A 57,671-nucleotide genomic window follows, 5' to 3' on the forward strand; every position below is an offset into this window, starting at 1 on the left:
CTCGCCACAGAAGACACCTGTGAACCCCGCCACGTGAGACGAGGGAGCATGGGCGGACGAAAGAGCAGGGGGCGCAGCCTCGGCTCTTTCAGGGGCGCGGGAACTGCGCGAGAAGCCCACCAGCCCGCACCCGCCCACTCACCCACCCCCCCACGGCGCTCCCCCACCCCACCCAGCGGAGCGAGATGGCAGGCTTGGGCCCATGCGCCGTCGCCCCCTCAACCGCCCTCACCCCCTCCGCCGGTTCCGCGCGCCCCGCGCCGGTCTCGCCGGTCTCGCCGCGGTCCTGCTCGCCGCCCTCCCGGCCGCGCCCGCGGCCGCCGACGAGGACGGCTTCACGATGAAGGACACCCGCATCACCGAGTCGAGCGGTCTCGCCGCGTCGCGTCAGCACCCGGGGGTCTACTGGACCCACAACGACAGCGACGACGGGGCGTTCCTCTACGCCGTGGACAGCAGGACGGGCGAGACGGTCGCCACGGTCACCCTGACGGGCGTCGGCACCCCGCGTGACGTCGAGGCGATCTCCATGGGCCCCGGCAACAAGCTCTACGTCGGTGACATCGGCGACAACCTGGGCGGCACCTGGGCGTACGTCTGGATCTACGAACTCCCGGAGCCGAAGGAGCTGAAGGACCAGACGATCAAGGCCACGCAGTACGTCGTCACGTACGAGGACGGGGCGCGGGACGCGGAGGCGCTGATGGTGCATCCGAAGACCGGGCGGGTCTACATCGCGGACAAGAACGAGGAGGGCGGATCGCTGTACGAGGGTCCGGCCGACCTCTCCTCCTCCGGCACGAACGTGTTCAGGAAGGTCGCCTCGGTCCCCGATCTGGAGGTCACCGACGGCGCGTTCTCGCCGGACGGCAAGCAGCTCGCCCTGCGCGCGTACTTCGGCGGCATCCTCTACGACTGGAACGGCGGCACAATCAAGAAGGTCGAGCGGCTGAACGTGCCCCTGCAGCGGCAGGGGGAGTCCGTCACCTTCGACACCGACGGCTCCAAGATCATGTACGGCAGCGAGGGATCGGGCAGCTCGGTCGTCGCGCGGGACGTGCCCGGCGACGGCTCCGGGAGCGGCGGCTCCGGGTCGTCGTCCTCCGGCGGGAAGGATTCCGGCGGCACGGCGGCGGACGGCGAAGGAACCAGCTCCACCTTCAAGGTCGGCGCGCTCGCCGTGGCCGGCGGGATCGTCGTCCTCTGGGGCTTCAGGCGGCTGCGGCGCCCGTCCTCCTGAGCCTCCTGAGTCACCCGCCTACTCGCCCCCGGCTGCCTCTCCGGCATCCCCGTCCTGCCCGGCCCCCGCCCCCGCGCGCCGTCGGTTCACGAGCATCTCCAGCCCGTCCAGGACGCGCTGCAACCCGAACTCGAAGTGGTCGAAGTCCGCGCCGAAGGCGTCCTCGGAGAGGCCGGCGAGGAGGGGGTAGCGGCCGGAGAGCATGAGCTGTTCGAGGACGGGCGCCTGGGCCTGCCAGAACTGCGCGTCGGTGAGGCCGGTGCGGTGTTCCGCCTCCTGGGCGTAGAGCTGGGTACGGGCGGCGCCGACGACGTAGCCGTCCACGGCGATGATCGCGGAGACCAGTTCGGGGTCGGTCAGCCCCATGGACTTGATGCGGGAGAGCACCTTCTCCATGCCCTCGAGGGCGCTCGGCCCGAGAACCGGGCGGGACTGGTTGACCTGCAGCAGCCAGGGGTGGCGCCGGTAGAGGGCGAGCGTGGCGCGGCCCATGGCCTCCAGGGCGGAGCGCCAGCCGTCGTCGCCGAGGTCGGCGGGGTTCTCGGAGGGCCGCTGGACACGGTCGAGCATCAGGTCCAGCAGTTCGCCCTTGCCGGGGAGATAGCGGTACAGGGACATGGTCCCGGTGCCGAGTTCGGTGGCGACCCGGCGCATGGAGAGGGCGTGCAGCCCCTCCGTGTCGGCGACCCGGACCGCCGCCTCCACGATCCGCTCCAGGGTGAGCCCCGGCTTCGGGCCGCGGCTGGGGCGCGGGCCGGTGTCCCAGAGCAGTTGCTGGGTGCGGACGATGTCGCCGCTGCCGCTGCTCTCCGTACCGCTCGCGGTGCCGGCCGCCGCACCGCTCTTGCCCCTAGTCATGGGCCCGAGTCTAAATCCTCGAGAAAAAACTGGGTACGTCGTACGCGAAATCGGGTACGGTGTACCCAGTTCTGATCCGGCGACGTCTGAAGGGGGACTCATGAGTGACGGGTACGCGGTCCGGGCCGAGGGTCTGGAGAAGCGGTACGGGGAGAAGCGCGCACTGGACGGCTTCGACCTCACCGTCCGCGAGGGCACGGTGCACGGCCTCCTCGGCCCGAACGGCGCGGGCAAGACCACCGCCGTACGCATCCTGTCCACGCTGCTGCGCCTGGACGGCGGCCGGGCGACGGTGGCCGGTCTGGACGTGGCGCGGCACCCACGTGAGGTGCGGGCCCGTATCGGGCTGACGGGCCAGTACGCCGCCGTGGACGAGGTGCTGACCGGCCGGCAGAACCTGGAGATGTTCGGCCGGCTGTTCCATCTCGGCGGGAAGCGGGCGAAGCTGCGCGCGGTCGAGCTGCTCGACCGGTTCGACCTCACCGACGCCGCGGACAAGGGTGTCGGCAAGTACAGCGGCGGCATGCGGCGCCGGCTCGACCTCGCCGCCTCGATGATCCTGGCGCCGTCGGTCCTCTTCCTCGACGAGCCGACGACCGGCCTCGACCCGCGCAGCCGGGGCGAAGTCTGGGAATCCGTAAGGGCGTTGGTCGCGAGCGGTACGACCGTGCTGCTCACCACGCAGTATCTGGAGGAGGCCGACCGGCTCGCCCAGCGCATCACCGTCATCGACCAGGGGCGGGCCATCGCGGACGACACCCCGGACGGGCTGAAGAGTACGGTCGGCGGCGACCGGATCGAGGTCGTCGTCGCCGAGCGCGCCGACATCCCGCGTGCGGTGAAGGTCGTCGCCCGGGTCTCGGACGGCGAACCGGAGTCGGACGAGACGGAGTTGCGTGTCCACGCGCACGTGACCGACCGCGTCTCGGCCCTCACCGAGGTGGCCCGCACCCTCCAGGACGAGGGCGTGCGGGTCGAGGACATCGGCCTGCGCAGGCCCAGCCTGGACGACGTGTTCCTGCGCCTGACGGGCCACCGCACGGAGAAGACCGCCGAGAACGACAAGGGGGCCGCCGCATGACCACCGTCGATCCGAACGCCGTCGCCGACAGGAGCGTCGCCGCGAGCGCCGTCGACCTGGACGTGTCGAGCGGGCACGGCCGTACGTACTGGGTGCTGGCCGACGTCTGGAACATCGTCCGCCGCGGCCTCACCCACTACCGGCGCCAACCGGTCAACATCGCCTGGCAGCTGGGCTTCCCGATCCTGTCCGTCCTGCTCTACGGCTATGTCTTCGGCAGCGCCATGCAGGTGCCCGGCGGCGGGGACTACCGGGACTTCCTGATGCCGGGCATGTTCGTGATGACCATGGCCTTCGGGTTCATCAACACGGCGACCCTCGTGGTCTACGACTCCACCAAGGGCGTCATCGACCGGTTCCGTTCCATGCCGATGGCGCCGACGGCGGTGGTCGCGGGGCGCGGGGTCACCGATCTCCTCGTCGCCTGCGCCGAGTTGGCCATCATGATGCTGACGGCCCTCGCGATGGGCTGGCGCCCGGAGGCGGGCCTCGGCTTCCTGGCCGCGTTCGGCCTGCTGCTCTGGCTGCGCTTCGCGCTCATCTGGGTCGGCGTCTGGCTGGGCCTGCTGGTCCCCAACCCGGAGGCGGCGGGCGGTCTCTTCGCGGTCGCGTTCCCGTTGACCATGATCTCCAGCATCTTCGTCGCCCCGCAGCTCATGCCCGACTGGCTGGGCTGGATCTCCGCCTGGAACCCGATCTCCTCCACGGCCGCCGCGACCCGCGACCTGTTCGGCACGCCGGTCGGCGGCGGTGACTCCTGGGTCGAGCAGCACGCGCTGCTGATGGCCGGGGTGTGGCCGGTGGTGCTCACGCTGGTCTTCCTGCCGCTGGCCGTGCGGAGGTTCCAGAAGCTGAGCCGGTGAGGCAGGGCCCCCGGGGAGCGGGACTCGGGGGCCTCGCGGGGAACACGGTCGGGGCGTCCGGTGCATCAGGTGATGCCGGACGCCTTGACGTGTTCATGCGATCTGTTTCCATGAGAGGTGCGGGGGTGGGAGCGCTCCCACCGGTTCCGGTCCCGCGCCTCCCGAGGAGGAAGCAGCGACATGTTCCGCAGCTTACGGAGAACCCTGGGCGCCCTGTGCGCGGCCGCCGCCCTGCTGCTGCCCCTGGCCGGCGGCACGCACCCGGCGGCGGCGGCCACCGCGCCGGACGCCGTCGCCGAGGCCGGGGCCGGCTACTGGCGCACCAGCGGCCGGCAGATCCTGGACGCGAGCGGCCAGTCCGTCCGGATCGCCGGCATCAACTGGTTCGGCTTCGAGACCGCCAACCACGTCCCCCACGGCCTCTGGTCCCGCGACTACAAGAGCATGATCGACCAGATGAAGTCGCTGGGCTACAACACCCTCCGCATGCCCTACAGCGACGACATCCTCAAGCCGGGCATGATGCCCGACAGCATCAACCACTCCGGCGGCAAGAACGCCGACCTCCAGGGCCTGACCTCGCTCCAGGTCCTGGACAAGATCGTCGCGTACGCCGGCCAGAGCGGACTGAAGGTCATCCTCGACCGCCACCGCCCGGACGCGGCGGGGCAGTCGGCGCTCTGGTACACCTCGGCCGTCCCCGAGACGACGTGGATCACCAACCTCAAGGCGCTGGCGACCCGCTACAAGGGGAACCCGACGGTCGTCGGCATCGACCTCCACAACGAGCCCCACGACCCGGCCTGCTGGGGCTGCGGCGACACGGCCAGGGACTGGCGCCTGGCCGCCCAGCGGGCCGGGAACGCGGTCCTGTCGGTCAACCCCGACCTGCTGATCCTCGTCGAGGGCGTCCAGACCTTCAACGGTGTCTCGGGCTGGTGGGGCGGCAACCTGATGGGCGTGGCGCAGTACCCGGTGCAACTCGACGTGGCGAACCGGGTGGTGTACTCGGCCCACGACTACGCCACCAGCGTCGCCCAGCAGGACTGGTTCAGCGATCCGTCCTTCCCGGCCAACATGCCGGGCATCTGGGACAAGTACTGGGGCTACATCTTCAAGCAGAACATCGCCCCGGTGTGGGTCGGCGAGTTCGGTACGACCCTCCAGTCCACGACCGACCAGAGGTGGCTGGCGGCCCTGGTGACCTACCTGCGCTCGACCTCCGCCCACGGCAACGACTCCTTCCACTGGACCTTCTGGTCCTGGAACCCCAACTCCGGTGACACCGGGGGCATCCTGAAGGACGACTGGCAGACCGTGGACACCGTCAAGGACGGCTACCTCGCGAGCATCAAGGCCCCGGGGTTCCCGCCGGGCGGGGGCACCGGCCCCGGTGACCCGGGAGGTCCCGGCGGCCCGGGCGGCGGCACGGCTGCCTGCACGGCCGCGTACACGGTCAGCAGCGACTGGGGCGGCGGCTTCAACGCCGAGGTGAAGGTCACCAACTCCGGCACGACCGCCCTCTCCTCCTGGAAGGTCACCTGGACCTGGCCGGGCTCCCAGCGGGTGACGAACATGTGGAACGCGTCCTACACCCAGAGCGGCGCGACGGTCACCGCGACCAACGCCGCGCACAACGGCACGGTCGCCGCGGGCGCCTCGGCGAGCTTCGGCTTCGGGGGCGCGCCCGGGGGCGGGGGTGCGCCGAGTGTGAGTTGTACGGCCACGTGACGAGCGGGGTGTGGGAGGGCGCCCGGTGCATCCACCGGGCGCCCTCGCCGACGGTCCGACGGGGTCCGGAGTGAACTGTCCGTATTGGTGCAACCGCCCCTTTCTGTGCGGCGTTTGAGAGTAAGCAATGACTCAATTCAGTCAAGTCTTGGTCGAATGAGTTATTGCGGGGCGTCCTCTTCGGGAACCATGCGGCACTGGGCCGCGAACCTCGCGGACCTGAACCCCCCATCGTTCAGAGAGAACTTCATGAGAAGAAGCGCAGCCGTGCTGTGCGGCGCCGGCGTCGTTCTGGCCGGGACGCTCAGCGCCGTACCCGCCAACGCCAGCGGGTCGCCCTCCGCGAACACCGTCCAGGCCGCCGTCGCGAAGGTCGCCTGGAAGAAGTGCGCCACCGACAACGCGCCGACGCTGCAGTGCGGCACGGTGAAGGTGCCACTCGACTACGCGAAGCCCAGCGGGAAGAAGATCACGCTGGCGCTGTCCCGCGTGCCGCACACCTCGAAGACGTTCCAGGGCCCGCTGCTGGTCAACCCCGGCGGCCCCGGTGGCAGCGGTACGGATCTGGCGGCGTTCGTCGCCTCCTCGCTGCCGAAGAAGGTGGCCGCGCAGTACGACGTCATCGGCTTCGACCCGCGTGGCGTGGGCCAGAGCAAGCCCGCCCTGGACTGCAAGCCGGGCTACTTCGACCCGGTGCGTCCGGACTCCGTGCCGAGCACGTCCGCGATCGAGAAGGCCAACGTCGAGCGCGCCCAGTCCTTCGCCAAGGCCTGCGGCACGAAGTACAAGGACGTCCTGCCGTACATCAACACGATCAGCGCCGTGAAGGACCTGGACTCGATCCGTAAGTCCCTCGGCGCGAAGAAGATCAACTACTTCGGCTACTCGTACGGCACCTACCTCGGCGCGGTCTACGCCAAGCTGTACCCGACGCGGGTGCGGCGCCTGGTGCTCGACTCGATCGTCGACCCGACGGGTGTCTGGTATCGGGACAACCTCGACCAGGACTACGCCTTCGACAAGCGCCACAAGGCGTTCATGAAGTGGATCGCCAAGAACAACGCCACCTACAAGCTCGGCACCGACGCCAAGAAGATCGAGGCGAAGTGGTACGCGATGCGTGCCGCCCTCGCCAAGAAGCCGGTGGGCGGCAAGGTGAAGGTGGGCGCCTCGGAGCTGGAGGACACCTTCATCCCCGGCGGCTACTACAACGGCTACTGGCCGTTCCTCGCCGAGGCGTTCGCCGCCTACGTGGGCGACAAGAACTCCGACCCGCTGGTCGAGGCGTACCAGAACTTCGCCGCGATCGACTCCTCCGGGGACAACGGCTACAGCGTCTACACCTCGGTGCAGTGCCGTGACGCCGCCTGGCCGCGTGACTGGGACAAGTGGACCAAGGACAACTGGGCGGTCCACAAGAAGGCCCCGTTCATGGCCTGGAACAACGCCTGGTACAACGCGCCGTGCGCGTTCTGGCCGACCAAGTCGCTGAAGCCGGTGAACATCGCCAACTCCAAGCTGCCTCCGGCGCTGCTGTTCCAGGCGACGGACGACGCGGCCACCCCGTACCAGGGTGGTGTGACCGTCCACAAGCTGCTGAAGAACTCCAGCCTGGTCGTCGAGCAGGGCGGCGGCAACCACGGCATCACGCTGAGCGGCAACAGCTGCCTCGACAAGTACCTGGCGACGTACCTGACCAACGGCAAGGTGCCGCACGGCAAGGGCACGGCCGACGCCACCTGCAAGAAGCTGGCCGACCCGAAGCCGGCGGCCGCCGAGCAGTCGGCGCAGTCGACGCTGAGCACGGCCCCGGGTGCCGCCGCGACGAGCGGTGAGACCCTGCACGGCATACTCGGCTTCCGCGGCTGAGCATCGCCGCTCAACGGCAACGAGAAGGGCGCCCGGCACATGCTGCCGGGCGCCCTTCGGTGTCGTACGGGACGGAGTGCTACAGCTTCTCGATCACGTAGTCGACGCACTTCGTCAGCGCCTCGACGTCCGCCGGGTCGATGGCCGGGAACATGGCGACGCGGAGCTGGTTGCGGCCGAGCTTGCGGTACGGCTCGGTGTCGACGATGCCGTTGGCGCGCAGGACCTTGGCGACGGTCGCCGCGTCGATCTCGTCCGAGAAGTCGATCGTGCCGATGACCTGGGACCGCTTGGCCGCGTCCGCGACGAACGGGCTCGCGTACTTGCTCTCCTCCGCCCAGGTGTACAGGCGGGTCGAGGAGTCCTTCGTCCGGGCCGTGGACCAGCTCAGACCGCCCTGGCCGTTGATCCACTTCAGCTGCTGGTCGAGGAGGAAGAGGGTGGCCAGCGCCGGGGTGTTGTACGTCTGGTTCTTGCGGGAGTTGTCGATCGCCGTGGGGAGGCTGAAGAACTCCGGGATGTGGCGGCCGGAGGCGTGGATCCGCTCGGCGCGCTCGATGGCGGCCGGGGAGAAGACGCCGATCCACAGGCCGCCGTCGGAGGCGAAGGACTTCTGCGGGGCGAAGTAGTAGACGTCCGTCTCGGCGATGTCGACGGGCAGGCCGCCGGCGCCGGAGGTGGCGTCGACCAGGACGAGGGCGCCCTCGTCGGCACCGGACACGCGCTTGATCGGGGCGGCGACACCGGTGGAGGTCTCGTTGTGCGTGTAGGCGTAGACGTCGACGCCCGCCTCGGCGGCCGGCTCCGGGTGCGTGCCCGGGTCGGACGAGACGACCGTCGGCTCGGCGAGCCAGGGGGCGAGCTTGGCGGCCTTGGCGAACTTCGAGCTGAACTCGCCGAAGGTCAGGTGCTGGCTCTTGTTCTCGATCAGGCCGTGGGTCGCGACGTCCCAGAAGGCCGTGGAGCCGCCGTTGCCGAGGACGACCTCGTAGCCCTCGGGCAGGGAGAACAGCTCGCTGATGCCCTCACGGACCTGGCCGACCAGGTTCTTCACCGGGGCCTGGCGGTGGGAGGTGCCGAGCAGGGAGGTGCCGGTCGCGGCCAGCGCGTCCAGCGCCTCCGTCCGCACCTTGGAGGGGCCCGCGCCGAAACGTCCGTCGGCGGGCTTGATGTCAGCGGGGATCTGGATATCAGCCACGGGCATGGAGCCTAGCGGCTCCGTGAAACGCGGGCGAAACGTCGTCCGTCGGGTGAGACGGGGTGCGGGTCCGTCGTCGGGTGCGGGTGAGCGGGGGCTGGTCGCGCAGTTCCCCGCGCCCCTGAATGCCCAGTCCCCGCGGCCCTGAGAGGGCGGGCCGGTGTCGGGCCTGAAAAGCGGTGGGCGCAGCCCCTGCTTTTCAGGAGCGCGGGGAACTGCGCGACCAGCCCCCACCGGGCGGACGTCTGAGGGTCGAAGGGGCGCAGCCCCTGATGGGGGCACCTCCCGCTCGAGCGCAGCCGAGAGTGGGGGAGGGACGGGTAGGGGCGGCGGGGCGGGAAACCCGGCGTCAAACCCCCCGCACGGGCCCGGGCGAGAACCGCACCGGCAGCCCCACCAGCCCCCTCAGCCACGGAGACGCCCGCCGCCCCAGGGACGAGGACGGCACCGCGAGATCCATGTCCGGAAGCCGGTCCAGGACCACTTCGATACCCGTACGGGCGATGACCTCGGCCGTCTCCTGGGCCGGGAACGGACAGCGGTGCTCCCCGTGCCCGAACGAGAAGTGCGCGTTGTTGCCCCCGGTGAGCCCGTCCCCCCACGTCCGCACACGCGGGTCCGAGTTGGCCCCCTGCAGCCCCAGCAGAACCAGATCACCCGCACGGAGGACCCGCCCGCCGAGCCGGGTGTCACGGGTGGTCCAGCGCCCGGCCGCGTTCTGGATGGGCGCGTCCTCCCACAGCACCTCGTTCATCGCCTCGGCCACACTGCTGCGCCCGCCGAACAGCGACGCCGCGAAACGGTCGTCCGTCAGCATCAGGTGCAGGGAGTTCCCGATCCAGTCGGCGGTCGGCTGGTGCCCGACCGCCAGCATCACCATCACGTCGTGAGTGACCTCCTCGACCGTCACCTCGTACGCACCCGCCCGCGCCAGGAGCCGGGAGACCACGTCGTCGCCGGGCTGCCGCAGGCGCTCCGACACCAGTCGGTCCATCGCCGTACGCAGATACCCCTCCGCCGCCATCGCCCGGTCCTGCCCGTCGAGGATGTCGTTCAGCGCGGCCACGAGACCGGGACCGTGCTCCTCCCGGAACCCGAAGAGGTACGCCAGCACCCGCACCGGCAGGAGCGCCGCGAACTGCCCCACCAGATCGGCCGCGCCCACCCCGCACACCGCGTCGATCAACTCGTCCGCGAACCGCTCGGCATGGCCGCGCAGTTCGAGCGGCTCGACCGCCTCCAGCGCCTCCTCGATCAGCGCGGCACGCTGCCGGTGTCGATCGCCGGTCGTGCCGAGCACCGAGGGCTGCCGCGGACTGATCACGGGGAGCAGCGGCCAGTCGGCCGGGATGTTCCGCCACTGGTTCCACAGCCCGGAGTCCCGGCTGAACAGCTCCGGATCGCTGGTCACCTGGTGCAGCTCGCTGTAGCCGAGCACCAGCCACGCCGGTACGTCCCCGTCGAGCAGCACGGGCACCACCTCGCCGTGTTCCCGCCGCAGATCCCGGTACAGCGGGGCGGGCGCGCCCCGGAAGCGCCCACCGGAGAGCAGGACGGGGACGGACGCGGACGGCGGCGGGAGCGGGGGCGTGGGGAACGGCTGGTCGTCGCCGTTCTCAGAGGTTGCGAAGTCCAACTAACACCTGCTCCAGGATGTCCGGATCGATCAGCGTGGCCTGGTTCGGATGCCGGGCGCTGACCCGGCCGGCCGAGAGGAGGTCGGAGAGCAGCACCTTCGTGATGCTCACCGGCAGCCGCAGCTCGGCGGCGATCTCCACGACCGCCGTCGGCCGCTCCGTCAGCCGCAGGATCGCCACGTGCTCCGACTGCATGCCCGGCAGCGGCTGGCTCTCGGCCACCACCAGGGTCATCAGGTCGAACGGCGTTCCAGCCGAACGGCTGCGTCCCCCGGTGAGCGTGTAGAGCCGGTCGGGCAGGTCGTCCCTGCCGGGCCGGCTCATGACGTACGGGGCGCCAGAGCCGTAGCCGCGGTCGTCGTCGTGGCGGTGGTCGCGGCGCCGCCGCTCGTGACCGTCGTGCTCGTGGTGCCCGTCGTGCCCGAGCCGGTCGGCCGGCGCGGCTTCGCGCTCAGGTGCTCGCCCAGCTGTTCGATCAGCTCGCTCATGTTGTGGCCGACGAGGCCCGCGTCGGCCTCCTCGTCCGTCACCACGGCCAGATGCGCGCCCTCGCCCGCCTCCACGACGAACAGGACCCCGCCGTGGAACTCCGCCATCGCCGACCGTACGCGTCCGCTGCCGTCGCCGAACTCCACGGACGCCCCGTGGGAGAGCGACTGGATACCGGCGGCGATCGCGGAGAGCTGGTCGGCCCGGTCGACGGACAGCTCGGGCGTACGGCACAGCCTCAGGCCGTCCCGGGAGAGGACGAGCGCGTGCCGGGCGCCCGGGGTGCGTTCCAGCAGCCCCTCCATGAGCCAGGTGAGCCTGTCGTCGGCGGTGGTGCCGATACCGGTACCGGTCATGGGGTGGGGTCGCCTTCCAGGTGGGGGTGCGAGCGCGGGTCCGGGGCGGGGAGCCGCTCTCCGGCCGGGTCGGGGTCCGGGCCGGGGTCGTGGTCGGGGTGGGACGGGGCGGGCAGGGACGCGGAGGCGGTGGCGCCGTCCGGGGCGGGACGGGTGTCCCGTACGGGTTCCCAGACCGGTTCCGGAACGGGCTCCCGTGCGGGCTCCTGCGCGGGCTCCCAGGCCGGTTCCCGTACGGGGTCCAGCTCCCATCCGGCCTCCCGTGCGGGGTCCGGTGCCCAGGGAAGCTCGGCGGCCGCCTCCGCCTGCCAGGCCGCCTCCTTCACCGCCTCCGGCTCCCACGCGAGTCCCCGCGACGGCTCGGGCTCCCAGCCGGTCTCCCGCACGGGCGGCCCGGACTCCCAGGCGGGCTCCGCCACGGGTTCGGGTCCGGGCTCCCACGCCGCACCACCGGCCACCGCGCCCCACTCGGACTCCCGCACGGGCTCCAACTCCGGCTGCCGCACGGTCTCGGCGGGCGGGGCGGTGTCCCGTACGGGTTCCAGGGCGGCGGCCGGATCGGGTGCGGCCGGGGTGTCCGGCACGTCCGGGGAGGCATCGTTCCCCGCGGCCGTCCCCTGGACGAACGCCTGGTCCAGCCCGCCGCCCGTGCCCCGCACCGCGCGGCGGAAGCTGCTGAAACGGACCGCCCCGCTGCCGGCGTCCTCGGCGGGCCGGGAGGTCCGTGCCGGCCGGGCGGCGTCGGCGGCGGCCTGGGTGCGCGCCTCCGCGTCGGCGAGTGACTGGCCGCGCCGGCGCCGGGGGAGGCCGTCGGAGGGGGCGGGGGCCTCGTCCGGGACGCCCGGCGCGGGCGTGCCGCCGGAGTCGGACGCGTATTCCCCGGTGCCGAATTCGGAGCTGAGCGACGAGCTGAACGGCGAACCGGACCACGAACCGGACGAGGAGCCGAACGGCGAGCCCGAGGGGGAGCCCGGCGAGGAACCGGCCGCCGGTGCGCCGGCCGGGGTGTCGGAGGCGACGGCCGGGCCAGGTGGCGGTGTCCCGTACCGGTAGCCGGACAGGGAGTCGATCAGGGCGTCGGCCACCGGGTCGGCGACCGGGGCGGCAGGGGCGTCCGTCGGGAACTCGTGGGTGGGCGTCGGCTCGGCGTCCAGGTCGTGCGGGGCGCGCACGCCCGCGTAGGGCGAGCAGGCGGGCGCGGACCCCGTGGAGGGCGCAGTCGTGGGGGCCGTGGGGATCGTGCTCGCCAGGACGTCCTGCGGGATGAGCATCAGCACGCCCGTGCCGCCGCGTGCGGACGGGCGGAAGGAGATCCGCAGGCCGTGCTTGCGGGCGAGGCGGCCGACGACGGCGAGGCCGAGACGGGTGCCGGACAGGCTCGCCAGATCGGTCGCCTCGCCCGACACGGCACGTTCGGCGCGCCGGAGCTGGACGTCGCCCATGACGAGCCCGGAGTCCTCGACGGAGATGATCGCGCCGGCCGGGACCTCCTCGACGTACACATGGACCTCGGCGGTCGGCGGCGAGAAGTTGGCCGCGTTGTCGAGGAGTTCGGCGAGCGCGTGCATGACGCCCTCGGCGGCGTGACCGGCGACGGCGGCCTCGCTGGAGGAGTGCAGCCGGACCCGGCGGTAGGCGCCGATCCGGCCCATCGCACCGCGCAGGATCGACTCCATCGGGATCGGGCGAGCCCAGCGGCGGCCCGAGCGGGCGCCCGCGAGGACGGCGACGGAGTCGGCGAGGCGGCCCGCCTGGGCGGTGCGGTGGTCGAGGTGGAGGAGGTCGGCGAGGACGTCCTCGTCGGCGTGACGTTCCTCCATGGCGCGGAGGTCGGCGAGCGTGCCGGTGGCGAGGGCCTGCATCCGGCCGGCCACGTTGGCGGTGACGGCGAGGAGGGCGGACCGCTCGGTCTCGGCCTGTCTGGCGCGTTCCGAGAGCAGGCACCGCTCCTGGGTGATCTCCTCCGCCGTACGGTCCCGTTCGTCGGACAGCCGTTCGCGCTCGCGCTCGGACTCCGTCGTCAGCCGCGCCCGTTCCCGGGCGAACTCGGCCGCGATCCGCGCCCGCTCCTGGACGAACTCCTCGGTCAGCCGCCCGCGTTCCTGCGCGAACTCCTCGGCCGTCCGCGCCCGTTCCCGCAGCAGCAGGCCGGTCTCCTGGGAGACGGCGTTCAGCCGTTGGCGCAGCAGGCGCACCGTCGCGCGCGCGTGCACGGCGACCGCGACGGCGGCCGTGAGCAGCAGCGCGGCCGCGCCGGCGCCCCCGGCGAGGGGCAGGCGCACGGACTGCGGCGCCACCGCGACCGCGGCCCCGGCGGCGGTCGCGGAGAGCAGGGCGGTCACCAGGACGACGGGAAGGACTGAGCGCGGGGCGGGGCGTTCGCCTGGTGAGCGAGGGGAGCTGGGCGCGGTCATCGGCTGGTGTCCTCGGTCGGTTCTGAACTCGGTAACTCAGTCGGTTCCTGAATTCGGTAACTCGGTCGGTCCCTGAACGAGAAGCGACGTCTGGTGCTCAATTGGGCGTCACTATATGGGAGTTCGTGACGGGGGTTGGCCGGTTTCCGGTTAGCTCTCCGGAATCAAGCCAACGTGCCCGGTGAGCGGCGCGCCGCCTTTCGGCCCGTCGCGCCGTCGCCTCGTCGTCACTGTCAGTGGTCGGGTGCATCCTGGGACGCATGACGGAACTCGGGGGCAGGACGGGCGGCGCGCGTGCGGGCGCGCGGATCCCGGCAGGTGACGCGGACGCGGCGGCACTGCGGACCGCGCTGCCGGCCGCGCTGCGGGCGGCCGGCGTGCGCGGCGAGGCCGACTTCGGCGTGACGGCCCGCGCGCTGACGACCATGGACGCGTCCAACTACCGGCGGGTGCCGCTCGGCGTGGTCGCGCCCCGGGACGCGGACGACGTGGCGGCCGTCCTGTCCGTGTGCCGGGAGCACGGCGTCCCCGTCGTCGCGCGTGGCGGCGGCACGTCGATCGCCGGACAGGCCACGGGCACCGGCGTGGTGCTGGACCTCACCCGCCACATGAACCGGCTGGTCTCCCTCGACCCCGGGGCGCGCACGGCGGTCGTCCAGCCGGGCCTGGTCCTGGACCGGCTCCAGGAGGCCGCCGCCCCGCACGGCCTCCGCTTCGGCCCCGACCCCTCCACCCACAGCCGCTGCACCCTCGGCGGCATGATCGGCAACAACTCCTGCGGCGCGCACTCGGTCGCCTGGGGCACGACGGCCGACAACGTGCGCACACTGTCGGTGACCGGTGCCAGGGGTGACGCGCGGCGGCTCGGGCAGGGCTGGGAAGGCGCGCCGGACGGCCTCCGCCCGCTGGTGGAGCGAGATCTGGCCCGCCTGCGCACCGGCTTCCCCGACCTCCCCCGCCGTATCTCCGGCTACGCCCTCGACGCCCTCCTCCCGGAGAACGGCGCGGACGTGGCCCGCTCCTTCTGCGGCTCCGAGGGCACGCTCGGGGTGCTCACGGAAGCGGTCGTCCGCCTCGTCGAGGCACCCCGCGCGCGTGCCCTCGCCGTCCTGGCGTACGCCGACGAGAGCGCGGCGGCGCAGGCGGCCCCCGGCCTGCTCCCGCACCGCCCACTCACGGTGGAGGGCATGGCCGCTGACCTCGTCCCGGCGGGAACGGCCGGCCTCCCGGCGGGCGGGGCCTGGCTGTTCGTGGAGACGGGCGGCGCCACGCCCGCCGAGGCGCGGGCGCGCGCCGGCACGGTCGTCCGCGCGGCGGACGCGGACGGCACGCTCGTGGATTCCCTGGTGGTGACGGACGCCGCCGCCCAGCGCGCGCTGTGGCGCGTCCGCGAGGACGCGAGCGGTACGGCGACCCGGATGCCCGACGGCACGGAGGCGTGGCCGGGCTGGGAGGACTGCGCGGTGCCACCGGCCCGGCTCGGCGCCTACCTGAAGGACTTCCGGGGCCTGCTGCGCGCCCACGGCCTGCGGGGTGCGCCGTACGGCCACTTCGGTGACGGCTGCATCCACGTCCGCATCGACTTCGACCTGCTGACCCCGGCGGGCATCGCCCGCTTCCGCCGCTTCTCCGAGGAAATGGCCGAACTGGTCACCTCGCACGGCGGCTCCCTCTCCGGGGAACACGGCGACGGACAGGCCCGCGCCGAACTCCTGCCGACGATGTACGGGCCCGAGATGGTCCGGCTGTTCGAGCGGGTGAAGGGGGTCTGGGACCCCGACGACCTCCTCAACCCCGGCATGCTCGTCCGCCCGGCCCCGCTCGACGCGAACCTGCGCTTCGCGGTCCTGCCGCGCACCCCCGTGCCGGTGGAGTTCGCCTACCCGGACGACGGCGGGGACTTCTCGGCGGCGGTCCGGCGCTGCGTGGGCGTCGCCAAGTGCCGTACGGCCGAGGTGAGTCCGGCGTCCGGGGCCGTCATGTGCCCCTCCTTCCGCGCGACGGGGCAGGAGGAGCACTCCACCCGGGGCCGGGCCCGCCTGCTGCACGAGATGCTGGCCGGCGAGGTGGTCACCGACGGCTGGCGCTCACCGGAGGTACGGGACGCCCTCGACCTCTGTCTGTCCTGCAAGGGCTGCCGCTCCGACTGCCCGGTCGGCGTCGACATGGCCACGTACAAGGCGGAGTTCCTCCACCACCACTACGCCGGCCGCCGCCGCCCGGCCGCCCACCACACGATGGGCCGGCTGCCGCTCTGGCTCGGCCTGGTCGCCCGTACGCGCACGGCCGCACTGGTCAACCTCCTCGCCGGCGTACGCCCCGTGGCCGCGCTGGCGAAACGGCTGGGCGGGATCGCGGGGGAGCGGGAGCTGCCCCGGCTCGCGCGGGTGCCGTTCACGCGGTGGTACGAGCGGTGGTACGAGGGGACGCCCGGGGAGCGGCGCGAGGAGGTCGGGGGCCCGGCCGGTGCCCACGAGGCGCCCACGACCGTGCTCCTGTGGACGGACACCTTCACGGAGCACCTCTCGCCGTCCGTGGGGCAGGCGGCGCTGAAGGTGCTGGAGGCGGCGGGTCTGCGGGTGATCGTGCCGCCGACGCCGTGGGCGAAGCGGGGCCCCGTCCGGGCGCGGCGGGCGGACGGGGTCCGACGGGAGGCCGGGGGCGAAGAGACCGCCGTCGCCCGGCCACGGCCCACCCGCGCCCTGTTCGCGTCGCGCGGGGCCCGGGTCTGCTGCGGCCTGACCTACATCTCGACGGGCCAGCTCGACCGGGCCCGCGCGGTACTGCGCCGCACCCTCGACCGGCTGGACATGCTCGACGCGCTCATCAGCCCCGGACCGCGGCGGCGGCCGGACGACGAGGACCCGGGCCTCGCCCCACCACCCGCCCTGCCCGTCGTGGTCCTCGAACCGAGCTGCGCGGCGACGCTCCGCACCGACCTGCCCGAACTGCTCCCCGACGACCCCCGGGCCCACCGGCTCGCCGCCTCGGTCCTCACCTTCGCGGAGGCGCTCGAACGCCACGCCCCGCACTGGACCCCGCCCGTCATCGGCCGCCCGGTGACCGGCCAGACCCACTGCCACCAGCACGCGGTCCTGGGCGACACCCCCGACCGCCGCCTGCGCACCGCGGCCGGCCTCACCGGCGACCTCAGCGGAGGCTGCTGCGGCCTCGCCGGCAACTTCGGCTTCGAGAAGGGCCACTACGAGGTCTCGGTGGCCTGCGCGGAGGACCAGCTCCTCCCGGCGGTACGGGACGCGACCCCCGGCACGCTGATCCTGGCGGACGGCTACTCCTGCCGGACCCAGCTGGACCAGCTGGCGGGCAGACGGGGGCTGCACCTGGCGGAAGTGCTGGCGGAGGGGTTGGACGATGCGGACGGATCACACGGGTCGTCACAGGGATCGCCCGGGTGAGGCAGCACCGGAGAGCATCGGACCGAGGCACCGGCAGGGCGACCGGTGACGGCCGGCGTCGGCCCCGCCGGCCTGCCCCGTCATTCCGCCCCGAGACCCACCGCGCTTCCCTCCGCGTCCCACCGGATCTCCAGGACGCGCACCACCGCGTCCCGGTCGAGGGGGCCGAACACGTGGGGGAACAGGACGTCCGCCCCGACTCCCGGCGGCGGAGCGGGAGCGGCCGCCTCGAACTCCACCCGGGCAGTCAGCCGTTCCTCGTCGAGGACCAGCGCGTGCAGCGGCTTCGGCGCGTCCCGGTAGAAGGCGTTGACGACGGCGAGCGTCGTCGCCTCGTCGGGAGAACAGTGCACGAACCCGTCCTCCGCGAGCGACGCGGGGGCGTACGGCCCGTCGGCGTGGGCGGTCCAGGCATCGAGAGACACGACGTGGTAGATCACAGGCCGGTTATACACAGCAGACCAGGACAGGCCGTCGGCCGGGAGGCTCCGTGCAGGAGAAGCAGAGCGAGCAGAGGGACAGGTGGGTCAGTACCTCCCTGCCGTACCTGACCCCGCGGGAGGAGGGGCGGGGCGATGCCTGGGGCGCGGACGCGGCGGCTCAGGGACGCCGGGGCACCCAGCGGATCCTGTACGCCGGTGAGGTGGCGGCGCCCGCCGAGGTCGCACGGCTGCTCGGGCTGGCCGAGGGCGAGCCGGTGGTCGTACGCCGGCGGCTGATCCTCCTCGACGACCGCCCGAACGAACTGACCGACTCCTACTACCCGGTCAGCATCGCCCGTGGCACCGGTCTTGCCGGAACCGCCAAGATCCCCGGCGGAGCGGTCACCCTGCTCGCCCGGCTCGGTCACGTCGGCGCCCTCGTCCGTGAGGACGTGACGGCCGACAACCCGGACGACGAGGAGCGGGCGGCCCTCCGCACCGCACCGGACGAACCGGTGCTCCGGCTGACGAGGGTCGCCGTCGACCGCGACGGCCGCCCGATCCAGGTCGACCGGATGGTGATGCCGGCCCGAAGCCAGCGACTGCGCTACGAGATCGCGATCGAGGCGGGGCCGTAGCGCGGGACCGTAGCGCCGCGGCGGCCGTCCCCGCCCCGTCCTCTCACCCCGGAACCCCCGCCTTCCCCCGCCCCACCTGCGTCCGCACCGCCCCCATGCTCGCCCCGACGACCAGCGCGATCGCGAGGGCCTCGGTGGCGGCGAGGGCCTGGTCGAGGATCAGGAAGCCGGCGGTGGCGGCGATCGCGGGCTCCAGGCTCATCAGGACCGCGAAGGTGGACGCGGGCAGGCGGCGCAGGGCGAGGAGTTCGAGGGTGTAGGGGAGGACGGAGGAGAGCACGGCGACGGCGGAGCCGAGGGCGAGCGTCGTCGGGTCGAGGAGCCGTGTCCCCGACTCGGCGATCCCGAGCGGCAGGAACAGCACCGCCGCGACGGCCATGGCCAGCGCCAGCCCGTCGGCCTGCGGGAACCGCCTGCCCGTACGCGCGCTGAAGAGGATGTACAGGGCCCACATCAACCCGGCGGCGAGGGCGAAGGCGACGCCGAGCGGGTCCAGGGCGCCGAAGTCCCCTCCGCCGCCGAGGAGGAAGACACCGCAGAGGGCGAGACCGGCCCACACCAGGTTCACGGCCCGGCGGGAGGCGAGGACGGAGAGCGCCAGCGGGCCGAGCACCTCCAGGGTGACCGCGGGACCGAGGGGGATGCGGGCGACGGACTGGTAGAAGAGGCCGTTCATCGCGGCCATGGTGGCGCCGAAGACGACCACGGTGCCCCAGTCGGTGCGTGAGTGCCCGCGCAGACGGGGGCGGCAGACCACGAGCATCACCAGCGCGGCCACCGCGAGCCGCAGCGTCACCACCCCGAGCGCCCCGGCCCGCGGCATCAGCGTCACCGCCAGCGCCCCGCCGAACTGCACCGAGATCCCGCCGGCCAGCACCAGCCCGACGGGCCCGAGGGCACCGAGGCCGCGGGGAGCACGCGAAGCGCGGGCGCTGCCGGTGGCGGGGCCGGCCGGGGGCGTGGTCGCGGCGGCGGGCGCGGACCGGTCGGCGCGGGGGAGTGTCACGGGGGCCGTCCAAGCAGAGCGGAGGGTGCGAAGCAGGGCAGGGAACACGTCTCGTTCAGTATGAGTGACTTGGAAGTGCAAAGCAATGGACTAAGTCATGCCTGTAAGTGTCTTTGCAGCTTACGACCGCGGCTCTCCTCCTTGCTTCTGTGTCTAAAAATGCAAGCACGCTTGATTGTTTCCGTGCACGCTGTCATGCTCCCCCCATGGCCGACCCCACACCCGTGATCGACGACCTCCACGCCGAGAGCGAGGAACTCGACCTGCTCGTGGCCGAGTTGAGCCCGGAACAGTGGACGCGTCCGACGCCCGCCCCCGGCTGGACCGTCGCCCACCAGATCGCCCACCTCGCCTGGACGGACCACTCCTCCGTGCTGGCCGTGACCGACCAGGCCGCCTTCGCCCGTGAGGTCGAGAGCGCGCTCACCGCGCCCGGCGACTTCGTGGACAGCGGCGCGGAGGAAGGGGCCGGGAAACCGCCCGAGCGGCTGGTCGCGGACTGGCGGGCCGGGCGCGCGGCCCTGGAGGACGCCCTGCGCGCGGCGCCCGAGGGCGCGCGGTTCCCCTGGTACGGCCCGCCCATGTCCACCGCATCCATGGCGACCGCCCGCCTCATGGAGACCTGGGCCCACGGTCTGGACGTCGCCGACGCCCTCGGCGTCCCCCGGATCGCCCCCGGCGGCCGGCTCCGCCACATCGCCCGGCTCGGTATCCGCACCCGCGACTTCGCCTTCGGCGTGCACGGGCTCACTCCGCCGTTCGAGGAGTTCCGCGTCGAACTCACCAGCCCCGGCGGCGAGACGTGGACGTACGGCCCCGAGGAGGCGACCGACCGGGTCAGTGGCCCCGCCCTCGACTTCTGCCTCCTGGTCACCCAGCGCGCCCACCGCGGTGACCTCGCCCTCCATGCCGAGGGCGTCGACGCCGACCGCTGGCTGGACATCGCCCAGGCCTTCGCCGGCCCTCCGGGCACGGGACGCGAGCCGAAGGGGACCACCCGGTGACGGAGGAGGCGGAGGTGACGCGGACCCCGGCCGCCCCCCTCCGCATCGGCAACGCCTCCGGCTTCTACGGCGACCGCTTCGACGCGATGCGCGAGATGCTCACCGGCGGCGAACTCGACGTCCTCACCGGCGACTACCTCGCCGAACTGACCATGCTCATCCTCGGCCGCGACCGCCTGAAGGACCCCACCGCCGGCTACGCCCGCACGTTCCTGCGCCAGTTGGAGGAGTGCCTGGGACTGGCGCGGGAGCGGGGCGTGCGGATCGTCGCGAACGCCGGCGGGCTCAACCCCGCCGGGCTCGCCGACGCCGTACGGGAGCTGGCCGGCCGGCTCGGCGTCCCCGTCCGCGTCGCGCACGTCGAGGGCGACGACCGCACCGCCCTGCACCCCGGCAGCCTCGCCGCCCACGCCTACCTCGGGGGCTTCGGCATCGCGGCCTGTCTGCGCGAGGGCGCCGACATCGTGGTCACCGGCCGGGTGACGGACGCTGCCCTGGTCACCGGGCCCGCCGCCGCCCACTTCGGCTGGGGCCCCGGGGACTTCGACCGTCTCGCGGGCGCGGTCGTCGCCGGCCACGTGCTGGAGTGCGGGGCGCAGGCGACCGGCGGCAACTACGCCTTCTTCGGCGAGGGCGGCGCCACCCGCCCCGGCTTCCCGCTCGCCGAGATCCACGCCGACGGCTCGGCCGTCATCACCAAACACCCCGGCACCGGCGGCCGCGTCGACGTCGGCACGGTCACCGCCCAACTGCTCTACGAGACCGGCGGCGCGCGCTACGCGGGGCCCGACGTCACCGCCCGCCTCGACACGGTCAGGCTCACCCAGGACGGGCCCGACCGCGTCCGCGTCCACGGCGTACGCGGCGAGGCCCCGCCCCCCACCCTCAAGGTCGGCGTCAACCGGCTCGGCGGCTTCCGCAACGAGATCGTCTTCGTGCTGACCGGCCTGGACATCGACGCCAAGGCCGCTCTCGTCCAACGGCAGATGCGGGACGCGCTCGCCGAGTCCCCGCCCGCAGAAGCCCGTTGGAGTCTCGTCCGCACCGACCGGCCCGACGCCCCGACCGAGGAGACCGCGAGCGCGCTGCTGCGGCTGGTCGTCCGGGACCAGGACCCGGAGAAGGCCGGACGGGCCCTGGGCGCGGCCGCCGTGGAGCTGGCACTCGCCAGCTATCCCGGCTTCCATGTGCTCGCCCCACCGGGAAAGGGCACGCCCTACGGCGTCTTCGAGGCGGCGTACGTCCCCCAGGGCGAAGCCGCCCACGCGGCCGTCCTCGACGACGGACGCCGGGTCCCCGTGCCCCCGGCCCCGGACACCGCCGTACTCGACGAGGTGCCCGAGCCGCCGCTGCCGGAGCCGCTGCCGGCGGGTCTCACCAGGCGCGCCCCGCTGGGGCTGGTCGCCGGGGCCCGCAGCGGGGACAAGGGCGGGGACGCCAACGTCGGGGTGTGGGCCCGCACGGACGCGGCCTGGCGCTGGCTCGCCCATGAGCTGACCGTGGACCGGTTCCGGCAGCTGATCCCGGAGAGCCGCACCCTGGACGTCACCCGGCACGTCCTCCCTCACCTCCGCGCCCTCAACTTCGTGGTCGAGGGCATCCTCGGCGAGGGCGTCGCCGCGCAGGCCCGCTTCGACCCCCAGGCCAAGGCCCTCGGCGAATGGCTGCGCTCCCGCCACCTGGACATCCCGGAGCAGCTCCTGCGCCCGCCCACCGTCGACCGCCCGGACCCTGCGGAGGTACAGCCGTGACCGTCCTCAGCTCCGCCCTCGACCCGGGCGCCGCCGACCGCCCGGACCCTGCGGAGGTACAGCCGTGACCGTCCTCAGCTCCGCCCTCGACCCGGGCGCCCCCGAGCACACCGCGAACCGCGAGGCCATGCTCACCCGGCTCGCCGCCCTCGACGCCGAGCACGCGAAGGCCCTCGCGGGCGGCGGCGAGAAGTACACCGCCCGGCACCGAAAGCGCGGCAAACTGCTCGCCCGCGAACGCATCGAGCTGCTGCTCGACCCGGACACCCCCTTCCTGGAGCTGTCCCCGCTCGCCGCCTGGGGCAGCGAGTACGCGGTCGGCGCCTCCCTCGTCACCGGCATCGGGACCGTCGAGGGCGTCGAGTGCCTGATCACCGCCAACGACCCGACCGTGCGCGGCGGTGCGAGCAACCCGTGGAGCCTGAAGAAGGCGCTCCGGGCGAACGACATCGCGCTCGCCAACCGCCTGCCCTGCATCAGCCTGGTGGAGTCCGGCGGGGCCGACCTGCCCTCCCAGAAGGAGATCTTCATCCCCGGGGGCGCGATCTTCCGCGACCTCACCCGACTGTCCGCCGCCGGCATCCCCACCATCGCCGTCGTCTTCGGCAACTCCACCGCCGGCGGAGCCTACGTCCCCGGGATGTCCGACCACGTGATCATGGTCAAGGAGCGGGCGAAGGTCTTCCTCGGCGGCCCACCCCTCGTCAAGATGGCCACCGGCGAGGAGAGCGACGACGAGTCGCTGGGCGGCGCCGAGATGCACGCGCGCACCTCGGGCCTCGCCGACCACTTCGCCGTCGACGAGCAGGACGCCCTGCGCCAGGCCCGCCGCGTCGTCGCCCGCCTCAACCACCGCAAGGCATACGCCGATCCGGCCCCGGCCGCCCCGCCGAAGTACGACCCGGAGGAACTGCTCGGGATCGTCCCCGGCGACCTCCGGACGCCCTTCGACCCCCGCGAGGTCATCGCCCGGATCGTCGACGCCTCCGACTTCGACGAGTTCAAGCCCCTCTACGGCACCAGCCTCGTCACCGGCTGGGCCGACCTCCACGGCTACCCGGTCGGCGTCCTCGCCAACGCCCGCGGGGTCCTCTTCAGCGAGGAGTCGCAGAAGGCGGCCCAGTTCATCCAGCTCGCCAACCAGCGCGACATCCCGCTGATCTTCCTGCACAACACCACCGGCTACATGGTCGGCAGGGAGTACGAACAGGGCGGCATCATCAAACACGGCGCGATGATGATCAACGCGGTGAGCAACAGCCGGGTGCCCCACCTGTCCGTCCTGATGGGCGCCTCGTACGGCGCCGGCCACTACGGCATGTGCGGGCGCGCCTACGACCCCCGTTTCCTCTTCGCCTGGCCCAGCGCCAAGTCGGCGGTGATGGGCCCGCAGCAGCTCGCCGGCGTCCTGTCCATCGTGGCCCGCCAGTCGGCCACGGCGAAGGGACAGCCCTACGACGAGGACGCGGACGCCGCGCTGCGCGCCATGGTGGAGCGGCAGATCGAGTCCGAGTCCCTGCCGATGTTCCTGTCCGGGCGGCTGTACGACGACGGGGTCATCGACCCCCGCGACACCCGCACCGTACTCGGCCTGTGCCTGTCCGCGATCCACACCGCGCCCTACGAGGGCGCGCGCGGTGGCTTCGGCGTCTTCCGGATGTGAGGCCCATGATTACTTCCCTCCTGGTGGCCAACCGGGGCGAGATCGCCTGCCGGATCTTCCGCACCTGCCGTGAGCTGGGCATCCGGACGGTCGCCGTGCACTCCGACGCCGACGACACCGCCCTGCACACACGTACGGCCGACACCGCCGTACGACTGCCGGGCGCCACCCCCGCCGACACCTATCTGCGGGGCGACCTCGTCGTGAAGGCGGCCCTCGCGGCCGGCGCCGACGCCGTCCACCCCGGCTACGGTTTCCTCTCCGAGAACCCCGGCTTCGCCCGTCAGGTCCTCGACGCGGGCCTCACCTGGATCGGCCCGGCTCCCGAGGCGATCGAAGCCATGGCGTCCAAGACCCGCGCCAAGGAACTCATGGGTCTGGCCCCCCTCCACAAGGTCACCGAGGACGACCTGCCGGTCCTGGTGAAGGCAGCCGCGGGCGGCGGCGGACGCGGCATGCGCGTGGTCCGCCGCCTCGACGACCTGGACGCGGCACGGGAGAGCGCCCGCGCGGAGGCCGCGAGCGCCTTCGGCGACGGCGAGGTCTTCGTCGAGCCCTACGTCGAGAACGGCCGCCACGTCGAGGTGCAGATCCTCGCCGACACCCACGGCACGGTCTGGCCCCTGGGCACCCGCGACTGCTCCCTCCAGCGCCGCCACCAGAAGGTCGTCGAGGAGGCCCCGGCCCCCGCCCTCTCCGGGGAACTCACCGAGGAGTTGCACACCCTGGCCGTACGCGCCGCCCGGGCCGTCTCCTACACCGGCGCGGGCACGGTCGAGTTCCTCGTCGCCGACGGCAGGGCCCACTTCCTGGAGATGAACACCCGCCTCCAGGTCGAGCACCCGGTCACGGAAGCCGTCTTCGGCCTCGACCTGGTCGCCGAACAGATCCGTGTCGCCGAGGGCCACGCCCTCCCGGCCGACCCCCCGCCCGCACGCGGCCACGCGATCGAGGCCCGCCTGTACGCCGAGGACCCGGCCCGCGACTGGGCCCCCCAGACGGGCACCCTGCACCGCCTGTCCGTGCCCGGGGTCCGCCTGGACACCGGCTACGAGGACGCCGACACGATCGGCGTGCACTACGATCCCCTGCTCGCCAAGGCCGTCGTGCACGCCCCCACCCGCGCGGAGGCCATCCGCACCCTGGCGGGCGCCCTGGAACGGGCGACGATCCACGGCCCGGCCACCAACCGGGCCCTGCTGGTGAACTCCCTGCGCCACGCCGAGTTCACGTCGGCCCGGATGGACACCGGCTTCTACGACCGCCACCTCGCCGACCTCACGGACCCCGCCCCCGACCCGCACGCCCCGCTGGCCGCCGCCCTGGCCGACGCCGCCACCGGCGACCCCCGCTTCGGCGGCTGGCGCAACGTGCCCTCCCAGCCGCAGGTCAAGCGGTACGCCATGGCGGGGGAGGAGCACGAGGTCCGCTACCGGCACACCCGCACCGGCCCGGAGGCGGACGGCGTCCGGGTCGTCCACGCCGGCGCCCGTCTCGTCGTCCTCGAAGTGGACGGCGTGCGGCGGACGTTCGAGGTGGCACGGTACGGCGACCGCGTCCACGTCAACGCCACCACCCTCACCGCCCTGCCCCGCTTCCCCGACCCCACCACCGCACACGCCCCCGGCTCCCTCCTGGCCCCCATGCCGGGCACGGTCGTCCGGGTCGCGGAAGCCCTGCAGCCGGGCTCGGCGGTGGAAGCGGGCCAACCCCTCCTCTGGCTGGAGGCGATGAAGATGGAACACCGGATCACGGCCCCGGCGACGGGCACCCTGACAGCTCTGCACGCGACCGTCGGCCGGCAGGTGGAGATGGGCGCCCTCCTGGCCACGGTCGAGGAGCGGCCCCGTCAGGGGCGCGAGGAACCGCGCGACGAGCCACCAACGACCCACACCCTCCGACCGGCAGACGCACCCTCCCCCTAGGAGCCCCCATGTCCCCCGTGCTGGAATCCGAAGAACACAAAGCCCTACGAGCCGCCGTCTCCGCCCTCGGAAAACGCTACGGCCGCGACTACATCGCCACGATCAACACAGAGGGCCGCCACCCCGACGAACTCTGGGCCGAGGCCGCGAAACTCGGCTACCTGGGCGTGAACCTCCCCGAGGAGTACGACGGCGGAGGCGGCGGCATAGCCGAACTCTCCATCGTCCTGGAAGAACTCGGCGCCGCGGGCTGCCCCCTGCTCATGATGATCGTGTCGCCGGCCATCTGCGGCACCGTCATCGCCCGCTTCGGCACCGACGCCCAACGGCGGACCTGGCTGCCCGCGCTGGCGAACGGCACCCGCCTCATGGCCTTCGGCATCACCGAACCCGACGCCGGCTCCAACAGCCACCGCATCACCACCACGGCCCGCCGCGACGAAACCGGAGACTGGCTGCTCACGGGCCGCAAGGTCTTCATCTCCGGCGTCGACCGGGCCGACGCCGTCCTCATCGTCGGCCGCACCGAGGACGCCCGCACCGGCACCCTCAAGCCCTGCCTCTTCATCGTCCCCACGGACACCCCCGGCTTCGCGTACCGCCCCATCGACATGGAACTCCGCGCCGCCGAGAAGCAGTTCGAGCTGACCTTCGACGACATCCGGCTCCCCGCAGACGCCCTCGTCGGCGACGAGAACGCCGGACTGCTCCAGCTCTTCGCCGGCCTCAACCCCGAGCGGATCATGACGGCCGCCTTCGCGATCGGTATGGCCCGGTACGCCCTCGCGAAGGCCGTCGAGTACGCCCGCGACCGCACCGTGTGGAGCCGGCCCATCGGCGCCCACCAGGCGATCGCCCACCCCCTGGCCCAGTCCCACATCGAACTCGAACTGGCCCGCCTGATGATGCAGAAGGCGGCCCACCTCTACGACATCGGCGACGACGCGGCCGCCGGCGAGTCCGCCAACATGGCCAAGTACGCGGCGGGGGAGGCGTGTGTGAAGGCCGTCGACCAGGCCGTGCACACCCTCGGCGGCAACGGGCTCACGGCCGAGTTCGGCCTCGCCTCGCTGATCACGGCCGCCCGCGTGTCTCGTATCGCGCCGGTGAGCCGGGAGATGATTCTCAACTACGTCTCCCACCAGACCCTGGGCCTGCCCAAGTCGTACTAGGCCGTGCCGGCCTGGGCCCCGCATCCGGTCGCCCTGGAGGAACCGTGTTCCGCAGCGAGTACGCAGACGTCCCGCCCCTCGAACTCCCCATCCACGACGCCGTGCTGGCCCGCGCCGCCGAGTTCGGCGAGCTGCCCGCGCTGATCGACGGCGTCGACGGCACCACCCTCACCTACGAGCAGGTGGACCGCTTCCACCGCCGCCTCGCCGCCGCGTTCGCCGAGGCGGGCGTCCGCAAGGGGGACGTACTCGCCCTGCACAGCCCCAACACGATCGCCTACCCGACGGCGTTCTACGCGGCCACCCGCGCGGGCGCCACCGTCACCACCGTCCACCCGCTGGCCACCCCGGGCGAGCTGGCCACCCAGCTGCGGGACTCGGGGGCGACCTGGATCGTCACCGTCTCCCCGCTCCTGGAGACCGCCCGCGCCGCCGCCGAACGCGTCGGCGGCATACGGGAGATCTTCGTCTGCGACAGCGCCCCCGGCCACCGCTCACTGATCGACCTGCTCGCCTCCACCGCACCCGAACCGGCCGTCGCCATCGACCCGGCCACGGACGTGGCGGCCCTCCCGTACTCCTCCGGCACGACCGGCGTCCCCAAGGGCGTCATGCTCACCCACCGGTCCATCGCCACCAACCTCGCCCAGCTCGAACCCCTCGTACCGGTGAGCCCCGGCGACCGCGTCCTCGCCGTCCTGCCGTTCTTCCACATCTACGGGCTCACGGCCCTGATGAACGCCCCGCTGCGGCGCGGCGCCACGGTCGTCGTCCTGCCCCGCTTCGACCTGGAGACCTACCTCGCGGCGATCGTCCGCCACCGCATCACCCACCTCTACGTGGCCCCGCCGATCGTCCTCGCCCTCGCCAAGCACCCGGCGGCCGAACGCCACGACCTCACCTCGGTCCGGCACATCCTCTCCGCCGCCGCGCCCCTGGACGCGACGCTGGCCGCCGCCTGCTCCGCCCGCCTCGGTCTGCCGCCGGTCGTCCAGGGCTACGGCATGACCGAACTCTCCCCCTGCTCCCACATCGTGCCCCTCGACCGGGCCGCGTCGGCGCCCCCCGGCACCGTCGGCAAACTCATCGCCGGCACCGAGATGCGGATCGTCTCCCTCGACGACCCCGGCAAGGACCTCGGCCCCGGCGAACCGGGCGAGATCGTCATCCGGGGCCCCCAGGTCATGAAGGGCTACCTGGGCCGCCCCGAGGCCACCGCCGACATGATCGACGCCGACGGCTGGCTCTCCACCGGCGACATCGGCCACACCGACGCCGACGGCTGGCTGTACGTCGTCGACCGCGTCAAGGAACTGATCAAGTACAAGGGGTTCCAGGTCGCCCCCGCCGAACTCGAAGCCCTTCTCGTCACCCACCCCGGCATCGCCGACGCCGCCGTCATCGGCCACTACGACGGCCACGGCAACGAGGTCCCGCACGCCTTCGTCGTCCGCCGCCCCACGGACCGCGCACCCTCCGAGGGCGAGATCATGATGTACGTCGCCGAACGCGTCGCCCCCTACAAACGCGTCCGCCACGTCACCTTCATCGACGCCGTGCCCCGCGCGGCCTCCGGGAAGATCCTCCGCCGCGAACTCAGGGAGCGCCTGTGACGGACCCCCACCCCCTCGTGCGCACCGCGCACCACCGGGGCATCACCACCCTCGCCCTCGACGCCCCGGCCCACCGCAACGCCCTCTCGGCCGCCCTCGTCGCCGAACTCCGCGACGGCCTCGACCGGTGCGGCAAGGACGACACCGTACGAGCCGTCGTCCTCACCCACACCGGCACCACCTTCTGCGCCGGCGCCGACCTGCGCGACCCGCCCGACCCGGCGGCCCTGGTCGCTCTGCTCCGCCTGATCCTCGAACTGCCCAAGCCCGTCGTCGCCCGGGTGACCGGGCACGTCCGCGCGGGCGGCCTCGGCCTGCTCGGGGCCTGCGACATCGCCGCCGCCGGACCCGAGGCCACCTTCGCCCTCACCGAGGTCCGCATCGGGGTCGCGCCCGCCGTCATCTCCCTCACCCTGCGCCCCCGCACCGACCCGCGCGCCCTGGCGCGCTATTACCTCACCGGCGAGCGCTTCGGCCCGGCCGAAGCCGCCCGCATCGGCCTGCTCACCACCACCGGCGCCGACGTCGACGACGTGCTCGAACCCGTCCTCGACGGCCTGCGCCGGGCTTCACCGAGGGCCCTGGCGGAGACGAAACACCTGCTCACGGCTAAGGTGCTGGAGAACTTCGACGTGGACGCGGGCGAACTGACCCGGCTCTCGTCCCGCCTGTTCGTCTCCGCCGACGCCCGCGAGGGCATGACGGCCTTCCTCGAAAGACGGGAACCGGGATGGGTGCTGTGAGCGCGGTGGGCGCCTCCGACGAGACCGACGCCGAGACCGGGATCGGCGCCGAGACGGAGACCGGGATCGACGCCGAGACCGATACGGGTACCGACGCCGGCCCGGTGGCGGACCGGGGGCCCAAGCAGGACCGCAGCCGGGTCACCCGCAAGCGGCTCCTGGAGGCCGCCGTGTCCTGCCTCGCCGAACACGGCTGGGCCGGCTCCACCGTCTCCGTCGTCGCCGAACGCGCCGGCGTCTCCCGCGGCGCCGCCCAGCACCACTTCCGCACCCGCGAGGACCTGTTCACCGCCGCCGTCGAGTACGTCGCCGAGGAACGCTCCCTCGCCCTGCGCGCCCTCTTCCCCGAGGGCACCGCCGACCGCCGGGCCGTCGTCGCCGCCGTCGTGGACCTCTTCACCGGCCCCCTCTTCCGGGCCGCCCTCCACCTCTGGGTCGCCGCCTCCGACGAGGAGCAGCTCCGCTGCCGCGTCACCGAACTCGAAGCCCGGGTCGGCCGCGAGACCCACCGCATCGCCGTCGAGCTGCTGCGCGCCGACGAGACCGTCCCCGGCGTCCGCGAAACCGTGCAGGGCCTCCTCGACATGGCCCGCGGGCTCGGCCTCGCCAACCTCCTCACCGACGACTCCGGCCGCCGCGACCGCGTGGTGGCCCAGTGGGCGGCCCTGCTGGACAAGGCCCTGGGTTGAGGTCCCGGGGGCGCGCCCCGGGACTCGGCGGCTACGGACTCAGCCGCTCCACCCGCCACGACCCGTCCGCCTCCGCCGTGTACCGCAGCCGGTCGTGCAGCCGGTTCCCCCGGCCCTGCCAGAACTCCACCGTCCGCGGCGTCACCCGGAAACCACCCCAGTCCGGCGGCACCGGAACCTGCTCGCCCTCCGGGTAGCGGGCGTGCAACTCCTCGTACGCGGCGTCCAGTTCGGCCCGGGAGGAGATCACCGACGACTGCGCGCTGGCCCACGCCCCCAGCTGCGAACCATGCGGACGCGTCCGGAAGTACGCCGCCGTCTCGTCCCGCCCGGTCCGCAGCGCGGTACCCGTCACGATCACCTGCCGGGCGATCCCGTGCCAGGGAAAGAGCAACGAGACATGCGGGTTCTCGTCCAGATCACGGGCCTTGCGGGAGCCGTAGTTCGTGTAGAAGACGAAGCCCCGCGCGTCGTACGCCTTCATCAGCACCGTCCGGGAACTCGGCCGTCCCTCGGCGTCCGCGGTCGACACGACCATGGCGTTCGGTTCGAACACCGCGCCCTCCCGCGCGGCCTGCCCGAACCACCGCGCGAACTGCTCCATGGGGTCGCCGGCCAGCTCGCTCTCGTCGAGACCGTCCGCGCGGTACTGCTTGCGCATGACGGCGGGGTCGTGATCGTTCACATGGTCATCCTGCCGTATCAACGGTCCGGTGGAGGAGAAGTGGCACTGAGTGCCGCAGACTCTCCCCAAACCTGGCACTCAGGCGTATGGTTTTGGAACCCCTGTCGCACACATCAAGAGGAGCCGCCTGATGTCCGACTTCGTACCCGGGCTCGAAGGAGTCGTCGCGTTCGAGACGGAGATCGCCGAACCGGACGAGGAAGGCGGCGCCCTCCGCTACCGGGGCGTCGACATCGAGGATCTGGTCGGCCACGTCTCGTTCGGCAACGTCTGGGGCCTCCTCGTCGACGGCGCCTTCCGCCCCGGCCTCCCGCCCGCCGAGCCGTTCCCCATCCCCGTCCACTCCGGCGACATCCGCGTCGACGTCCAGTCCGCGCTCGCCATGCTCGCCCCGGTCTGGGGCCTCAAACCCCTCCTCGACATCGACGAGGAGCAGGCCCGCGCCGACCTCGCCCGCGCCGCCGTCATGGCCCTCTCCTACGTCGCCCAGTCCGCCCGGGGCCAGGGCCACCCCATGGTCCCGCAGCGCGAGATCGACAAGGCCCAGTCCGTCGTCGAACGCTTCATGATCCGCTGGCGCGGCGAACCCGACCCCAAGCACGTCGCGGCGGTCGACGCCTACTGGACCTCGGCGGCCGAGCACGGCATGAACGCCTCCACCTTCACCGCCCGCGTCATCGCCTCGACCGGCGCCGACGTGGCGGCCGCCCTCTCCGGAGCGGTGGGCGCCATGTCCGGCCCCCTGCACGGCGGCGCCCCCTCCCGCGTCCTCGGCATGATCGAAGAGATCGAACGCACGGGCGACGCCGACGCCTACGTCAAACAGGCACTCGACAAGGGCGAACGCCTCATGGGCTTCGGCCACCGCGTCTACCGCGCCGAGGACCCCCGCGCCCGCGTCCTGCGCCGCACCGCCCGCGACCTCGGCGCCCCCCGCTTCGAGGTCGCCGAGGCCCTGGAGAAGGCGGCCCTCGCCGAACTCCACGCCCGCCGCCCCGACCGCGTCCTCGCCACGAACGTCGAGTTCTGGGCCGCGATCGTCCTCGACTTCGCCGAGGTCCCGGCGCACATGTTCACCTCGATGTTCACCTGCGCCCGCACGGCCGGCTGGTCCGCCCACATCCTCGAACAGAAGCGCACCGGCCGCCTCGTCCGCCCCTCCGCCCGCTACGTGGGCCCACCCGCGCGCAGCCCGCAGGAGATCGCCGGGTTCGAGGACATCGCGAGCTAGCCCAGCCTCGCGGAGCAGCTCGGCCCCGAGGCATCACGCGGGGCTGAGCAGTCCCGCGTGATGCCGCTCCGCGACCAGCGGATGCGCCCGCAGCTTCCCCTTCAGCTCGTTGAACCCGTACTCGGCGAACAGCGGATTCCCCGGATCGTCGGTCACGCCGGGCGCGACGGACGCATACGGGAAGACGAGGGGGTCGACCCGCGCGTCGAGGCGGGGGTTGTAGAAGAACGGCACCGAGAAACGCTCGGTCGCCCCCGCCGGACTGACGACCCGGTGCCGGGTGGCGAGCAGATAGCCGTTCGTCGCCACCTCCAGCAGCTCCCCGAGGTTCACCACGAACGCCCCCGGGACCGGCGGCACATCGTGGAACAGCCCGTCCGCGCGCTCCACCTGCAGCCCACCGACCCGGTCCTGCAACAGCAGCGTCAGGAACCCGTAGTCCTTGTGGGTCCCCACCCCCTGATCGGCACCGTCCCCCGAGCTCCCCGGGTACCGCACCAGCTTCAGATGCGGATGCGCCCGCTCCCCGAAGACCGGGTCGTAGAAGTCGGCGGGCGCCCCGATGGACACCAGCAGCTCACGCAGCAGCCGCTGCGCCACGGAACCGAGCCGGTCGATCCACGCGAGGGCGGCGTCCCGCAGCTCCGGCAGGGAGCCGGGCCACTGGTTGGGCCCCTGCAGCCACCAGTAGGCGGGCTCCCCGTCCCCCGGCGGACGCGCGGCCCGCTCGGCCCCGATGTCCAGCTGGTCCCGCCAGTCCCGGCTGCCGCCCGTCCGCTCGTCGCCGGTGCGCGTGTACCCCCGGAAATGCGGCGAGTTGACGTTGTCGATGGCGAGCCGCTCGGCCTCCGGCAGGGCGAAGAACCGCCGCATGGCTCCGGTGAGCCGCCGGGTCTCCTCCTCACTCACCCCGTGGCCGACGAGCTGGAAGAAACCCACGTCATGCGCGGCACTGTGCAACTGCGCGTGCAACAGCGCCCGCGCCTCCGGTCCGCGATCGGCGGCGGAGAGATCGATGATGGGCAGCTGGAGGGACGACGATGCCGTCGCCGAGTTCGTCATGAGATGCGTCCGAGAGGAGAAGGGGAGTGCTGGGGGCCGGGTTCCGAGGTCAGACGGAAGGCCGACAGCCCATGCTCGTGACGCGCACGAAGTCCACGTGCCGGCGTCGAACGAGTATCGGAAGCATGGTGAAAGCATACTGCGCCCTACGAAACGCAGACGACCCGCAGACTCTGGGTCCCTCCGCCCAGGGGCGGAGAAGCCGGCCGGACGTACCGGCGAGCCTGCGGGTCGGGTGACTGCTTGAGATTGGGCCGGCTGACGTGCTCAGATCACACGCTGGTCCGACACCGCACTGAGTATGGTGACGGGCTGCTAGCCCGCAGCCACCTCGCGCGTCCGGGTTTCACACATGTACCCGATCACCTCCTTTCGGCGTGGGTCCCACATTAGGAACCGAGGCGACGGTGCTCAAGTGATTTTCCACGGACGGTCGCCTCCGCTGTGCGGGAATGCCGATCCCGTTTCAGACCTCAGGGTTTCTGCGCACCACCGCGAAGAGCCCGCGCGCCAGGCTGCCCTCGGTCAGGCCCCAGTGGCCTACGAGGTGTCCCGTAGTCCCCTCGGCGCGGTCGACGGGACTGTCCTGGGCGGGTCGCAGGATCCGGTTGATCTGGAGCGTGGTGGCGGGCAGGACGGGGAGCCGGGTGCTCTCGTGGTCGTCGGTGGGGGTGAGTGCTTCCAGGGAAAGCGGGCTGTCGCCGGTGTAGGCCCAGGTGACCTCGTGGTCCGGGGTGTCGGTGAGGCTCTGGGCCTGGGGTTCGGCGCGGCCCTCGAACAGGGCGAGGAGCTGGCTGAGCAGCACCGGGTCGTGGCAGCCGTCGTAGGCCCAGCGCCTGCCCAGGACGCCGTGTTCCATCGTGCCGACGAGGGCGTGGTCGGCGTCGGGGAGAGGGGCGCCCCGGTAGGTGAGGGGGACCAGGTAGTGGACCGGGGTGGGGCCGGAGGTGTCGGTGGCGACCATGAACTCGATGCCGACCTCGCCCTCGGGGTCGTCGAGCCGGAAGCCGCCGGCCCTGGTCAGTACCGGGGCGTCCGGACCGCCGACGTACCAGGGGCGGGTGGGCAGCCAGGAGGCCAGGAGTTCGAGCTTGGTGGGCTTCAGCGTGGTGTGGTGGATGACAGCCATGCGGGGATTCTCCGCCGGGACGATCAGCGGACGCGAGTCCTTGGTTCCCCTGCCGCGCGGCCACTCACACTCCCTACTCCGACGACCTCTCCAGGGCTTCGAGGTCCAGGGCCGTGGCGATGCGCAGGGCGACGCCCTCGGCGTAGGTGGCGTCGGAGCGTTCGAAGGGGGTGCGGCCGGCGGTGCGCAGGAAGGTGACCACGCCGAGGGTGCGGCCCCGGCTGCGGAGGACCGCGCAGAGGGCGTGGACGCTCTCCGGGGGCCACTGGCGTCCGGTGGCCCATTCGCGGGCCGCTTCCGGGGTGGCCGAACCGGCGCTGGCGCGGACCGAGCCGGCCCGGTCGACGCATTGGAGGGCCGGGTGGCCGGGGCCGTAGCGGACCGGGATGCCGGCGTGGCCGGCGAGATGGCTGGGGCCGGGCCGGCCGGAGGGGGTGGCGGCGGCGCGTACCAGGCGGGCGGGGCCTTCGCCGTCGGCGAGGGAGCCGCCGGAGACCCGGTCGATGAGGGCGTGGTCGGCGAAGCCGGCAAGGGCGAAGTCGAGGTGGACGGTGGCGGCCTCGCCGGGGTCCTCGCACTCGGCGGCGGCGCGGGCGGCCCGGTGGAGCTGGTTGACGCGGAAGCGGAGCTGCGCGGCCTCCTGCTCGCCCTGTTTGGATTCGGTGATGTCCTGGAAGAGCCAGCCGACGCCGAGGGGAACCGGTTCCTCGGCCAGTGGCGAGGAGAGGCGGAGGAAGCCGCTGCGCCAGCACCTGCGCTTCTCGCCGTCGGGGGTGCGGACACCGACCCAGATCTCGGCGGGCGCGGGCGGGGCGCCCTCGGCGAGGACGTGGGTGAGGGCGCTCTCCAGTTCCTCGACGCCCTGGGCGAGCAGTTCGCCGAGGGGGCGTCCGAGGACGGCCGTGCGGCCGATGCCGAGGGAGCGGGCCGCGTGGGCGTTGACGACGGCGGGGCGCAGGTCGGCGTCGACGAGGACGACGCCCCAGGACGCGTCCTCGAAGAGGGCCTCGCTGAGGGCGATGGAGCGTTCGAGGTCGATCTGCGCGTGGACCTCGCTGAAGGCGCAGTAGAGGCCGGCGGGCTTGCCGTCGGGTCCGGGTACGGCGGCGGACTGGGTGCGGACGAGGACGCGTCCGCCGTCCTTGGTGACCAGGGCGAACTCGTGCACCTGCCGGCCGGCGGCGTGCATGGCGGCCATCAGCCGCCCCTCGATCTCCTCGGCGTCGGCGGTCCGTACGGCCCATCCGGCGAAGCCGCGGCGGCCCACGGCCTCGTCCGGGGTCCAGCCGAGGATGCGTTCGGCCTCGCGGTTCCAGTGGGTGACGACGCCGTCGGCGTCGAAGGCGCAGAGGGCGGCGTCCATGCCGTCCAGCAGGGCGGCGAGGAGATCCGAGCCGCCGGGTTCCGTGGATCCTCCGGTGCCGTCGGTGTCCTCGGTGTTCACCGTGCCCTCGTTGTCGTCGGTGTCCTCGGTGTTCTTGGCGTCCTTCGTGTTCTTGTCCGTGGGACCGTTCCGCTCGGGCTCGTCGGGTCCGAGCTCGTCGGTGGTCCCACGACGGCGGGAAGCACTCACCTGAACCCCCTGCAGGCTGCGTTACGTCCGCGTGTACGGCGTGTACGGCGCGTCGGTTCGCTCACTGGCCTTCATTCAACTCGAACGTGACCCAGCCCACATCTGGTTCACGCAAGATTTGGACGAAATCGTTGTTCGCGGGATTTCCTCCTCACCCTTCTCAACGTTCCCACGAACCCGGTTGCTCAGTCAGCGCAGGTAGAAGATGCGATCTCCGTACTCCCGCATGATCCGGTCGTTCCAGTCGAGGCCGCCGTCGACGTTGCCGGAGCGGAGCAGGGGTGGCTCGATGCCCCGGTCCGCGAGGGAGGCGGCTGCGGTGGCCATGACCGACTGGAGGATCGCGGAGGTGACGACGGTGGAGGCCGGGGCGAAGGGGGCGGGGATGGTGTCGAGGGTGAGTTCGGCGTCGCCGACCGCGATCTTCGAGTCGAGGACGAGGTCGCAGTGGTCCTTGAGGAAGGTGCCGGACGAGTGGCGTGAAGTCGTCGCCGTGGCGTAGGCGACGGAGGTGAGGCCGATGACCTTCACTCCTCGTTCCCGGGCGTGCGTGGCCATCTCCACGGGCAGGGCGTTGCGTCCGGAGAGGGAGATCACGACGAGCAGGTCGCCCGCGCGCAGCGGGCTGTTGTCGAGGACGGCGGCCGCCAGTCCGTCGACCCGTTCCAGTGCCGAGCCGAGGGTCGCGGGGAGTACGTCGACGCCGAGTGTGCCGGGGACGGCCAGCAGGTTCATCAGGGCGAGGCCGCCGGCGCGGTAGACGAGGTCCTGGGCGGCGAGGGAGGAGTGTCCGGCCCCGAACGCGAAGAGGCGGCCGCCGTCGGCGACGGTGTCCGCGATCAGCTCACCGGCCGCGACGACCGTCTGCCCCTCCTCGTCCCGTACGCGTTCCAGCAGCCCGATCGCCGCGTCGAGGAACCGCCCACCCGCCGTGCCGCCGTCCAGTCCCATGCGCCGACCCCTTCACCTGCTGCCGAGTCCTGAGTGTCGCGGATCACGTTAAAGGTCTGGACCAGAAGGGTGTCAATATGGCGGTGGCTGAGCGGTGGTGACCGGCCACGTGCGGTTCGCGCCCGTCCCCGGACCGAAGCGGTCCGGCTCCTCCTCTGTGCGTCGAGAAAGGGGTGTCAGGTAACAAATCGGCCACCCGACGCGAGTCATGCCGCCGTCGTTCCCCCGGCACCACCCGGTTGTCGGTCGGATGCGTAAGAATTGGGTCCAGGGCCAGCGCAGCAAGCCGCAGCAAGCCGGTATGGCCGTCGAAGCCTCCGGCTGGATCACATCGAGGGGCACGTATGTCCGGACTGATCGATACGACGGAGATGTATCTCCGCACCATCCTCGAGCTGGAAGAGGAAGGTGTGGTCCCCATGCGTGCCCGGATCGCCGAGCGGCTCGACCAGAGCGGCCCGACGGTGAGCCAGACGGTCGCGCGCATGGAGCGCGACGGCCTGGTGGGCGTCGCCGCGGACCGTCACCTGGAGCTGACCGAGGAGGGTCGTCGGCTGGCGACGCGCGTGATGCGCAAGCACCGCCTCGCGGAGTGTCTGCTCGTCGACGTGATCGGCCTGGAGTGGGAGCAGGTGCACGCGGAGGCGTGTCGCTGGGAGCACGTGATGAGCGAGGCGGTCGAGCGCCGCGTCCTGGAGCTGCTGCGCCACCCGACCGAGTCGCCGTACGGCAACCCGATCCCGGGTCTGGAGGAGCTGGGCGAGAAGGACGGCGCCGACCCCTTCCTGGACGAGGGCATGGTGTCGCTGGCCGACCTCGACCCGGGCACGGAGGGCAAGACCGTCGTCGTACGCCGGATCGGCGAGCCCATCCAGACGGACGCCCAGCTGATGTACACGCTGCGCCGCGCGGGCGTGCAGCCCGGTTCCGTGGTGAGCGTGACGGAGGCGGCCGGCGGTGTCCTGGTGGGCAGCGGCGGCGAGGCGGCGGAGCTGGAGGCGGACGTGGCCTCCCACGTGTTCGTCGCCAAGCGCTGACCTCGCCCCGCCCGAAGCCGCCCTCGCCTCCACCGCCCCGGCCGCGGTAGGGGCGCCCTCCCGCACCCCGACGCCACCCACCGGTACCGGCGTCGCCGTCTGCCTCGCCGGGTAGGCACGCGCGGCGCCGGCTCTCCTCGTCCACCGCCGAGGAGTGCCGGGGCAGGCCCCGCGGGGCCCGATGCCGCCGACGCGTCGGGTGCGGCGGCGGTCTTCGGTCCCGGCTGAAGAGGCCGCCGGGACCGGTACCGAACGCCGGCGGATCCCGGCATCGGCGCCGGCCGTTGCCCCCTCGCGCCCCGCCGTGCTGCCCACCCGATGCGCGCCTGCGGCCTCCGTCCCCGTCTCCGGCAGGTGCCGGGCCCCGCGGTCCCCGGCGCCACACCAGACCGCTCCAGGCCGCCGATGCCGCCGCGCGCGCTGCCGGTTCTCCGCCTCGGCCCTCGGGTGTGCCGGGACCGTACCGACCGGTGTGGCGCACCGCGGTTTCCGGGCTCGGCGCCGGCGATGACGCTGGCGCGTCACGTGCGGCGGCGGCCCGCGGCCCTCGCCGCCGAGGACGCCGTGGCCCGCGCACCTCGCCGTCGCACACCGCCTGCCCCCGACCGTCGACCGTCGACCGCCGCCGCGAGTGCTGCCGTGCCGGGATCCGTGCATGGCCCCGTACCGACACGGGTGCCGCACCGGTGAATTTCGGCCGCCGACGTCGTGTACCGGCCGAGTTCGGTCGTCGGTGCCGGTTCGTGGCGGCTTCTGGTCGTCGTTGTTCGGGGTGTGCCGACGGGTGTTCGTATCACCTGCCAACTCCCGTTGCTGGAGGGGAAGTTGTGAGCTGCCGAGGTCCGCGTCCGGGATCCTGGCGTAACGAAGATTCAGTGCGCCGAATCGCAGCGCGCGGCCCGTGCGCATGCGAGGCTTGCGCGTGAGGCATATGACCTGAGGGGCTCTTGGCCGCCCGAGACGGCGGATCTCCGGTGGTAGGGGAGGGGGCAGGGCGTGATGTGCCGTGGACGTGAGGAGGGCCCCGGCGCCACACGGCGCCGGGGCCTGTCCTCCCCTGTGCTGACCCGGAGCCCCGAGCTCCCAGGGTCATTCCCCTCGGACCGTTGTCCCCGAGCGGTCCGCCTCCCGTTGAAGATCTCCCCTCGGCGGCGGCGGGCAATCCTTGAGGGAGGTCACTCGAATGAGGGGTGTTGTCGCCCAGAGCGGCATCTTCGAATGTGTATTCGATAACGTGTGCGGCGTGGCGTCGCGTGACTCGTGCCATAACTGATGCGCACGCCCCACACGTAACGTGTCAACCGATATGCACGCTGTAACACAAGTGCCCGTCGTCCGAGCGGCGCGCACAGGGCGACGGCGGCGGGAGCGACGGCGGATGCGGCGGGGAAGCGGTAGCAGCAGCAGCGGAACAACGGAACGACAGCAGTGGGGACGAGTGGACCGACCGGCTCGAAGTGGGTACACGAGGCGGGAGCGAGCGGTCCGGGCGGGAGTCTGGGGGGTGCCAATGGTGCGGCGTATCGACGTGACGGGAGCGGACGGCGTGAGTCTCGCCGCCTGGGAGTTCGACGAACCGCCCAAGTCCGGTGAACACGAGCCCCGGCCGGGGGTGCTGTTACTGCACGGCCTCATGGGCCGCGCCTCCCACTGGGCCCCCACCGCCCGCTGGCTCTCCGAACGGCACCGCGCCGTCGCACTGGACCAGCGCGGCCACGGCCAGAGCGCCAAGCCCGAACAGGCCGCGTACACCCGGGAGGCCTACGTCGAGGACGCCGAGGCCGCCGTCGAACAACTGGGCCTCGGCCCGGTCGTCCTCATAGGCCACGCCATGGGCGCGCTGACCGCCTGGCAACTGGCCGCCCGCCGCCCGGACCTGGTGCGCGGCCTGATCATCTGCGACATGCGGGCCTCGGCACTGGGCGCCGCCTCGCAGCGCGAGTGGGAGAACTGGTTCAAGGCCTGGCCGCTGCCCTTCGCCACGCTCGCCGACGTCCGCAAGTGGTTCGGAGAGGACGACCCCTGGGTGGAGCGTCCGAGCCCGTCCCGCGGCGAGTTCTACGCCGAGGTCATGCACGAGGGCCCGGACGGCTGGCGGCCCGTCTTCGACCCCGAGCAGATGCTGAAGACCCGTGAGACGTGGGTGTACGACGCGCACTGGGAGGAGCTGACCCAGGTCCGCTGCCCCGCCCTCGTCGTCCGTGGCCTCGACGGCGAGCTGGGCCGCGCCGAGTCCCAGGAGATGGTCCGCGTGCTGCCCCACGGCCAGTACGCCGAGGTCGCCGACGCGGGCCACCTCGTCCACTACGACCAGCCGGACGCGTGGCGCGCGGCGATAGAGCCGTTCCTGGACGGCTTCGCGGACTGACGCCCGACGGAGCGGAAGGGCCCCTGGAGTTCGCCGTCGCTCCGGGGCCCTTCCTGGTCCTGCCTCGCCCTCCTCGTCTCCTGGTCTACGGCAGTTCCCTCACGCCCTACGGCCGTGCGTCCGGCGCGGTCCTGCGCCGGCGCATCCACCACACCAGAGCGCCGCCCGCCGCGACGACCGCCGCCGCGAGGCCCGACAGCAGCCCGACCGGCAGACCGGCGCCGGTGTCGGCGAGGCCGCCGTCCGGGTCGGGCCGGTTGGCCGGCGGGGGCTGCGGGTCACCGCCGCCGGGGGTGGAGGGGGTGGGCGCCGGGGTCGACGGGGTGTCGCTCGGCTTCGGCTTTCCGGGGCCGCCGGGTGTCGGTTCGGGTGCCGGGTCCTCGTCGCCGGGGCCGGGCCGGGCGCTGTTGCCGCTGCCACCCAGGAAGACGGTGTCGGTGTCCCGGTACGTCGTCACCGTCCGGACGCTGGTTCTCGTCGTCCTGTCCAGGCCGGGGTGTTCGAGGTCGAACTGCACCCGGGTCACGTTCCGCTTGGGCGACTTGGAGAAGTCGACGCCGCCCACGGTGTAGACGTACACGTCCTGCCCGTTGCTGATCTCGTACTTGAACTCGCCCTCCTTGAAGATCTTGACGTACCGGTCGTAGACGTCGGTCTTCTTCCAGTTCTGGTTGGGGGCGCGCAGCGGCCAGCGGCTGACGTCGTCGCTGTTGATGATCTTCCGGTAGTCGGTGGGCCTCTGCTGGTCCTTCTGCCGGATCCACTCGGCGGCGACCCGCGAGGTGTAGACGCGGCGCAGGTCGGCGTAGTCCGGGCCGGTGTTGATCCATTTCTCGACCAGCGGGACGATCGTGTTCTTCAGGACGCGGTCGTTCTGCTCGGTCTCGGCCTTGGTCAGGTCGCAGCCCGCGCCGCCGGGGCCGGGGGTGCTGATGTCCATCGGCTCGGTCTGCAGCTTCAGCGGGGCGTCGAGGATGTAGATGCCGCCGTCCTGCTCGCGCACCTTCGCCGTGTCGGGCTCGATCCAGTTGCGCAGCGAGTGCAGGCAGGGTCAGCCGTCGCGCCGGGCCATCTGGGCCCAGGCCCGCTCGCCGACCTCGGTCTTGGGGTCGAGGGCCTTGTAGAAGTCGTGCTTGAGCCGGAGGTCCGCCTCCAGCAGCACCCGGCCGGCGTCGGTGGACGCGAACGTCGAGTCCATGATCGTGTCCGGCTGGTCCGGGTTTAAGACGGCGGGTCCGTCGGGATGCGCGATCGCCCACGCCCCGTACGTCACGTGGTGCTCGACCGTGGCCGCCCCGATCACCGCCGCGTCCGGGTACCGTTCGCGCAGCGCCGCCGCGCACTCCCACAACGGGACGTCGTCCCCGGTGTTCCCCAGAGCCGGATCGACGACCTCGGTCACCGCGCCCCAGCATCCGACCCGGACGATGTCGAGATCCGCCCGGGTCGCCAGGCCGACGGCGTCGGTGGCGCTCACGGGGGCGAGTTCCTCACGAACGGCGTCGACGGTCCCGAACGAGTACACGAACTCCCGTGCCCGCGCCGGGTCATGGGCGGGCAGGACGGCCGAGCCGCCCGGCAGCGGCGCACGGATCACGGTCAGGAAGAACTCCCCGTACCGGACCACTTCGTGATCCTCCGGCACGTTCCAGAAGGTGTCCTCGGTCATGACGACACCCTAGGGACAGGGAAGAGGCACCAGGGCAACCCCTGGGCGGGCGGGGGGGCAGGGCCGCCCCGAACCGCTCGGGGAAGTCAGCGCCGTCCGTCCCGGCCGCACGCGTAGGCGAGCGGCGAGATCAGTTCCTCCGCGTCCGGCAGCCACCGGTTCGCCGGCGTGGGGCGCCGGGCCCACTGCACGGCCCCCCGCGACCCGTACCGCGTCGGCGGAGCCGCCACGTACTCGCCCTCGCCCAGGGCCTTGAGGTCGAGCGCCAGCGGCGACCAGCCCAACTTCCGTACGAGATCGGGGACCTTGACGGAGGCGCCGGGCAGCACGAAGAAGTGCATCCGGCGGTCCGGTGTCCAGGTCACCGGGCCGAGGGTCAGCTCCATGCGTTCCATGCGGGCCAGCGCCAGCAGACCGGCCGTCTCGGGAACGTCGATCGTGTCGAACGTATGGCCCGTCGGCAGCAGGATCGACGCGGTGGGCTGACTCGACCACAGACGGCGTGCGACGGTCGCACTGCCTGTCGCCTGGGTCGCCCAGTCCTCGCGCGCCGGGTGCGCGCCGGGGGTGGCGCACGCCGTGCTGCCACAGGAGCAGTGCTGCACCCCGTCGACGGCTTCCAGCCACGTACCGGGGAACACGTCCCAGTGGCGTTCTTCGGCGTATCGAACGGCGGTGTCCAGCAGCGATTCGCCGCGCTGCTTCGGGATGTGGGCAGCTTCAGGGCCCGCGATGGTCTCTTCCACGATGAACACAACTCTAGCGGTCATCAGGGGTTACGGAAGTCACATGCGCGGGGGAGAGCATCGCCGATCGGCCCGGGGCGCATGGGCGCACGGGCGGGGGCGCGCGGGCGGGATCACGAAGTGAGCCGGGTAGCCACGTGTGGGGTACAGCATCCGTGTTTACCCCGGCAATCCTGGTATGTCTCGCATCTTCGGTATGTCGGCGGGGCATTGATCTTCGAGGCCGGATCCTTTCGACAGGTGGGTACACCTATGCGAGAGGAGTCGGCCGTTGAGGACACGTCAACTCGGTGCGTGGGCAAGGCACCACAGCCACAGGGGGTACGCCATGGCCGCAAGGCCGCTCGTCGCCAGGCAGCCGAACGAACGACTGCAGGCGCTCATCCAGGAAGCGGGCTGTTCCAACGCTGGACTGGCCCGGCGGGTCAACATGTGCGGCGCGGAGCACGGCCTCGATCTCCGCTACGACAAGACGTCCGTGGCCCGCTGGCTGAGGGGACAGCAGCCGAGGGGCCGGGCGCCCGCGATCATCGCCGAGGCCCTCGGCCGCAAACTGGGCCGGACGGTCACGATCGACGAGATCGGCATGGCCAACGGCAAGAACCTGGCGTCCGGAGTCGGTCTGCAGTTCTCGCCGACGGTGCTCGGGGCGATCGAGCAGGTCTGCGAGCTGTGGCGCAGCGACGTGGGGCGGCGGGACTTCCTCTCCGGCTCGTCCGTCGCCGCCTCCGCGCTCGTCGAACCCAGCCGGGACTGGCTGATCTCCGCGCCGGACGCCCAGGTGGCCCGCACGGCGGGGCCCCGGGTGGGGTCGGCCGACGTGGACGCCGTGCGCGCGATGACCCAGGCGCTCGTCGACCTCGACCACCAGTACGGCAGCGGGCATGTGCGGCCGGTCGTCGTGCACTACCTGAACAGTGTCGTCTCGGGGCTGCTCGCCGGGTCCTACCGGGAGGCGGTGGGACGGGAGTTGTTCGCCGCGGTCGCCCGGCTGACCGAACTCGCCGGGTACATGGCCGTCGACACCGGGCAACCCGGCCTCGCCCAGCGGTACTACATCCAGGCGCTCCGCCTCGCCCAGGCCGCGGGCGACCGCGCGTACGGCGGTTACGTCCTCGCCGCGTCCATGAGCCACCTCGCCGCACAGCTCGGGAACCCGCGGGAGATCGCGCAGTTGGCGCGGGCGGCGCAGGAGGGGGCGCGAGGGCGGGCCACTCCGCGCGCGGAGTCGATGTTCCACGCCGCGGAGGCGCGCGGGCACGCGCTGATGGGCGACGCGCGCGCCGCGCAGGCCGCGGCGGGGCGGGCCGTGGAGGCGCTGGAGGGCGCGGACCCCTCGGCCGGGGACGACCCGGTGTGGATCAAGCACTTCGACGAGGCATATCTCGCCGACGAGTTGGCGCACTGCCACCGGGATCTGGGGCAGGCCGAGGCGGCCGCCCGGCGGGCCGAGGAGTCGTTGGCCAGGCATCCGGAGTCACGGGCCCGGCGGCGGGCGATCGGGTATGTGCTCCTCGCCACGGCGCAGGTGCAGCAGCGGGAGATCGAACAGGCCTGTCACACGGGGATGAAGGCCGTGGAGCTGCTGGGATCGCTGCGGTCGAACCGCGGGGCCGAGTACCTGGACGAGTTCCAGCAGCGGCTGGAGCCGTTCCGGGAGGAGGCGGTGGTCAGGGAGTTCGGGGCGCGGATGGACCTGCAGGCGGCGTAGAGCGCCGCGGAGGGGGTACTGGGACGGCTCGCGCGGTGTGCCGCGCCCCTGGGGAGGCTTCGGCCCCTCGTCGGGGCGCGGGTGGTGCAAGGCCGTCATCCGGAACCGGTAGCGTGAGCCGACGATTCCGCAAGTCCCCCATTCGTAGGAGTCTCGGTGACGCAGAGTGGACAGGGCGAGGAGCCCTCGGCGCGTACCGCGCGCGAAGGCATCGTGCTGCCCTCGGACGGTGGGGCGCCGCTCCACCCGAGCGATCTGCCACCGGCGCCGCTGCCGCCGGCCCCGCCCCAGCCTCAGCCCCAGCCCCAGCCCTGGGACCAGAGCGCGCGGTGGGGCTCCGAGGAGGCCGCCGCGCCCGTCGGCCACTGGAACAGCGCGCCGTCCGCGCCGGAGTGGGGCGGCCAGGGGAACCAGGGCGCGTACGACGCGTACGGCGCCCAGGCCGCTTACGGAGCCCAGAGCGCGTACGGCACCCAGGGCGGGACCCCGCTGCCGCCCGAGGGCTCCCAGGGGCAGGCGTACGGCCACGGCGGGTACGGCGGCGCGGGCTCGGGCGCGCCCCTGCCGCCGGTCGCGGGTGAGGTCGCGATGCCGCAGGGACCCATGGACGAAGGGGTCACCCAGTACATCCCCCCGGTACCGGCCGCCGGGGCCATGCCGATGGACGAGGGGGCCACGCAGTACATACCGCCGGTGGCCGCGCAGGCGCCCGCCGCGGAGGCCGCCACGCAGTTCCTGCCGCCGGTCGGGCCGGGCGCGCTGCCGCCGGAGGCGACGGCCGACGCGACGGCGTACCTCGGGCGGGTGCCGGACCACGGTGCCGGGCCGCTGCCGTCCCCCGGCCATCCCGGACAGCCCCCGCACGCGATGCCGGGCGGGAACCCGGACGCCCAGCCGACGCAGTTCATACCGCCGGTGGCCGCGCAGACGCCCGCCCCGCCGCAGCCGTACGGCGCGCCGGGGCAGCAGCGTGCGCGGCAGCCGCAGCAGCAGCCGGACGTGTTCGACAGCCTCTTCCGCAGCGACGCGGGGGCCGGGGGCGCCTCCGGGGGCACGCAGCAGATGCCGAGGATCGACCCCGCACAGGCCCCGCAGCCGTCGCAGGGCCCGGGTGGCCACGGCGGGCACGGGGGGCACGGTGGCCACACCGGGCGGTCGTCCTCCGCGAGACGGGAGAGCGGGGGCGCTGGGGGCGGTCGTACGAAGTCCCGGGTGCCGCTCATCGCGCTCGTCGGGGTGGGGATCGCGGTGCTCGGCATCGGGGCGGGCGCGCTGATGGCCGGGTCGGGTGACACGTCGTCGTCGAGCGGCAACACGCCGGTGGCGGCGACCGGGGCGCCCGAGAAGTCGGCGGCCGCGCCGGCCGACCCGGCGAAGGAGCAGGCGGTCGCGCTGGACAAGCTGCTGGCGGACAGCGGCAACAGCCGTAACAGCGTGATCAAGGCGGTCGCCAACATCAAGACCTGCACGAACCTGGGACAGGCCGCCACCGATCTGCGGGACGCGGCCAAGCAGCGCAACGAGCTGGTCACCCGGCTCGGTGAGCTGTCCGTCGACAAGCTGCCCGGCCACGAGGCCCTGACCGCCTCGCTCACCAAGGCCTGGCAGGCCTCCGCCTCCGCCGACGACCACTACGCCGCGTGGGCCGACCAGACCGCAGGCAGGAAGGGCTGCCGGAAGGGCCAGGCCCGCCCCACCGGCCAGACCCAGGCCGGCAACGCGGCCAGCGGCACCGCCAGCGCCGAGAAGGCCAAGGCCGCCAAGCTCTGGAACACGATCGCCACGAAGTACGGCCTGACCCAGCGCCAGGCGGTCCAGCTGTAGTAGCGGGCGGCTCCGGTGACGCGACGGGGCCGCGACGGCGGCCCGTCCGCCGCCCCCGGCCCGCCCCGACCCGGCCGTACGCTCAGCCCTCCGCCTCCACCAGCGTCTTCTCCACGTTCACGAAGTCCTGCCGGGCGGCGACCAGCCGGCCCTTGCGGACGACCTGGAAGGTGACCTCGGGGTTGATGAGGCGGGGGAAGCCGGCGGAGGCGATGAGGTCCTCGAAGCGCCAGCGCAGCGGCGGGGTGAGGCCCCCCGTGGTGACCTTCAGACCGCTGTCGAGGACACGGCGTACCGTCTGCGAGGTGACCTCGCCGCCGCCGATCTTCTCCAGGGCGGTCCGCAGGACGGTGTACGCGATCCACGTGGTCTGCACACCCGGGTCCGCCGGATCGATCCGGTTGTCCCCGAACGCGTGCTCCCGGATCACCCGCTTCATCCGGTCCCACCGCTTGTCGGTCTCCACCGGGTACCAGCCGGTGACGTACGCCCCCTCGTACGGCCCCGACCTGCCACCGGTCGCGTCGATCACCGTCTGGTCGACGCTGCCGAGCACGGTGCCGGTGCGGACGGACGGGTAGTCCGCGCGGTCCCGGCGGAAGGAGTCCATGAAGGTGAACGTGCGGTCGCCGAGCGCCGGGACCACACACCCCTGGGCGGCCGGATCGGCGGCGGCCCGCCGCAGGGCCTCCCGCGCGTGCCCGCCGTACTCGGTGGCGTCCTCGGCCGCCAGCTGGTCCTCGGAGCCCGGGTGGCCCCCGGTCCGCAGCCCCGAGTTCAGCAGCAGCGGCAGCTGGTCGCCGGCGATCGAGTCGGGGCGTACGAGGGCGACCGGGCCGCACGCCTTGGCGAGCTGCTCGCCGAGGCCCGCCATGAGGGCGGCCTGGCCGCCGTTGACCGGGTAGGAGAGCGCGCTGGCGAACTCGTCGTCGGTGACGCCGTAGCCGCCGATGTACGGGATGCCCGCGGACTCCAGCGGGGCGAGGTAGGAACGGCCGTGCTGGCTGTAGGACCCGACGACCGCGACGACGTTCGCGTCGGCGGCACGGCGGGCGCACTTCGCGGCGGTCACCGTCTCGTTGTGGTCGTTGCAGGTGAGGATCTTCAGTTCGCGGCCGTTGATGCCGCCGTTGGCGTTGACCCAGCGGGCGTACGCCTTCGCCATCGCGGGCATGCCGGGCTTGTTGGTGGCGGCCGTCTTCTCGGGGGCCCAGGTCATGACGGTGACGGGGCCGTCCCCGGTACCCCCCGTGGTACCAGGGACGACCCCGCACCCGGCGACGAGCGCCGCGCACGCCGCCAGCGTGGTGGCCCTGACCAGGCGCGTGGCGAGCCCTTGGGGGAGGTCTGTGGACAGAGGGGTCCGTCGTGCCCGGAAGCCAGTCATGACTCCGCACGATTCCGCCACATCGCCAACCCGGGCGTGACGGAGGTGCAACGTGAGGTGACCGGGAGGTGAATTGCGAAGGGCTACGATCGTATTTTCGTGAGGTCGCAGAGAGGAACGCAGGAGCGATGACCGTCCAAGGCTCGGAGACCCCTTCCCGTCGCGGGCGTCGCTCATCCACCATGGGCGACATGCCACTGAACGACATGCCGTGGTGGCGCTGGCGCAGCAATGTGCGCTCCGCGCTGCACATGCTCTCCGACCCCGCGTTCCAGCAGAACGTCTGGCTGGCGGGCGTCGACGGGTACGGGGACGTCACCGACGCCGTGTACCGCTTGGTCGAGGACACCTGGCTGGACAACTGGTCCGCCGAGAAGTACGTCGGCACGATCTTCCGTGACGCCCAGGAGGCGGCCCTCGTCGACACCGCCGTGCTGCGCGTGCTGCGGATCATGCACCAGGTCGGTCCGGACGCGCCCGTCTCCGCCTACCTCGACCACGACGCCTGGCCCGAGGCCGTGCGTGCGGCTCGTGAGGCCCACGTACGCCTCTCGGCCAGCGATGGGGAGGACCCGGACACGGCGCCGCGCACCCTGGAGGTGTTGCGGATCATGACGCGGGCGGCGTAGGCCGCCCGCCGGGCGGGGGTCCGGTCCTCGGGACGGTTGCCGGTCCGGGTACGCCATATGGGACCCTGTCGGGCATGAACGCGCAGTCCACCCGAGCCGCGGCGCCCGCCGACCAGTACGTCCTCACCCTCGCCTGCCCGGACAAGCCGGGCATCGTGCACGCCGTGTCGAGCTACCTCTTCATGACCGGCGGCAACATCGAGGACAGCCAGCAGTTCGGCGACCACGACACGGGACTGTTCTTCATGCGCGTCCACTTCTCGGCGGAGGCGCCGGTGAACGTGGAGAAGCTGCGGGCCAGCTTCGCGGCGATCGGTGACTCCTTCCAGATGGACTGGCAGATCAACCGGGCCGACGAGAAGATGCGCGTCGTCCTGATGGTCAGCAAGTTCGGCCACTGCCTGAACGACCTGCTCTTCCGGGCCAGCATCGGGGCGCTGCCGGTGGAGATCGCGGCCGTGATCTCCAACCACACCGACTTCGCCGAGCTGGTGCGGTCGTACGAGATCCCCTTCCACCACGTTCCGGTCACCAAGGACACCAAGGCGCAGGCCGAGGCGCGGGTGCTGGAGATCGTGCGTGAGGAGCACGTCGAGCTGGTGGTGCTGGCCCGCTACATGCAGGTCCTCTCCGACGACCTGTGCAAGCAGCTGAGCGGCCGCATCATCAACATCCACCACTCCTTCCTGCCGAGCTTCAAGGGCGCGAAGCCGTACCACCAGGCGCACGCGCGGGGTGTGAAGCTGATCGGGGCGACGGCGCACTACGTCACCGCCGACCTCGACGAGGGGCCGATCATCGAGCAGGAGGTCGAGCGGGTGGGGCACGGGGTGACGCCCGAGGGGCTGGTCGCGGTCGGGCGGGACGTGGAGTGCCAGGCGCTGGCGCGGGCGGTCAAGTGGCACGCCGAGCGGCGGATCCTGATGAACGGCCGACGGACGGTCGTCTTCGCGTAGGGGCTCCGCCGACGGGGGCGCCTCATCGCGCGGGGGCGACTGTGGCTCGGCGGGTGCGGGTGCGGGTGCGTGGGGCCTGGTCGCGCAGTTCCCCGCGCCCCTTGATGGGCTGCGCCCAATCCCTCTGGCGGGCGCGTGTTCCTCTACATGCGGCTCAGGGCCGCTGCGGCGAAGAGGACGTCTCGGATGGCCTCGCGGTCGCCGGCCTGGCCCGCGGCCGCTTCCTCCGGGGGGACGTGGCCGGCGGTGAGGCGGCAGAACTCGACGCCGTCCAGGGCCACGTGGGCGACCTCGTGGTCGGCGGAGCCGAGGGCACCGGGGGAGTCCAGGGGGATGAGCCACTCGCCGCCGCCGGCGCCCTCGATCTCCAGGCGGAGGCTGCGGCCGGGCGTGCCGGCCGGTACGAGGTGGCGGCCGGGCGCGGGCGGGGACGCCAGCCCGGTCCGGCGGCGCTCGGCCAGGGACAGGGGCAGCATGCGCGCCGCCAGGTCGATCATGCCGTGCAGATGGCGGCCCGAGGGCGGCTCGTACGGGTAGTCCACGGCCTCGGCGATGTCCTCGGCATGGATCCAGCACTCGAACGCCCGGTCCAGCATCGCGTCCCGCAGCGGCAGTTCGAAGCCGCCGTACGAGACCGCCAGGCGCCCCGAGTCGTCGGCGCCGTCCCGGCCGCCGCCGCCCGTGAACGACGTCGTGCGGACGATGTCGTGGCTCTGCTGCCGCCAGGGCGCGCGCAGGGCGCGGCCGGGCGGGAAGTGGGACGCCTTCCAGTACGCCTCGGTGCGCGCGGCGGGCGTGCCGGCGACGGGCCCGTCGTCCTTGGAGGCCGGGCCGTCGAGCGGGTCGTCCAGGCCGAGCGCCGCCGCGACCAGCCCGTCGACGCTCAGCAGATGCGCGATGACCCCGGCGACGGTCGTACGCCGGCTCACCGGCCCCGCGCCCTCGAACCAGCGCAGCCGTACGGGCGCGTGCCAGTCGGCGGTCCCGATGTCCTGCAGCAGCGCGTCCAGCCGGGCCGTCTCCGCGTCGTACGGGGCGGCCCAGCGCGGTACGGGGATGCGCGGCGGGCGGCGGCCCAGGCAGACGCCCAGCACCTGGGTGCGCAGCGCCGGGTCCAGGTCGAGGCTCTCCGGGGGATGCAGCAGCCCCACGGCCTCCCGCAGCCGCCGCGCCTCGTCCGCGCACGCGCCGCACGTCCCGAGGTGCTCCTCGACGGCCAGCGCCTCCTGCGCCGAGCACGCGGCCAGCGCCCAGGCGCCGAGCAGGGCCTTGAGCACGTGGTGCTCCAGCACGAGGGCAGCCGGGGGCGCCGCCGTCGGCGGCGGGGGCTCCGGCGAGGGCGTGGGGTCCGGCGAGGGCGTGGGGTCCGGCAGGGGTAGCCCGGTGTCCTCCACCGAGGAGCGCGGCAGCGGTATGCGCGGCGGTCCGATCGGCTCGTCGCCGTCGCCGTCGCGGGGGCCCTCGGGTCCGGACGGTCCGCCGGAGCCGTTCCCCCGGCCGCCGGGCCCCTCGAACGGGGCCGGTCCGCCCGTCACGCCGTGGCCCCGGGCTCGGGCGGGGTGCCGGAGGGGCGGGTGTCGTGGGCGGTGGACAGGAGCTGCAGGCCGAGGCGGAGGCGGCGGCGGGCCTCGTCCTCGGTGACGCCGAGGTCGGCGGCGGTCTGGCGGTAGTCGCGGCGCTGGAAGTACGCCAGCTCCAGGGCGGCCCGCAACGGTGTGGGCATCGCCTGCACTATGTAGTCGGCGCGGGCGGCGACCGAGGCGTGGTGGACCTTGCGCTCCAGGTCCTCCGTGGTGCCCCCGTCGCCCCGGGCGAGCGCGGCGGTCTCGGTGGCGCGCAGCCGCTGCACCGCCAGGCGGTGGGTCAGCGCCGCCACCCAGGAGCGCAGGGGGCCGTGCTTGGGGTCGTAGGCCTCCGGGTTCTCCCAGAGCTGGAGGAACACCTCGCGGGTGATGCCGTCGGCGCCGCGATCGTCGCCGAGGACGCGGTGGGCGAGCCCGTGCACGAGGGACGCGAACCGGTCGTACAGCTCACCGAGCGCCGCCGCCTCGCCGCGCGCCAGCCGCTGCTGCATCTTGCGGTCCCAGCGGGGCGGAGCGTCCTTCGTCGCCATACGGCCCCCTCACCCTGCTCGTACCTGCGCCGTTCCTGAATGACCGCCGGACCGCGGAACCGCGGACCCGGTGTCCGCCTCCCCCGTCTCCGGCCCTGTTTCCAGCCTCCGTGCACCGCCGTCCCGAATGTAGTCGGCACCGCTGACCGCGCACGCCCCTTTATGGCAATGTGCGCCCCTCGTGGGGCCGAAGGTGGTATGACCACTGGCGCAAGCCGTTTCCATGCCCCCCACGTGGGCGTCCGCCCGCCCTTCGTATGCTTGTACGACCTCCTGTGTGGCCGGATCTGCATGAGTTCGACTGATGGATGTCTGATCTGCATCCATTCACGATCAATAGTCGATCACATGTGACCGTACTCGATAGAAATCGCACCGAAAAGGCCCCTGAATTGGCTCGCTTACCCCGCGCTTTCCGCGTGCCGGGGGTGTTTCATGGAACGACGGCGGGGCAGCCGCGCAGCAGGAAGCGGTGCAGTGGCTTCCGGTTCGGCGACTGAGAGGCATCGCGGTGACGTTCCAGGTGACCGACGGCGATCAGGACGGGCAAGGCGTACAGGGCGAAGGCGTGACGGGTGAGTGGGCCGTGCTGCACGTGTCCGGTGAGATGGACCTGCTCACCTCGCCCCAGCTGCGCCAGCGCGTGCACGAGGCGGTGGCCGACGGACGCCGCAGTCTCGTCCTCGACCTCACCGACGTCGTCTTCTGCGACTCCAGCGGCGTCGGGGTCCTCGTCGCCACCCGCCGGCTCATGCGCTCCTGCCGGGGACGGCTGCGGCTGATCCTCCCCGCCGACGGCCACGCGGGCGGCGGCCCGGCCGAGGGCGCGCACGTCAACCGGGTCCTCGCCGCCCTCGGCGTACGGCGCCTCTTCGACGTCCACCCGGACGTCGCCTCGGCGGTCGCGCCGGAGTCCGACGACGAGGCCGGCCCCCTGTCGGCCTGAATCCCGGCGCCCTCCCGGTGAGCGGCACGCGCGTACGAGGTGTCGCACACGGTGGTGTCCCGGCGGCCACACAGGTGTCCCGGAATTCCCGCAGTCTTGGTACAAGGGCCGCTTTCCCGCACCGCCCGGGCCTCTGACGTCGTACGCTCCGTCCGAGAAGCACCCCACTTGACGTAAGGCGGGCCCGAAGAAACATGGTCAGCAGCGAGTACGAGCGCAGGATCGCCGCCCGGTTCGCCACCTTCGACCAGGACGGCAACGGCTGGATCGACCGCGAGGACTTCAGCGCGGCGAGCAAGGCGGTTCTCAACGAGTTCGGCACCACCGCCCGTTCGGACAAGGGCCAGGCCCTGTACGGCGGCGCCGAGGCGTTCTGGCAGGGCATGGCCGGCATAGCGGACCGGGACGGCGACCAGCGCATCACCCGGGACGAGTTCGTGAACGGCGCGGTGAAGCGGCTGCGGGACAACCCCGACCGTTTCGCCGAGATCGCCCGCCCCTTCCTGCACGCGGCCCTTGCCGTCGCGGACGCCGACGGGGACGGCAGGGCCACGGTCGAGGAGACCGCCCGGGTCCTCAAGGCCCTCGGCGCCCCCGAGGAGGTGGCCGCCGCGGCCGCCGCCACGCTCGACACCGACGCCGACGGCAAGGTGGACGAGGTGGAGGTCGTGAACGCGTTCGCCCGCTACTTCACCGTGCCCGAGTAGCGCTCCCGCAGCTTGTACTTGAGGACCTTCCGCAGGGTCTCGTTGCGCGGAAGGGCGTTCACCACCTCCACCTGCTCCGGCAGCTTGTGGACCGACAGCCCTTCCGCGCGCAGGTACGCCACCACCGCCTCCAGCGTCAGCGGATCGGCGGCCGGCGGCTGTTCCAGCACCGCGCAGACTCGTTCGCCGCGTTCGGCGTCGGGGAGTCCTATCACCGCCACGTCCTGGACCGCAGGATGGCGGTGCAGCAGGTCCTCGATCTCCTTGGCCGAGATGTTCTCGCCCTTGCGGATGATGACGTCCTTCGCACGGCCGGTCAGCACCAGATGGCCGCTGCCGGTCAGGTGCCCGAGGTCGCCCGTCACGAAGAACCCGTCCGCGTCGAAGGCCGCCGCCGACTGCGCCGGATCGAGATAGCCCCGGCAGACGGCCTCCCCCCGCAACCGCACCTCCCCGCCCGCCGCGATCCGGATCTCCATCCCGGCCGGCGGCCGCCCCTCCGTCGTCGCCAGGTTCTCCGCCGAGTCGTCCGGCGCCCCCATCGTGATCATCGGCACCTCCGTCATGCCGTACCCGTGGGTGAGCTGCACGCCCATCTCCCGTACGACCGCGTGGTAGACCTCGGGCGGTTTCGGCGCCCCGCCGCCCGCGAGCAGCCGCAGGGTGGGCACGACGGGCACGTTTGGCTGCTTGCGCTGCTCGGCCAGGAACATCGAGTAGAACGCCGTCGACCCGCCCGCCACGGTCACCCCGTGCTTGCGGTAGCCCTCCAGCGCGTCCGGCAGCGCGAAGTGCTCGAACAGCACCGCCGGGAAGCCGTACAGCAGGAGCATCACCAGGTAGTCGGGGCCGCCGATGTGTGCGTACGGGAAGGCGATCGAGCCGACGTCGTCCTGGGTGAGCCGCAGCGCGTGGGCGAGGCAGGACCCGCCCGCGATCAGTGAGCGGTCCGTGTGCAGGACGCCCTTGGGGTCGGAGGTGGTGCCCGAGGTCCAGTAGATCCAGCGGACGGTGGTGCCGTCGGCCGGCGGGGCGGGGAGCGCCGCGGGGGCGCCCTCCGGGAGCCGGTCGTACGCCTCGAAGACACCGCGCGCTCCCAGCCGCCGGGCCATCTCCGTGTGGTCGAAGCCCCGCCACTCACCCGGCACCGCGAAGAACTCCGCCTTCGACTCCCGGAGCGCGAAGCCGACCTCGCGGTCGCGGTAGAAGGGGATCACCGGGGACTGGACGGCGCCGAGGCGGGCCAGGGCCAGGGAGAGCAGGACCGTCTCGATCCGGGTGGGCAGCTGCCAGGCGACGACCGTGCCCGGGCGTACGCCCCTGTCGTACAGCCCGGCCGCCACCCGCTCGGCGCGGGCTCGCAGTTCGCCGAAGCTCAAGCTGCGGTCGTCCTGGAGCAGGACGGGCCGGTCGGGGGTGAGGCCGGCGCGGCGGTCGAGGAGTTCCCACAGGGTGCGGGACGTGCCGAGTGCGTGGGCGGTGTCATTCACAGCGCGGGCCCCCTGCCGAAAGAAGCTGACGAACTGTCAGATCGTGGCCAGAGCGTAGGCCGGGGCGCCTTGTCGGTCCAGGGGTGTGCCACTAACCTGCTCCACGAGGATCTGACGGTCCATCAGATAACTGAGTGGGGGATCCATGACCGAACTGCCCCGCATCATCAGCGTCGACGACCATGTGATCGAGCCGGCGCACCTCTTCGACACCTGGCTGCCGGAGAAGTACCGCGACCGGGGCCCGAAGCCCCTCACCGCCGGGATCGGAGAGCTGGCGTACGTCGCCGGCAAGTACCAGATCACGATGGACCCCGAGGGGCAGCCGACGGACTGGTGGATCTACGAGGACCTGAAGTTCCCGTACAAGCGGAACATCGCGGCCGTCGGCTTCGACCGGGACGAGATGACCCTGGAGGGCATCACCCGCGAGGAGATGCGGCGCGGCTGCTGGGACCCCAAGGCCCGGCTGGCGGACATGGACCTCAACCACGTCGAGGCCTCCCTCTGCTTCCCGACCTTCCCGCGCTTCTGCGGCCAGACCTTCGCCGAGGCGCACGACAAGGAGGTCGCCCTCGCCTGCGTGCGCGCCTACAACGACTGGATGGTCGAGGAGTGGTGCGGCGACAGCGGCGGCCGGCTCATCCCGCTCTGCCTGATCCCCCTGTGGGACATCGATCTCGCGGTCGCGGAGATCGAGCGCAACGCCGCCCGGGGCGTCCGGGCCGTCACCTTCTCCGAGATCCCCACCTACCTCGGCCTGCCCTCCATCCACTCCGGCTACTGGGACCCCTTCTTCGCGGCCTGCCAGGAGACCGGCACGGTCGTCAACATGCACATCGGCTCCAGCTCCCAGATGCCGGCCGCCTCCCCCGACGCGCCCCCCGCCGTGCAGGCCTCGCTCTCCTTCAACAACGCGATGGCCTCGATGATGGACTTCCTCTTCAGCGGGGTCCTGGTGAAGTTCCCGACCCTCAAACTCGCCTACAGCGAGGGGCAGATGGGCTGGATCCCCTACGCCCTTGAGCGCGCCGACGACGTCTGGGAGGAGCACCGCGCCTGGGGCGGCGTACGCGACCTGATCCCCGAGCCGCCGTCGACGTACTACTACCGGCAGATGTTCTGCTGCTTCTTCCGCGACAAGCACGGCGTCGCCTCGCTGGACGTCGTGGGCCGGGACAACGCCACCTTCGAGACCGACTACCCGCACGTCGACTCGACCTTCCCGCACACCAAGGAGGTCGCCCTCGACCATGTGAAGGGCCTCGACGACGAGACGGTCTACAAGCTCATGCGCGGCAACGCGATCCGCATGCTCGGCCTCGACTTCGACCGCGGCCTCGGCCTCGGCCGCGGCAAGTAGGGCCCCGGGCGATGGATCTCGCGTACAGCCCGGAGGAGGAGGCGTTCCGGGCGCGGCTGCGGGAGTGGCTGGCGAAGACGCTCCCCGCGCTGCCGCCGAAGCCGTCGCCCGACGACTGGCCCGGGCGGCGCGCCTACGACCTCGGCTGGCAGCGGACGCTGTACGACGCCGGGTACGCCGACGTCCACTGGGACGCCTCGCCGACCACGCGGCTGATCTTCCTGGAGGAGACCGAGAAGGCGGGCGCCCCGTACGTCGGCGCGGGGTTCGTCGGGCTGCTGCACGCCGGTCCCACCATCGCCGCCGAGGGGACGGCCGGGCAGCGGGCGCGCTGGCTGCCGCCGATCCTGCGCGGCGAGGAGGTCTGGTGCCAGGGGTTCAGCGAACCGGACGCCGGGTCCGACCTCGCGGCGCTGCGCACCCGCGCGCGCCGGGACGGCGACCACTACGTGGTGAGCGGTTCGAAGATCTGGACCTCGCACGCCGAAGTCGCCGACTGGTGCGAGCTGTTGGTGCGTACGGACCCCCGGGCGCCGAAGCACCGGGGCATCACCTGGCTGGCGATGCCCATGGACGCGCCCGGGGTGACCGTACGGCCGCTGCGCACCCTGGCCGGCTCCACCGAGTTCGCCGAGGTCTTCCTCGATGAGGTGCGGGTGCCGGTCGCCAACCGGGTGGGCGAGGAGAACGACGGGTGGCGCGTGACGATGGTGACGCTGTCCTTCGAGCGCGGAACGGCCTTCGTCGGCGAAGTGGTCGCCTGCCGACGGGTGTTGGGCGAGGTCGCGCGGGAGGCCCGGGCGAACGGACGCTGGGACGACTCCTCGGTGCGGCGGCGGCTCGGGCGGCTGAACGCCGAGTTCCGGGCCCTGTGGCGGCTCACGCAGTGGAACGTGAGCGCGGCCGAGGCGTCAGGAGGAGTCCCGGGGGTGGGCGGGTCGGTCTTCAAGCTCAGGTACTCCCGCGCGCGGCAGGAGCTGTTCGACGCGGCGGGGGAGGTGTTGGGGGCGGGGGCGGTCGACCTCGGGCGGCCGTGGGTCCTCGACCGGCTCGGCTCGCTGTCGTACACGATCGCCGCGGGGACCTCGGAGATCCAGCGGAACATCGTGGGCGAGCGGATCCTGGGGCTGCCCAAGGGGTGACGGGCGCGTGCTGTCTCGTACGCGGTGTCGAGGAGGGGCGGTCGGCTGTGCGGTTTCGACTCACCGAGGATCAACGGGCGTTGCGGGACGGGATGCGGGAACTCCTGGCGCGGCGCTTCGGACCGGAGGCGCTGCGAGCGGCCGTCGGCCGGCCGGGGCTGGACCGGGAGCTCTGGCGGGAGCTGGGGGCGGCCGGTCTCTTCGCGCTGCGGCTGCCGGAGGTGGAAGGCGGGGTCGGTCTGGGGCTGCCGGAGGCCGTGTTGGTGTTCGAGGAGGCCGGGCGGGCCCTGGTGCCGGGGCCGCTCGTGGCCACGCATCTCGCGGCGGGCACGGTGCCGGGAGCGGCGACCGGGGAGGCCGTCGTGACCGCGGTCGGGGGCGGGGGGTTGGTGGAGTGGCTGGCGGAGGCGGACGTCGTCGTGGGCGAGGCGGGAGACGTGCGCGAGGCCCGTGGTCTGCGCGAGGCCGTGGAGGTGCGGTCCGTCGATCCGTTGACGCCGCTGCACCGAATGCCGGGGGGCGGTCCGGCCGCCCGCCCCGATGACCTGTTCGTCCTGCTCACCGCCGCCGAGCAGTTGGGGACGGCGGTGCGGGCCTGCGAGGCCGCGGTGCAACACGCCCGGACGCGGGAGCAGTTCGGGCGGCCGGTCGGGGCGTTCCAGGCGGTCAAGCACCTGTGTGCCGAACTGCTGGTGCGGGTGGAGGTGGCACGGGCGGCGGTGTACGCGGCTGCCGTGACCGCCGATCCGGTGGACATCGCGGCGGCCCGGCTGCTGGCCGACGAGGCCGCGGTGCGCGGGGCCCGCGACTGTCTCCAGGTGCACGGCGGCATGGGGTTCACCTGGGAGGCCGACGTACACCTGTGTCTGAAGCGGGCATGGGTACGGGCGGAACGTGGCGGATCGGTCACGGAGAGTGAGGAGTTGTTGGCGGGGGAACTGCTGATCGAGGCGGCCTGACCGCGCTGACCAGGCACGGAACGGGAAGGTGTGGCAGCGTGACCCGCGAATGTCGCCGAACGTGGCATACCGGAATTACCGAGCGTTGATACCGGGTTGTGTCCTAGGTGTGACTTGTCACGGCCTGGAGTCGGAGTCCCGCTCCGGTACCTTCTGGTGGATGCGAGTGGTTCCGAGGTCGAGCCGAGCCGGTGTTGCCCCTGTGGCGGCCCCGG

At 72.7% G+C, this 57,671-nt stretch carries 46 protein-coding genes and 1 pseudogene; 27 read left to right on the forward strand and 20 right to left on the reverse strand.

What is annotated here, in order from left to right; translation table 11 throughout:
• Positions 1-202: 202 nt before the first annotated feature.
• Positions 203-1,240 (forward strand): WD40 repeat domain-containing protein, encoded by a 1,038-nt coding sequence (locus ACFU5F_RS07425; RefSeq protein ID WP_383883268.1) that lies wholly within the window; start codon positions 203-205, stop codon positions 1,238-1,240.
• Positions 1,241-1,258: 18 nt separating this feature from the next.
• Here the strand turns inward: ACFU5F_RS07425 and ACFU5F_RS07430 are convergent, their stop codons facing one another.
• Complete coding sequence (locus tag ACFU5F_RS07430) at positions 1,259-2,098, reverse strand: TetR/AcrR family transcriptional regulator (RefSeq protein WP_383883271.1); 840 nt, start codon at positions 2,096-2,098, stop codon at positions 1,259-1,261.
• Between the two features lie 100 nt (positions 2,099-2,198).
• Here ACFU5F_RS07430 and ACFU5F_RS07435 point away from each other — a divergent pair, with 100 nt between their 5' ends.
• The 4 genes from ACFU5F_RS07435 to ACFU5F_RS07450 all read left to right on the forward strand — a co-directional run bounded on the left by ACFU5F_RS07435 (position 2,199) and on the right by ACFU5F_RS07450 (position 7,642).
• Positions 2,199-3,179: an ATP-binding cassette domain-containing protein gene (locus tag ACFU5F_RS07435; protein ID WP_383883274.1), complete on the forward strand. Its 981-nt coding sequence runs from the start codon at positions 2,199-2,201 to the stop codon at positions 3,177-3,179.
• The gene (locus ACFU5F_RS07440) at positions 3,176-4,042 is read left to right on the forward strand and encodes an ABC transporter permease (protein ID WP_383883277.1); all 867 of its coding nucleotides are present in this window, start codon (positions 3,176-3,178) and stop codon (positions 4,040-4,042) included. The genes ACFU5F_RS07435 and ACFU5F_RS07440 overlap by 4 nt, the downstream gene beginning before the upstream one ends.
• A 180-nt stretch (positions 4,043-4,222) precedes the next feature.
• Complete coding sequence (locus ACFU5F_RS07445) at positions 4,223-5,773, forward strand: cellulase family glycosylhydrolase (RefSeq protein WP_383883280.1); 1,551 nt, start codon at positions 4,223-4,225, stop codon at positions 5,771-5,773.
• Positions 5,774-6,022: 249 nt separating this feature from the next.
• Complete coding sequence (locus ACFU5F_RS07450) at positions 6,023-7,642, forward strand: alpha/beta hydrolase (protein WP_383883283.1); 1,620 nt, start codon at positions 6,023-6,025, stop codon at positions 7,640-7,642.
• Between the two features lie 79 nt (positions 7,643-7,721).
• On the opposite strand, the gene serC is transcribed toward ACFU5F_RS07450, so the two are convergent.
• From serC to ACFU5F_RS07475, 5 genes and pseudogenes are all read right to left on the reverse strand, one after another.
• Positions 7,722-8,840, reverse strand: coding sequence for a phosphoserine transaminase (gene serC / locus ACFU5F_RS07455; protein ID WP_383883285.1), 1,119 nt, complete (start codon positions 8,838-8,840; stop codon positions 7,722-7,724).
• Positions 8,841-9,189: 349 nt separating this feature from the next.
• Positions 9,190-10,476 carry a cytochrome P450 gene (locus tag ACFU5F_RS07460; protein WP_383883288.1) on the reverse strand — a complete coding sequence of 429 codons (1,287 nt, stop codon included), beginning with the start codon at positions 10,474-10,476 and terminating at the stop codon, positions 9,190-9,192.
• Positions 10,457-10,801, reverse strand: a complete 345-nt coding sequence (locus ACFU5F_RS07465) for a DUF742 domain-containing protein (protein ID WP_383883291.1) — start codon at positions 10,799-10,801, stop codon at positions 10,457-10,459. Before ACFU5F_RS07465 ends, ACFU5F_RS07460 begins: the two co-directional genes overlap by 20 nt.
• 113 nt (positions 10,802-10,914) lie before the next feature.
• A pseudogene (locus ACFU5F_RS07470) lies at positions 10,915-11,322 on the reverse strand (roadblock/LC7 domain-containing protein); the annotation flags it as partial.
• Complete coding sequence (locus ACFU5F_RS07475; RefSeq protein ID WP_383883294.1) at positions 11,319-13,736, reverse strand: ATP-binding protein; 2,418 nt, start codon at positions 13,734-13,736, stop codon at positions 11,319-11,321. The gene ACFU5F_RS07475 and the pseudogene ACFU5F_RS07470, both read right to left, overlap by 4 nt.
• A 260-nt stretch (positions 13,737-13,996) precedes the next feature.
• Between ACFU5F_RS07475 and ACFU5F_RS07480 the strand changes: the two genes are divergently transcribed.
• Positions 13,997-17,152: an FAD-binding and (Fe-S)-binding domain-containing protein gene (locus ACFU5F_RS07480; protein ID WP_383883296.1), complete on the forward strand. Its 3,156-nt coding sequence runs from the start codon at positions 13,997-13,999 to the stop codon at positions 17,150-17,152.
• Positions 17,153-17,232: 80 nt separating this feature from the next.
• On the opposite strand, the gene ACFU5F_RS07485 is transcribed toward ACFU5F_RS07480, so the two are convergent.
• Positions 17,233-17,592 carry a DUF952 domain-containing protein gene (locus ACFU5F_RS07485; RefSeq protein ID WP_383883299.1) on the reverse strand — a complete coding sequence of 120 codons (360 nt, stop codon included), beginning with the start codon at positions 17,590-17,592 and terminating at the stop codon, positions 17,233-17,235.
• 50 nt (positions 17,593-17,642) lie between these two features.
• On the opposite strand from ACFU5F_RS07485, the gene ACFU5F_RS07490 reads away from it, so the two are divergent.
• Entirely contained in the window at positions 17,643-18,212 is a 570-nt protein-coding gene (locus ACFU5F_RS07490; RefSeq protein ID WP_383883301.1) for a GntR family transcriptional regulator, read from the forward strand.
• A gap of 43 nt (positions 18,213-18,255) precedes the next feature.
• Here ACFU5F_RS07490 and ACFU5F_RS07495 read toward each other — a convergent pair whose 3' ends face one another.
• The gene (locus ACFU5F_RS07495; protein WP_383883303.1) at positions 18,256-19,218 is read right to left on the reverse strand and encodes a DMT family transporter; all 963 of its coding nucleotides are present in this window, start codon (positions 19,216-19,218) and stop codon (positions 18,256-18,258) included.
• Positions 19,219-19,424: 206 nt separating this feature from the next.
• On the opposite strand from ACFU5F_RS07495, the gene ACFU5F_RS07500 reads away from it, so the two are divergent.
• From ACFU5F_RS07500 to ACFU5F_RS07535, 8 genes are all read left to right on the forward strand, one after another.
• Positions 19,425-20,222 carry a TIGR03084 family metal-binding protein gene (locus ACFU5F_RS07500; RefSeq protein ID WP_383883306.1) on the forward strand — a complete coding sequence of 266 codons (798 nt, stop codon included), beginning with the start codon at positions 19,425-19,427 and terminating at the stop codon, positions 20,220-20,222.
• Positions 20,223-20,308: 86 nt separating this feature from the next.
• Positions 20,309-21,973: an acyclic terpene utilization AtuA family protein gene (locus tag ACFU5F_RS07505; RefSeq protein ID WP_383883472.1), complete on the forward strand. Its 1,665-nt coding sequence runs from the start codon at positions 20,309-20,311 to the stop codon at positions 21,971-21,973.
• Between the two features lie 64 nt (positions 21,974-22,037).
• Positions 22,038-23,636, forward strand: coding sequence for an acyl-CoA carboxylase subunit beta (locus ACFU5F_RS07510; protein ID WP_383883308.1), 1,599 nt, complete (start codon positions 22,038-22,040; stop codon positions 23,634-23,636).
• Positions 23,637-23,641: 5 nt separating this feature from the next.
• Entirely contained in the window at positions 23,642-25,561 is a 1,920-nt protein-coding gene (locus ACFU5F_RS07515; RefSeq protein WP_383883311.1) for a biotin carboxylase N-terminal domain-containing protein, read from the forward strand.
• 8 nt (positions 25,562-25,569) lie between these two features.
• A complete protein-coding gene (locus ACFU5F_RS07520; RefSeq protein ID WP_383883314.1) occupies positions 25,570-26,733 on the forward strand; it encodes an acyl-CoA dehydrogenase family protein in 1,164 nt (387 codons plus the stop codon).
• Between the two features lie 44 nt (positions 26,734-26,777).
• Positions 26,778-28,346, forward strand: a complete 1,569-nt coding sequence (locus tag ACFU5F_RS07525) for a 4-coumarate--CoA ligase family protein (RefSeq protein ID WP_383883317.1) — start codon at positions 26,778-26,780, stop codon at positions 28,344-28,346.
• Complete coding sequence (locus ACFU5F_RS07530) at positions 28,343-29,089, forward strand: enoyl-CoA hydratase family protein (RefSeq protein ID WP_383883319.1); 747 nt, start codon at positions 28,343-28,345, stop codon at positions 29,087-29,089. Before ACFU5F_RS07525 ends, ACFU5F_RS07530 begins: the two co-directional genes overlap by 4 nt.
• Entirely contained in the window at positions 29,086-29,778 is a 693-nt protein-coding gene (locus ACFU5F_RS07535) for a TetR/AcrR family transcriptional regulator (RefSeq protein ID WP_383883475.1), read from the forward strand. Before ACFU5F_RS07530 ends, ACFU5F_RS07535 begins: the two co-directional genes overlap by 4 nt.
• A 31-nt stretch (positions 29,779-29,809) precedes the next feature.
• Here ACFU5F_RS07535 and pdxH read toward each other — a convergent pair whose 3' ends face one another.
• Positions 29,810-30,439 (reverse strand): pyridoxamine 5'-phosphate oxidase, encoded by a 630-nt coding sequence (pdxH, locus tag ACFU5F_RS07540; protein ID WP_383883477.1) that lies wholly within the window; start codon positions 30,437-30,439, stop codon positions 29,810-29,812.
• Between the two features lie 154 nt (positions 30,440-30,593).
• Between pdxH and ACFU5F_RS07545 the strand changes: the two genes are divergently transcribed.
• Positions 30,594-31,694, forward strand: a complete 1,101-nt coding sequence (locus ACFU5F_RS07545) for a citrate synthase 2 (RefSeq protein ID WP_383883321.1) — start codon at positions 30,594-30,596, stop codon at positions 31,692-31,694.
• 33 nt (positions 31,695-31,727) lie between these two features.
• On the opposite strand, the gene ACFU5F_RS07550 is transcribed toward ACFU5F_RS07545, so the two are convergent.
• The 4 genes from ACFU5F_RS07550 to ACFU5F_RS07565 form a co-directional block, all read right to left on the reverse strand.
• On the reverse strand, positions 31,728-32,756 hold the full coding sequence (locus ACFU5F_RS07550) for an isopenicillin N synthase family dioxygenase (RefSeq protein ID WP_383883324.1): 1,029 nt from the start codon (positions 32,754-32,756) through the stop codon (positions 31,728-31,730).
• A 466-nt stretch (positions 32,757-33,222) separates the two neighbouring features.
• Positions 33,223-33,885: a 1,4-alpha-glucan branching protein gene (locus tag ACFU5F_RS07555; RefSeq protein WP_383883327.1), complete on the reverse strand. Its 663-nt coding sequence runs from the start codon at positions 33,883-33,885 to the stop codon at positions 33,223-33,225.
• Between the two features lie 73 nt (positions 33,886-33,958).
• Positions 33,959-35,458, reverse strand: coding sequence for a PAS domain-containing protein (locus tag ACFU5F_RS07560; protein ID WP_383883330.1), 1,500 nt, complete (start codon positions 35,456-35,458; stop codon positions 33,959-33,961).
• Between the two features lie 189 nt (positions 35,459-35,647).
• Entirely contained in the window at positions 35,648-36,409 is a 762-nt protein-coding gene (locus tag ACFU5F_RS07565) for an SIS domain-containing protein (protein ID WP_383883333.1), read from the reverse strand.
• Positions 36,410-36,753: 344 nt separating this feature from the next.
• Between ACFU5F_RS07565 and ACFU5F_RS07570 the strand changes: the two genes are divergently transcribed.
• Both ACFU5F_RS07570 and ACFU5F_RS07575 read left to right on the forward strand, forming a co-directional pair.
• On the forward strand, positions 36,754-37,446 hold the full coding sequence (locus ACFU5F_RS07570) for a metal-dependent transcriptional regulator (RefSeq protein ID WP_013002761.1): 693 nt from the start codon (positions 36,754-36,756) through the stop codon (positions 37,444-37,446).
• A 1,510-nt stretch (positions 37,447-38,956) separates the two neighbouring features.
• Positions 38,957-39,814 carry an alpha/beta fold hydrolase gene (locus tag ACFU5F_RS07575; protein WP_059080430.1) on the forward strand — a complete coding sequence of 286 codons (858 nt, stop codon included), beginning with the start codon at positions 38,957-38,959 and terminating at the stop codon, positions 39,812-39,814.
• A 106-nt stretch (positions 39,815-39,920) separates the two neighbouring features.
• Here the strand turns inward: ACFU5F_RS07575 and ACFU5F_RS07580 are convergent, their stop codons facing one another.
• The 3 genes from ACFU5F_RS07580 to ACFU5F_RS07590 all read right to left on the reverse strand — a co-directional run bounded on the left by ACFU5F_RS07580 (position 39,921) and on the right by ACFU5F_RS07590 (position 42,253).
• Complete coding sequence (locus tag ACFU5F_RS07580; protein WP_383883336.1) at positions 39,921-40,817, reverse strand: hypothetical protein; 897 nt, start codon at positions 40,815-40,817, stop codon at positions 39,921-39,923.
• A gap of 48 nt (positions 40,818-40,865) precedes the next feature.
• Positions 40,866-41,483 carry a DUF6333 family protein gene (locus ACFU5F_RS07585; protein WP_383883338.1) on the reverse strand — a complete coding sequence of 206 codons (618 nt, stop codon included), beginning with the start codon at positions 41,481-41,483 and terminating at the stop codon, positions 40,866-40,868.
• An 86-nt stretch (positions 41,484-41,569) separates the two neighbouring features.
• Positions 41,570-42,253 carry a bifunctional DNA primase/polymerase gene (locus ACFU5F_RS07590; protein WP_383883341.1) on the reverse strand — a complete coding sequence of 228 codons (684 nt, stop codon included), beginning with the start codon at positions 42,251-42,253 and terminating at the stop codon, positions 41,570-41,572.
• Between the two features lie 304 nt (positions 42,254-42,557).
• Between ACFU5F_RS07590 and ACFU5F_RS07595 the strand changes: the two genes are divergently transcribed.
• Positions 42,558-43,940, forward strand: coding sequence for a hypothetical protein (locus tag ACFU5F_RS07595; RefSeq protein ID WP_059080432.1), 1,383 nt, complete (start codon positions 42,558-42,560; stop codon positions 43,938-43,940).
• A 156-nt stretch (positions 43,941-44,096) separates the two neighbouring features.
• Positions 44,097-45,764 carry a hypothetical protein gene (locus ACFU5F_RS07600; protein WP_383883343.1) on the forward strand — a complete coding sequence of 556 codons (1,668 nt, stop codon included), beginning with the start codon at positions 44,097-44,099 and terminating at the stop codon, positions 45,762-45,764.
• An 82-nt stretch (positions 45,765-45,846) separates the two neighbouring features.
• On the opposite strand, the gene ACFU5F_RS07605 is transcribed toward ACFU5F_RS07600, so the two are convergent.
• Entirely contained in the window at positions 45,847-47,151 is a 1,305-nt protein-coding gene (locus ACFU5F_RS07605; RefSeq protein WP_383883346.1) for an ABC transporter substrate-binding protein, read from the reverse strand.
• Between the two features lie 128 nt (positions 47,152-47,279).
• Here ACFU5F_RS07605 and ACFU5F_RS07610 point away from each other — a divergent pair, with 128 nt between their 5' ends.
• Together ACFU5F_RS07610 and purU are read left to right on the forward strand one after the other, a co-directional pair.
• A complete protein-coding gene (locus ACFU5F_RS07610; protein WP_383883349.1) occupies positions 47,280-47,780 on the forward strand; it encodes a hypothetical protein in 501 nt (166 codons plus the stop codon).
• Positions 47,781-47,854: 74 nt separating this feature from the next.
• Positions 47,855-48,736, forward strand: a complete 882-nt coding sequence (purU, locus tag ACFU5F_RS07615; RefSeq protein ID WP_383883352.1) for a formyltetrahydrofolate deformylase — start codon at positions 47,855-47,857, stop codon at positions 48,734-48,736.
• A gap of 143 nt (positions 48,737-48,879) precedes the next feature.
• Here the strand turns inward: purU and ACFU5F_RS07620 are convergent, their stop codons facing one another.
• Together ACFU5F_RS07620 and ACFU5F_RS07625 are read right to left on the reverse strand one after the other, a co-directional pair.
• Positions 48,880-50,271, reverse strand: a complete 1,392-nt coding sequence (locus ACFU5F_RS07620) for an MDMPI N domain containing protein (RefSeq protein WP_383883354.1) — start codon at positions 50,269-50,271, stop codon at positions 48,880-48,882.
• Positions 50,268-50,849, reverse strand: coding sequence for a sigma-70 family RNA polymerase sigma factor (locus ACFU5F_RS07625; protein ID WP_383883357.1), 582 nt, complete (start codon positions 50,847-50,849; stop codon positions 50,268-50,270). The genes ACFU5F_RS07620 and ACFU5F_RS07625 overlap by 4 nt, the downstream gene beginning before the upstream one ends.
• A gap of 505 nt (positions 50,850-51,354) precedes the next feature.
• On the opposite strand from ACFU5F_RS07625, the gene ACFU5F_RS07630 reads away from it, so the two are divergent.
• The gene (locus ACFU5F_RS07630) at positions 51,355-51,795 is read left to right on the forward strand and encodes an STAS domain-containing protein (protein WP_383883480.1); all 441 of its coding nucleotides are present in this window, start codon (positions 51,355-51,357) and stop codon (positions 51,793-51,795) included.
• Between the two features lie 194 nt (positions 51,796-51,989).
• Positions 51,990-52,502: an EF-hand domain-containing protein gene (locus tag ACFU5F_RS07635; protein WP_086755908.1), complete on the forward strand. Its 513-nt coding sequence runs from the start codon at positions 51,990-51,992 to the stop codon at positions 52,500-52,502.
• Here ACFU5F_RS07635 and ACFU5F_RS07640 read toward each other — a convergent pair.
• On the reverse strand, positions 52,481-53,992 hold the full coding sequence (locus tag ACFU5F_RS07640) for a class I adenylate-forming enzyme family protein (RefSeq protein WP_383883360.1): 1,512 nt from the start codon (positions 53,990-53,992) through the stop codon (positions 52,481-52,483). The genes ACFU5F_RS07635 and ACFU5F_RS07640 overlap by 22 nt on opposite strands.
• A 145-nt stretch (positions 53,993-54,137) precedes the next feature.
• Between ACFU5F_RS07640 and ACFU5F_RS07645 the strand changes: the two genes are divergently transcribed.
• From ACFU5F_RS07645 to ACFU5F_RS07655, 3 genes are read left to right on the forward strand one after another with little or no spacing between them, the layout of a single operon-like run.
• Complete coding sequence (locus ACFU5F_RS07645; protein ID WP_383883363.1) at positions 54,138-55,355, forward strand: amidohydrolase family protein; 1,218 nt, start codon at positions 54,138-54,140, stop codon at positions 55,353-55,355.
• Positions 55,356-55,366: 11 nt separating this feature from the next.
• The gene (locus ACFU5F_RS07650; protein ID WP_383883366.1) at positions 55,367-56,497 is read left to right on the forward strand and encodes an acyl-CoA dehydrogenase family protein; all 1,131 of its coding nucleotides are present in this window, start codon (positions 55,367-55,369) and stop codon (positions 56,495-56,497) included.
• Positions 56,498-56,544: 47 nt separating this feature from the next.
• Positions 56,545-57,456, forward strand: coding sequence for an acyl-CoA dehydrogenase family protein (locus ACFU5F_RS07655; RefSeq protein WP_383883369.1), 912 nt, complete (start codon positions 56,545-56,547; stop codon positions 57,454-57,456).
• Positions 57,457-57,671: the final 215 nt, after the last annotated feature.

The organism is Streptomyces sp. NPDC057438, from assembly GCF_042802995.1.
In the GTDB taxonomy this organism is placed as follows: domain Bacteria; phylum Actinomycetota; class Actinomycetes; order Streptomycetales; family Streptomycetaceae; genus Streptomyces.

Excerpts from the sequence above, each read along its gene's own strand:
- ACFU5F_RS07505 (WP_383883472.1), top strand. The coding sequence starts at position 20,309 with ATGCGCGAGATGCTCACCGGCGGCGAACTCGACGTCCTCACCGGCGAC.
- ACFU5F_RS07450 (WP_383883283.1), top strand. The coding sequence starts at position 6,023 with ATGAGAAGAAGCGCAGCCGTGCTGTGCGGCGCCGGCGTCGTTCTGGCC.
- ACFU5F_RS07520 (WP_383883314.1), top strand. The coding sequence starts at position 25,570 with ATGTCCCCCGTGCTGGAATCCGAAGAACACAAAGCCCTACGAGCCGCC.
- ACFU5F_RS07555 (WP_383883327.1), bottom strand. The coding sequence starts at position 33,885 with ATGGCTGTCATCCACCACACCACGCTGAAGCCCACCAAGCTCGAACTC.
- ACFU5F_RS07610 (WP_383883349.1), top strand. The coding sequence starts at position 47,280 with ATGACCGTCCAAGGCTCGGAGACCCCTTCCCGTCGCGGGCGTCGCTCA.
- ACFU5F_RS07480 (WP_383883296.1), top strand. The coding sequence starts at position 13,997 with ATGACGGAACTCGGGGGCAGGACGGGCGGCGCGCGTGCGGGCGCGCGG.
- ACFU5F_RS07545 (WP_383883321.1), top strand. The coding sequence starts at position 30,594 with ATGTCCGACTTCGTACCCGGGCTCGAAGGAGTCGTCGCGTTCGAGACG.
- ACFU5F_RS07605 (WP_383883346.1), bottom strand. The coding sequence starts at position 47,151 with ATGACTGGCTTCCGGGCACGACGGACCCCTCTGTCCACAGACCTCCCC.
- ACFU5F_RS07500 (WP_383883306.1), top strand. The coding sequence starts at position 19,425 with ATGGCCGACCCCACACCCGTGATCGACGACCTCCACGCCGAGAGCGAG.
- ACFU5F_RS07595 (WP_059080432.1), top strand. The coding sequence starts at position 42,558 with ATGGCCGCAAGGCCGCTCGTCGCCAGGCAGCCGAACGAACGACTGCAG.
- ACFU5F_RS07635 (WP_086755908.1), top strand. The coding sequence starts at position 51,990 with ATGGTCAGCAGCGAGTACGAGCGCAGGATCGCCGCCCGGTTCGCCACC.
- ACFU5F_RS07570 (WP_013002761.1), top strand. The coding sequence starts at position 36,754 with ATGTCCGGACTGATCGATACGACGGAGATGTATCTCCGCACCATCCTC.
- ACFU5F_RS07590 (WP_383883341.1), bottom strand. The coding sequence starts at position 42,253 with ATGACCGCTAGAGTTGTGTTCATCGTGGAAGAGACCATCGCGGGCCCT.
- purU (WP_383883352.1), top strand. The coding sequence starts at position 47,855 with ATGAACGCGCAGTCCACCCGAGCCGCGGCGCCCGCCGACCAGTACGTC.
- ACFU5F_RS07465 (WP_383883291.1), bottom strand. The coding sequence starts at position 10,801 with ATGAGCCGGCCCGGCAGGGACGACCTGCCCGACCGGCTCTACACGCTC.
- ACFU5F_RS07440 (WP_383883277.1), top strand. The coding sequence starts at position 3,176 with ATGACCACCGTCGATCCGAACGCCGTCGCCGACAGGAGCGTCGCCGCG.
- ACFU5F_RS07445 (WP_383883280.1), top strand. The coding sequence starts at position 4,223 with ATGTTCCGCAGCTTACGGAGAACCCTGGGCGCCCTGTGCGCGGCCGCC.
- ACFU5F_RS07550 (WP_383883324.1), bottom strand. The coding sequence starts at position 32,756 with ATGACGAACTCGGCGACGGCATCGTCGTCCCTCCAGCTGCCCATCATC.
- pdxH (WP_383883477.1), bottom strand. The coding sequence starts at position 30,439 with ATGCGCAAGCAGTACCGCGCGGACGGTCTCGACGAGAGCGAGCTGGCC.
- ACFU5F_RS07430 (WP_383883271.1), bottom strand. The coding sequence starts at position 2,098 with ATGACTAGGGGCAAGAGCGGTGCGGCGGCCGGCACCGCGAGCGGTACG.
- ACFU5F_RS07565 (WP_383883333.1), bottom strand. The coding sequence starts at position 36,409 with ATGGGACTGGACGGCGGCACGGCGGGTGGGCGGTTCCTCGACGCGGCG.
- ACFU5F_RS07435 (WP_383883274.1), top strand. The coding sequence starts at position 2,199 with ATGAGTGACGGGTACGCGGTCCGGGCCGAGGGTCTGGAGAAGCGGTAC.
- ACFU5F_RS07625 (WP_383883357.1), bottom strand. The coding sequence starts at position 50,849 with ATGGCGACGAAGGACGCTCCGCCCCGCTGGGACCGCAAGATGCAGCAG.
- ACFU5F_RS07650 (WP_383883366.1), top strand. The coding sequence starts at position 55,367 with ATGGATCTCGCGTACAGCCCGGAGGAGGAGGCGTTCCGGGCGCGGCTG.
- ACFU5F_RS07475 (WP_383883294.1), bottom strand. The coding sequence starts at position 13,736 with ATGACCGCGCCCAGCTCCCCTCGCTCACCAGGCGAACGCCCCGCCCCG.
- ACFU5F_RS07515 (WP_383883311.1), top strand. The coding sequence starts at position 23,642 with ATGATTACTTCCCTCCTGGTGGCCAACCGGGGCGAGATCGCCTGCCGG.
- ACFU5F_RS07585 (WP_383883338.1), bottom strand. The coding sequence starts at position 41,483 with ATGACCGAGGACACCTTCTGGAACGTGCCGGAGGATCACGAAGTGGTC.
- ACFU5F_RS07645 (WP_383883363.1), top strand. The coding sequence starts at position 54,138 with ATGACCGAACTGCCCCGCATCATCAGCGTCGACGACCATGTGATCGAG.
- ACFU5F_RS07425 (WP_383883268.1), top strand. The coding sequence starts at position 203 with ATGCGCCGTCGCCCCCTCAACCGCCCTCACCCCCTCCGCCGGTTCCGC.
- ACFU5F_RS07575 (WP_059080430.1), top strand. The coding sequence starts at position 38,957 with ATGGTGCGGCGTATCGACGTGACGGGAGCGGACGGCGTGAGTCTCGCC.